The organism is Enterobacter dykesii (assembly GCF_008364625.2).
Lineage (GTDB): Bacteria > Pseudomonadota > Gammaproteobacteria > Enterobacterales > Enterobacteriaceae > Enterobacter > Enterobacter dykesii.
Window position 1 is genome coordinate 3,666,814 of the sequence record NZ_CP126604.1, and the last position, 57,671, is coordinate 3,724,484.

Sequence of the window (57,671 nt, forward strand, 5' to 3'; positions counted from 1 at the left end):
CAACCAATCAAATTTGAAGAAGTAAGTTTCTACACGAGTAGAAAGACGGACGCGGGGTGGAGCAGCCTGGTAGCTCGTCGGGCTCATAACCCGAAGGTCGTCGGTTCAAATCCGGCCCCCGCAACCAACACTTCTAAAACAATAAACACCCTTAAGGGTGTTTTTTTGTATCTGTCTTTTGTGAATTTGCCGGGCGTGTACCCGGCTGAAAGATTTACCCGCGTCGCGCCAGCGTCGCCCCGTCAGAGAAATACGCCCGTATCCCCGCCAGAATCGACTCCGCAACCTCCTGCTGGAATTTTGCCGTCTTGAGCTTACGCTCCTCTTCGACGTTACTGATAAACGCGGTTTCGACCAGGATGGACGGGATATCCGGTGCCTTGAGTACTGCAAACCCGGCCTGTTCAACGCTATTTTTATGCAGCTTATTAATGTTGCCCAGCTTGCCCAGCACCGCTTTACCAAACTTCAGGCTGTCGTTAATGGTCAGCGACTGCACCATATCGAACATAGTGTGGTCGACGTAGCGGTCGCCGCTTTTGCTCACGCCACCAATCAGGTCAGAGGCGTTCTGAGAGTCCGCCAGGAATCTTGCTGCGGTACTGGTCGCGCCTTTAGTTGAGAGCGCAAACACCGACGAGCCGCTTGGCTGGCGGCTGGTAAAGGCATCCGCATGGATCGACACGAACAAATCGGCGCGCTGCTTCTGCGCTTTCGCCACCCGGACCTTCAGCGGAATAAAGATATCTTCATTGCGCGTCATATAGGCGCGCATATTGCCTTCTTTATCAATCAACGCCTTCAGGCGGCGTGCAATTTGCAGCACCACGTCTTTTTCACGCGTGCGGTATTTCCCCACCGCGCCGGAGTCTTCGCCGCCGTGGCCGGGATCGAGCATGATCACAATCGGACGATCCCGCCCTGCTTTCCCGGGCTGCGGACCGCTTTGCGCAGGCGGCACCTGACGCTGAAGATCGCCCTTGTTGTAGTCCTCCAGCAGAGCGAGAAGCGGATCCTGGATATCCGTTGCGTTGGCCGGGTAGAGATCCATCACCAGGCGCTCTTTAAAGGTCGCGACGGGCGCCAGGGCGAACAGCTGCGGCTTAACGTTCTGTTTAAGCTCAAACACCATGCGCACGGTTTGCGGATCGAACTGCCCAACGCGCGCTGATTTAATAAAAGGATCGTCGCCGCGGATCTGCGCCGCCATCCCCTTCAGCACGGAGTTGAGGTTAACGCCTTCGAGATCCACCACCACGCGTTCCGGGTTGCTGAGGGCAAATTGCTTATATTTCAGCACGCGATTGGATTCGACCGTCACGCGCGTATAGGTCGACGACGGCCAGACGCGCACCGCCACCACCTGACTCGTGGCGGCAAGACCGACCTGACTGACGCTAAGCAACCACATTGCCCCGGCCCCTTTTAACAAACGGCGGCGGCTTATTGCTGAATTGGATCCCGACATGCTTCTCCCGAGCAAGAACACTGACTGATATACAAAATGTCCAAATTGACCGAAAACTTTAACGAATGACGCATAAACTGTCATCTATAAAAGGGTAAACAATCATACGCTAACGCACGGATTACTTACCAATTTCTGTGGGTCGCGGAAAATTTGCACTTGCACACGCGGTCACAATCGAATAAAAATACAGAAATTACGAATAAACATTCATTAAGGGTTGTGCCATGGTGAAGGAACGTAGAACCGAACTGGTCCAGGGATTCCGCCATTCTGTTCCCTATATCAACGCCCATCGGGGAAAAACGTTTGTCATCATGCTGGGTGGCGAAGCCATTGAGCATGAAAATTTTTCCAGCATCGTCAATGACATTGGCCTGCTGCACAGCCTCGGGATCCGCCTGGTGGTGGTTTATGGCGCGCGTCCGCAGATCGACGCCAACCTGGCCGCTCACCACCACGAGCCGATTTACCATAAACATACCCGCGTCACCGATGCCAAAACCCTGGAGCTGGTGAAACAGGCGGCGGGTCTGCTACAGCTGGATATTACCGCGCGTCTCTCCATGAGCCTGAACAATACGCCGCTGCAGGGCGCGCATATCAACGTCGTGAGCGGCAACTTTATCATTGCCCAGCCGCTCGGCGTGGACGATGGCGTGGATTACTGCCACAGCGGCCGTATCCGTCGTATTGATGAGGAAGCTATTCACCGCCAGCTGGACAGCGGTGCCATCGTGCTGATGGGCCCGGTCGCCGTTTCCGTGACCGGCGAAAGCTTTAACCTGACGTCCGAAGAGATCGCCACACAGCTGGCGATCAAGCTGAAGGCGGAAAAAATGATTGGGTTCTGCTCCTCCCAGGGCGTCGTGGACGACGAAGGAACGATCGTGCCGGAACTCTTCCCGAATGAAGCCCAGGCCCGCGTGGAAGCGCTGGAAGCCGAAAGTGATTACCACTCCGGCACCGTCCGCTTCCTGCGTGGCGCCGTGAAGGCCTGCCGCAGCGGCGTGCGCCGCAGCCATCTGATCAGCTATCAGGAAGACGGGGCCCTGCTGCAGGAGCTGTTCTCCCGCGACGGTATTGGTACGCAGATTGTAATGGAGAGTGCGGAGCAGATCCGCCGCGCCACCATCAATGACATCGGCGGCATTCTGGAGCTGATCCGCCCGCTGGAACAGCAGGGCATTCTGGTGCGTCGCTCACGCGAACAGCTGGAGATGGAGATCGACAAATTCACCATTATTCAGCGCGATAACCTGACCATTGCCTGCGCCGCGCTCTATCCGTTCCCGGAAGAGAAGATCGGTGAAATGGCCTGCGTGGCGGTGCATCCTGATTACCGTAGCTCTTCACGCGGCGAAATGCTGCTTGAACGCGTAGCGGCACAGGCTCGCCAGATGGGGCTGAGCAAGCTGTTCGTTCTGACGACGCGCAGCATTCACTGGTTCCAGGAGCGCGGATTCACGCCGGTGGATATCGATTCTCTGCCGGAAACGAAGAAAGAGATGTACAACTATCAGCGTCGTTCAAAGGTGCTGATGGCTGACCTGGGATGATACGACGCCCTCACCGTCCGGCGAGGGCTTTCGTTCAGAGGGTCTCAAATATCGCGCCCAGCCCGCTGCGGCGTTCCGTTCGGGTGGCGATCGCCTGCACCAGCACCCGTTCATCGGCATACAGCGACAGGCGCTGACGCGCGCGCGTAATGGCGGTATAGATTAGCTCGCGGGTAACGACGGGTGAAAGCTGCGTGGGCAGGATCAGCGCCGCATGGTTAAACTCGGAGCCCTGGGATTTATGCACCGTCATTGCCCAGGCAGTTTCATGCTCGGGCAAACGACTGGGCTGGAAGGACTTCACGCTCCCGTCCGGCATCTGGAACCAGACGCGCAGGCCCTGACCGCAGTCGAGCGCAATCCCGATATCCCCGTTAAACAACCCCAGCGCGCTGTCGTTGCGGGAGATCATCACCGGCCGACCTTCATACCATCGCGAGTGCGGGTTACGGTTAATTTTGCGTTTTTGCACCAGCAGCTGTTCCAGCCTGTCGTTCAAACCCCGGACGCCAAAGGGGCCTTCCCTCAGCGCACAGAGCAGCTGGTATTCGCCAAACGCGGCAATGACCTGCTCCGGCGTACGTTGCTGTTGTACGCCCGTCAGAAAGTGCTGGTACCCCTGCAGGGCGTCGTCCAGCATCGCCTGATACTCTTCCCCGCTTTGCAGCGATCTTTTCTCAATATCCGTAAAGGTACCGTCAAATACCGCTGTGGTGGTGCGGCGGTCGCCCCGGTTCACTGCCGCCGCAAGCTGGCCGATGCCGGAGTCGCTGCCGAAACGGTAGCTTTTTTGCAGCAGACACAGGCTGTCGCGCAGCGCCCCTGCAAGCGAATGGTTTTCAGACGTGAGCGAACATCCGGTGAGACGGGCTAACTCCTGCGCGCGTTCCGCGGTATATCCCAGGCTGGCATAGGTGCAGATATCCCCCAATACGGCCCCGGCCTCAACGGAGGCAAGCTGGTCGCGATCGCCGAGGAAAATGACGCGCGCGTGAGGCGGTAGCGCATCGATCAAACGCGACATCATCGTCAGGTCAATCATCGACGCTTCATCCACGACCAGCACGTCAAGGTGCAGTGGGTTACCGGCATGATAGCGCAGACGCTGGCTACCCGGCTGTGCGCCTAGCAAACGGTGCAGGGTGCTGGCTTCATTGGGGAAAAGCGCAAGCTGCTCCCCGGTCAGCGCCAGTTTTTGCAGCGCGCCGCCTAACGATTCCGTCAGACGTGCCGCCGCTTTACCGGTGGGGGCCGCCAGGCGAATACGGCACTTTTGCTCACCCGATAGCTGAATCAGCGCGGCAAGCAGCTTTGCCACGGTGGTCGTTTTCCCTGTGCCCGGGCCGCCAGAAATCACCGAGATCCGTCGCGTTAAGGCCACGGCTGCCGCCACTTTCTGCCAGTCCGTCGCGTCGTCAGAGATAAACAGCGCATCCAGCGTTTGCCGGAGCTTTACTTCATCGCAGGGAAGCGGGGCGTTGGTCTCGCTGAAGAAGCGCGCCACCGTCAGTTCGTTACGCCACAGCCGGTTAAGATACAAACGCTCGCCGACAAGGATCATCGGCGTCCCGGTATCGGCTCCGCTCACGGCAGGCGAGCCGAGTAATATCCCCTGCCAGTCCACTGCGTCACCCAGCAGCGCGAAACACGCCTGTAAAGCCGGTGGCATTTTCTCATCCACCGCCAGACGCGACAGCGGCAGACATACGTGCCCCTCTCCCGCGTCTTTGCTCAGAATGGCGGCGGCAAGCATGACGGCAGGCTCCTCGCCTGCCACCATCATGGCGAACTGCACATCCAGGTGGCGCAGTAATCGTTGTTCAACCGCGTCCAGCAGTAGCGCCTGCATCGTCATGCCACCTCCTCCGTGCTTGCAGCAAACAGGTTATCCATTTTTTCAATCAGTTCCGCAGACGGACGCGTGCTAAAGACGCCGGAACGCGGGTCGTTTGCATCCACTCCGCGCAGGAACAGGTAAATGACGCCGCCAAAATGCGTTTCGTAGCGGTAATCGGCCATGCGATGGCGCAGGTAACGGTGCAGCGCCAGGGTGTAAAGCTGGTACTGCAGATCGTAGCGATGCATTTGCATGGCAGAGGCCATCGCGTCCTGGGTGTAGGCCTCGCTGCTTTCACCCAGCCAGTTTGATTTGTAATCCAGCAGGTAATAGCGCCCTTCGTGGCGGAAAACCAGGTCGATAAAGCCTTTGAGCATCCCCTGTACCTGGCGGAAATTCAGCGGCGGGCACCCGGCAGATAACGGATCGTACTCGCGGATCAGCGCATCAAGCGCCTCGGCCCTGAGCGGGCTGGCGATGGGGAGATAAAACTCCATCTCCACCTGCTTATCTTTGGCGGTCAACTGGTTCAGGGAGATCCCCTGCGTCGTGAGCGGCGCGTTCAGTACCGCGCGGATCCAGTCGGTAAGAACCGGCTGCCACTGTGCGTCGTAACCACCGCTCTGTAACATCTTCAGCACCCACTCTTCGGATACCGGCTGGGTAAAATCCAGCTCTTCAAACAGGCTGTGCAAAAACGTGCCCGGCGAGGCGCCACGCGGGAACTGGTGCGGCGTAAGCACCGGCTCAGCGGGTACGCTACCGGCTCCTGCGGCGTCCACGTCCAGTTTTGGCATCAGATCCTGCGCAATACTCTGCCCGTGCTGTTGTAGACCGGAGTAGCTGGTGACGCGCCAGTCGTCGGCAATGGTACGCACAACCTTGCGGGCATGGAGCTCTGACTCACGCAGCTCCGGCATCTGCCAGCGGCTGTTGTCGGGCTGCGACGGAATATGCAGGGCAATATGCTCCGTGCAAAGCGATGCGATGCACTGGCGCAGGCCCGCCGCGTCTTTGGGTTCGCCGTGCTGAATAAGCCGCCCCAGCGCGCTCAGATGAAAATCGCTCTCCCCGGTCTTTTCGCCACGGCGACGGAACAGCGGCGCAACGCCCAGGCTGCAGTGCCAGACCGAACGGGTCAGCGCCACGTAAAGCAGGCGCAGGTCTTCCGCCAGACGCTCGGCTTCGGCCAGCTCAACGCTGGACTCCGCGTTGCTGAGATCGAGCACCGCCTCAAAAGACTCGCGATCGTGGTAAAAGGCCTGATCCTGCACGCGATAATTGGCGATAAACGGCAGCCAGACCAGCGGATATTCCAGGCCTTTCGACTTGTGAATGGTGACGATCTGCACCAGATGTTTATCACTCTCAAGGCGCATCTGCTGGCTGGACGAATTACTGTTTGGGTCGGCAATCTGCTGCGCCAGCCAGCGCACCAGGGCGTGTTCGCTCTCCAGCTGCGTACCGGCTTCCTGCAGCAGTTCGCTGATATGTAAAATATCGGTCAAACGGCGCTCGCCGCCTGCTGTCGCCAGCATATTCTCCGCAATGCGGCGCTGCGCCATGAGCTCGCGCACCATCGCCATGACTCCACGCTTCTGCCATTTTTCGCGGTAGCGAACAAACTCTTCTACCACGGCATCCCACGCGGCTTCGTCATTGTTGAGCGCATCGATATCCCGCGCGTTCAGCCCGAGCATCGCGCTCGCCAGTGCGCTACGCAGCGTGCTTTCCCGCTCCGGAGCCAGCACGGCCTGCAGCAGCCATAGCATCTCCTGCGCTTCCAGCGTTTCAAAGACGCTGTCGCGGTTTGAGAGGTAGACGGAGGGAATATTTAGTAACGTCAGGGCGTCGCGGATGAGCGCGGCCTCCTGACGGCTGCGCACCAGCACCGTGATATCAGATGCCTTTACCGGGGCAGGTTTATCCCCCTTCCACAGCAGCGCTTTACCGTGCGCGCCCGCGCTGAGCCAGTCGCGGATTTGTGCGGCACAGTGCTGGGCCATGGCATTTTGATAGTCGGCAACGCCGCAGCCTTCCCCGTCCAGCAGCCAGAAGTTCATGGCAGGCTGCGTCTCGCCGTTGAACTCGAAGCGCAACGAGGCATTTTTCTCGGCGAACTTTACCGGCTGAAACGGGATCTCACGGAACATAAACGCCGTATCCATGCGGCTGAAGAGCGCGTTGACGCTTTCCACCATGCCGGGAGAGGAGCGCCAGTTGATATCGAGCGTGTAGTGCGCGTCAACCTCGCTGCGGGCTTTCATGTAAGTGAAAATATCCGCACCGCGGAAGGCGTAGATGGCCTGTTTCGGATCGCCGATTAACAACAGCGCGGTACCGGGCTGCTGGCGCCAGATACGGCGGAAAATGCGGTACTGCTGAGGGTCGGTATCCTGAAATTCGTCGATCATCGCCACCGGGAAGCGGGTGCGAATCGCGGCGGCAAGCGCTTCGCCATTTTCACTGCACAGCGCCGCATCGAGGCGGCTCAGCATATCGTCAAACCCCAGTTCACCCCGGCGGCGTTTCTCACGCGCGACGGCGTCGCGAATTTCCGTCATGGCGCGGGTAATCATCAGATCGTTGAGCGTTAAGGGCTCAGCCAGCAGGGTTTCAATCGCCACAAACAGAGGATGCTCAGGCACAATGCCGTCGGCTTTGGTCCGCTCAACAAGGAAACGCCGGGAGAATTTCTCCAGCGCGTCCGGGAGCTGGTAGCCTCGCGTTTCTTCCTGCGCCCAGGCGCTGATCTTGTCGATCCATTTCCCCTGATTGCCACGGTTAAACTTGCGACGGTCAATCCCGGAGTTTTCGATGATGGCGTCAATCTCGCCAACGGACTCAATCCATTTTTGCTTGATATCGGCAATTCTCGCGATGATTTTTTCATGGCGTGAGGCCAGGGTTTCATCCGCTGGCGGCGGGGATTTGATGACCGGTGCTTCACCCTGCAGATAACGATCGATAGCGCGCAGCAGCGCCTCCGGGCCCTTCCACAGCGCATGTACCGCTTCGGCGATATCGCGCTGTAACGGGTAGCAGTGGCGACGCCAGAAATCCGCGCAGGCCTGATAGCGAAGCACGGATTCATCTTCAATGAGCTGCTGTTCAAACAGCATTCCGGACTCGAACGCATTCAGGCTCAGCATACGCTGGCAAAAACCGTGAATGGTGAAGACGGACGCTTCATCCATCTGCCGTTCAGCGAGGAGCAGCCACTGGGCTGCCTGTTGCTTATCGGCAATCTCTTCCAGAAGGCTCGCGTAGAGAGGGTTATCCGTGCTCTGACGCAGACAGGCGATGCGCAGCTCGTGGATATTGCTGCGAATACGGCCCCGCAGCTCAGCGGTGGCAGCCTCGGTGAAGGTGACCACCAGCAGCTCTTCCACGCTCAAAGGGCGTGGAAAAGCGGCGTTGCCGCCAAGCCCCAGCAGCAGACGCAGGTAAAGGGCGGCAATGGTGAAGGTTTTTCCCGTTCCCGCTGAGGCTTCAATCAATCGTTCACCCTGCAGAGGTAAACGTAAGGGATCAAGGGACTCAGCGGTATCGGTCATTCTTTCTTACTCCAGGGCATAGATTGCTGCAGCGCGCTGACGCTCTTCCAGACTTTCCAGCCTTTCGGGTTTACGTACTCCGTTTTCCCGTTCTGGCTACCGGAAACCTGAGACAGGATGGTGATTCCCTGCGGCTTAATGACCGCCTGATGGAAGAAGTCGGCAACCTTCTGCGGCGTCAGCTGTTTTATCTCGGCCACTACTTTATCACGCGAATCAAATTTCAGATTACCGCGATCGAAATCTTTGCTCAGCTGTGACGCTTCTTCACCCAGCGTCTGCGGCGGCTGCATCACCTGGGCGATGACGGCCTGCTGGATCTGCGCAAACTCTTCCGGCTTCATGGCGCGCAGTTTTGCTTCCACCTGCGGGAAGAAGGCCTGGTAACGCTTCCAGAGATACGCCGGCTGTTTATCGCTGCTTTGCAGCAGGAAACCCAGCCCCCACTGTCGGCCTACGTTCATGGAGAAGGCAAACACCGCGTAGCCAAGCTGCTCCTCAGTGCGCAACTGGTTATAGAACCACGGCTGAATAATTTGCCCCAGAACGGCACTCTGTGCCGAGCTGGCGAATTCATCATAGCCCGTTGGCACAAATACCGCGGCCAGCGCGGAATCCGTGCTGTTACCCGCCTTTTCAAAAGTCACGTTCTGTTTTTTCTCAACCAGCACGTCCTGGTTGCGGCACCACTCGTCGCCTTTCGAACCGAGCTGAGCGCGCACATTCTCCGCCAGGGTTTTGGCCTGATCCACACTCATGTTGCCGACGATCAGGAACTCCGGACGCGTGTTGGTTTTCAGCGCATCGCGGTACGCCAGCACGTCTTTTAAGGTGATCGAAGGCAACAGCGCACGGCGATCCTCTCGCTGGAAATAAGGAACTTGCGACAGCATTTGCGCCGGCATAAGCGCCAGATCGTAAGCTTTGCCCTTCTCCGCAGAGTCCATCATCTGCGCATACCATGATTTGGCCTGCTCAAGCTGCTCTTCCGTCGGCGTGTAGCTGAAATACCCTTCCAGCAGGGCCTGGAACAGCTGAGGCAAACGCTGGGTATAGCCGTTTGCATTGAGCATCAAACCGTTGTTGGCGTTGGTGGAGAAGCTGATGCCGCCCACGGCCGCCTGGTTGCTGAGCTGATCGAGCGCAATCCCTGCGAGATAGTCATTGAGCGCGAACATCACCTGATTTTTAGCGCTGTTCATCGCTTTCGGGTTACGCAGCACCACGCTGACATCGGCCTTTGGCTCGCTTGCGAAATAGCGGCTAGGGGTATACACCACGCGCAGCGTCGGCTCATCAACGATGAGCGCCGGGTGCGGATAATCTTGAGTCGTTTTGATCAGCGAGAAGTCATCCGGAATATAGGGGTTCAGCTCCGGCAGCTTTAACGCAATCTCCCCGGCCTGCTTCTGCCAGTCGGCGAAGGTCTGCGCGCTGATTTTATCCACCTGATAGGGGGCATCGACAAAATACGCCGTCTTGTTATGCGGTTCGTTCGGGCTGATGTACCAGATGCGGGCATTCTCCGGCGTCATCATCGCAAGGCGGGCTTTTACCGCATCGGCATCATAGCGGTCGGCAATATTGACCGCATCGAGGGTGTGTTCCACCGGCACGCGGATCATGGTATCCGCCAGCCACTCAACGTAATCCATGTCGCGGGTAATGGACGGGTAACGGAAATCGAGATCCAGCACGTGCGCGAGCTCATCAAAGTAGCGCTTATCGACGCCTTTCTCACGCAGTAAAGAGAGGTAGCTGAAGATCGCCGCCACCACTTCATCACGGTTTGCCAGGCCTTTGTCGGTCAGGGTGGCGGAGATCGCCAGCACGCCGCTATTGCCGTTTACAACTGGATCGGAATCGGCGCGAATACCTTCCACCAGCCCCTGTTTTTGCAGCCAGTCAGAAAGCGTACCCGGGCTGCGGTTACCTATCAGGTAGGTCACCAGCTCATCGGTTTTACTGCGAAACTGTGCGGTGTTGTTATCAATGCGGAACTCCACGCGCAGCACTTTGCGCGGCAGCGCCGGCACGTAGTGGATAACGATCCCTTTTTGCGCGTCCGTGACCACCGGTACGTCTATCTGCGGCAGATCGATATTTTTATTCGGCACCCGGCCAAACGTTTTAGCCGCCATGCCGGCCAGTTCTGGCAACGGTTTATTGCTGTAGATGACCGCTTTCATCAGGTTAGCGGAGTAGTATTTATCGCGAAACGCGTGCAGGGCATCAAGCACCGGGCTGTTCGGTTTGTCGCTTAACGTCTCCAGGTTACCGCCGGAGAAACGCGAACCCGGGTGCGCAGGGTTGATGGTTTCAGCGCTGACCTGGGCCATGCGCATACCGTCTCGCGTGCGGGCAAGGGTCAGCTCGGCATTGACGGCATTGCGTTCACGGTCGGCATATTTTTTATCCAACAGGGGGGCGGCGATGGAATCAGCAAGGCGATCGACCGCGCCTTCCAGCGCATCATTTTCGACTTCGAGATAAAAGGCCGTGCGGTACGGTGCCGTACTGGCATTGTGGCTGCCGCCATGCATTTTCAGAAATTCGGACAGGCTATCCGGCTGCGGGTATTTTTTTGACCCCATCAGCGTCATATGTTCCAGATAGTGTGCAAGCCCAGGATGCGCGTCAGGATCTTCCAGCGATCCAACCGGCACCACTAATGCCGAGAGGGACTTCACCGCCTGCGGATCGGAAACCAGCAGTACGGTCATGCCGTTATCAAGACGAATAGCCTGATATTGACGGGTATCTTTTTCGCTTTTACGAATAGTTTCCTGAACGGGTTGCCAACCGGAGTCTGCCTGAGTGACAGGTGCCCAGAGGGCGACAAACAAAACAAACGCTTTAAACAAGGTGCTGCCTGGCATTACGACCTCTTTATCACGGCTACATCATTAACAAATTGCGTGCTGGACACGCCAACATCTCTTTATTGGGTACATCAGTCCGTGATAAGAAGTGCATCATAAATGAACACCCTATGCTGCGCAATTTTTATACAGCGCTCAGGACTGATTATATTTAAACAACGGCAGCAGGTAGCGCTGCGCCTCTTCCGTGATGGCCTCAAAGTACTCTGGCTCAAGCGTTCGCCATAAGCGCTGATACCAGACATCTTCACCTTCGCCCCGCACCATCATGTTTCCTTCGTAGGCCTGCATAAATTTACTGCGCGCTTTCTGCAGTGACGCCTCATCCGTTAACATCGCATCATTCTGCGCGTCATAACAGGCTTTTATCCAGGCACCGCCGCTTTCCGGCAGCAGCAGGAGCGGTTTATTCATTCCCTGACGGTAGCCTTCAATGTACATAGACAGATAACCTAACGCCTGCTCTGCTTCCATCGGCGGGAAGCGCCATTCGCCCTCTTTGCGCACGAATATCCGACTTTCACCTTTATGACCATCCGCACTGTAGACAAGATGTTCCAGCCAGAGTTGCAAACCCTGTGAAACGCTAAGCATAGAAGGCCGCCAGCGCAGCAGCCCGTCCGGCTGAACCTGGGTTAACCAGCCCGTAAGCTCTACGCCATTGCAGTTGAGATCGATTTCAATACTTTTGCCCGGCTGCCGGCACGCTCTTACGCGCTCTGCCAGGGCGGTCATCTCCTGACACTGCGCCTCCCAGACAATTTCCCCGAACGCCCCATAGGGCAGCTGCCCTGCAGCACGATAGCGGCGGTAAAGTCTGTCAGCATCTTCTTCTTCAACCAGCGCATTCAGCAGTTGGAGGTTTAGCTGATAGCGCTCCAGCCCTTCCAGCGTAAAAGGCTCTGCATCAGGAATTTCACTCTCTTCAGAACGGAAGTTGACCTGCAATCGCTGCTGGAAGAAGGCGCGCACCGGATGCGCCCAAAACCGCTGAAGCTGTTCGAAGGTCAGGGTATCGACAGGGCGCGGGTCAAGCTCCTGAATGAAATCGGTATGCGCATTCCCCTCCTTTTTCGCCGCCGGTAGCCACTCCTGCGCATAGCTCTGGCGCTCGCTGGGCGTATAGTTCACCGGGTCAAACGGCATGCGGCTGTGGAAACAGGTGATATGGGCTTTCACCCTCTTCTCGCTTTCATCGCAGTTGCGCTCTTCATCCCCAGGCAGATAGTGACTCTGGCCGATATAGTCCACCAGCTCCTGCACCAGAACAGAGGGAAAACGCTCGCTGTTGTCCTGAATGGAACGGCCGATATAGCTGATATAGAGCTTACTCTGGGCGGAAATGAGCGCCTCAAGGAAGAGGTAACGATCATCATCGCGGCGGCTACGGTCACCCCGTTTTGGATCTGCGCTCATCAAATCGAACCCCAGCGGTGCCAGCGCGCGCGGATAGACGCCGTCGTTCATGCCAAGCAGACAGACCACTTTAAACGGGATAGAACGCATTGGCATCAGGGTGCAGATATTGATGGGGCCAGCAAGGAAACGCTGGCTGATTCGCTCCTGATCGAGCCGCTGCGTTAGCTCATCTCTCAACAGCGAAAGCGGGATGGCCTCCTGATAGTGGGAGTTCACGCCTTCATCGATGATCGCCTGCCACTGCGTTTCAATCAGTGCCATTGCCGCTTCGGTGTCACTGTCTGGCAGGAAGAAATCATTTAGCAATGCCCTGCAAACCGGGAGCCACGCTTCAAGCGGACGCGGCTGCATCAGCTCGTGTCGCCAGCGGTTAAGCTGCATCAGGAGTGACGCTAAATGCCCCACCAGTTCAGCAATTAACCCGCTGGACTCATCGTAAGGCAGCACCTCATTCCACTCGCCCTGGCTGCTCTCCATGGCGTAGCCCAGCAGCATACGCGTCAGGCCAAAACGCCAAGTATGCTGCCCGGTAGGAGGAAGTTCGAACTCCTGAACGTTATCGTCATCGATCCCCCAACGAACGCCAGATTCGTTCACCCACTGACGAAGGTAGCGCAGCCCCTCTTCAGTGATGCTGAAGCGTGCAGCCAGCACGGGAACATCCAGTAACGCCAGGACATCTTCGGAGATAAAGCGGCTATCCGGCAGTGAAAGCAGAGTGATAAAGGCCTGCAGTGCCGGATGCGACTGGCGGGCACGACGGTCAGAGATAGCGTAAGGCAGATATCGCTCGCCCGTCGCACTACCAAAGACAGCCTGAATGAAGGGACTGTAGCTGTCGATATCCGCCACCATCACCACAATATCGCGTGGCGTCAGTTCGGGATCGTCCTGCAGCATCGCCAGCAGCTGGTCGTGAAGCACTTCGACCTCACGCTGAGGGCTATGGCAAACATGGATCGTGACGCTGCGATCGTCAGCATCCAGCTTGCGCTTGCTGTCGCTACGTTCGAATTCTTTCGCCGTCACGCCCATCACGGCACGGTTTTCCAGATCGAGGATATCCAGCTGAATATGATGCAGCAGGCTATCCGGGGTAATATCGACAAAGGCATCCACGTCGCCTTCGCCTGATGAAGTGATGTCTGAAAGCATGTGAATGTAGTCACGCCCCAGCTTCCCCCACGAGGCAAGCAGTGGATTGGGCAGGTTCTGGATACCGTCTTCATCAAAAAGCTGACCGGCAGTCGAGCCGTCTTTAAACAGCGGGACGGAACGTTCTTCAAAAAGACGCTTTCGCTGGCGAGTTACCAGCCGCGCAAGCCAACGTTCGTCGAGTATATCCCCCCAATACTGTCGGCAAGGGTTGGTGAACAAAATATGGATATCAATATGTTTACCCAGCGCGTTCAACGCCTTCAGATAAACAGGCGGTAATGCGGATATCCCGCAGATAAAAACGCGTGACGGCAGTCGGGCCGGGCGCTCCGGGGCATTCTCGAGTATTGAGATAAACCGCTCGTACAGGTTGGCACGGTGCCACTTAGGCTGCCCAAGTTTCTCCGTGTGTTCTACCAGCGCTTTCCACAGCGGTGCCTGCCATATTTGCGCCTCCGGTAGCCCTTCAACCAACTCGCCCGCTTCCCAACGAATTAACCAGTCAGAACGGTAAACAAGGTATTGGTCGTAGAGATCGGCGGTGCGCGACGCCAGCTGGAACAACTTGCGCTTATAGTTATCGTCATTGAGGTAGTGGCGCAGCATGGCGAATTCATCGTGCTGCAGCATTTCCGGCAGCAGCGCCATGAGCTTCCAGCTCATGCCTTGTTTGTTGAAGGCGCTCTGCTCCGGGATGTCCGGTAACACGCGCACAAACATCTCCCAGATAAAGCTCGCGGGCAGCGGGAAATCAATATTTGCGGCTATGCCAAATTTACGGGAAAGCGACATTTGCAGCCACTGTGCCATACCGGTGCTCTGCACCAGCACCATTTCAGGCTCAAAAGGATCGTCAAGCCGCTCGTGCTCTACGATAAATTCCATCAGCGCTTCCAGCACATCCAGACGATTTGAGTGGTAGACCCTTAACATAAACGCTCCCGACTACTGGCTAACCGGGCAATGCAGACGCGTTATCTCACCGCGCCGCCCCAGAGGAGAAATAAGTGTGACCGTGATGCTGACACATCCTGCGTGCGTTGTCTGCCCCCGACTGGCCTGCCAACCTGCCGGGAGAACATTTGTTGAGAGCTGAGACTGATTCCAGGCATGGTGCCAGAGCTGGCGATACTGGTTAAACAGGGTGAACCGCGCCGCCAGCGCCCGGTGATAACCCGACAGAGCCGTCACGACGATCACCAGCAGCATCATCGCCAGCAGTACCTCAACCATGCTAAACCCTTTTTCTCTGCTCACGGCAGCTGACATAACGCACTCTCCTTAAGGGGACAAAAATCACTCCAGCCGTGAGGCGAAAAGCGAACATTCCCGTCGACAATCTCTCCTGCGCGCCAGAGCAGCAGGTAGCTGTCTCCGGCAATCAGTAACACACGCGCTCCATTCAACTGGCGCAAACACACTCGCCACGCCGGTGTCATTTTGCACTGAACCTGTGGCTCCGACGACCAGCTCTGAACTCGTCCCCACTCAAGCGCGGACTGCACCGTCGCCTGCTGCTGAATCGAACTTTTCTCACCGCCAACGAGCGCGCTAAAGGTTGTGAGCTGCTGATTGAGACCGGTGAGGATCAGGGTACCGAGCACCAGTAAAAGCAGAACCATCGCCAGCGAAGACATGCCGCGTTGACGATTCACAGGTTGTACCCCGTGACCGTATACAACGCCTGCCAGGGCTCCCCCTGCTCGCCTTTACGAATCGCCGCCAGTTCGATATTCACCTCTGGCGCAAAACCGGCATGTTCAACTGTCCTCACCACAAAATGCGTGATCGCTAGCCTGTCAGGGTCCGTGAGCTTTTCCCATCCTTTTCCTTCACAGGAGGTCGCTCCACGCTGGGTTTCAAGCGCACCAGACTCCAGTCGAAAACCAGTGCTGTCATTTTCTGATGAGCTGTTATCCCAGCTGCCGTTACTGTTGGCATCCCACCGCACAATGACGCAACCTCCAAGCCTCGCGGTCACCAGCGCCTGTCCCTGACAGTTTCCCGCGCAGTACCCTGCACGCTGAAGCTGTTTGCCCAGGGCAAACAGGTGGTGCCAGACCTCTTCCTCCAGTTGTCTCTGGCCAGATTGCCCTAAGACCGCCCGCTGCAAGCCGGGTAAAAAACGCGATGCGCATATCAGCAGGAGGCTGCTAATCGCCGTGGCAATCAGAACTTCAGTCAGTGAGAAACCTCGCTGCTTCATCGACATGAACCTCCCGCAGAGACCTTACACATCCTGATGCGTCCTCCATTTGAGACAATAATCAGCCATTCTCCTGCACGGCTCTGAACGCGTATCCGCCCTGCCCATGCCGTATCCTTTAATCCATAGAACGCGAGCGACGGCGTGACCTCGCCGATCGCGACCTCAGGCCAGAGTGGTATCAGCACAAAGGGACTGCCCTTCTCACAGCCTTGCGCGGCAGAGCTCACCAGACAGTCCCGCCCCCCCACCCGCCGACGGGTAATTTGATGGTCGCGGTTGTAGCGGTTGGCATGATTGCGCAGAAACAGCAGGTAATCTCGTACCTGACTGGCGGTTTGCCACAGCCGCTGCTGCCGCTGCCAGCTGTCCCAGCCGTAAAGCCCTGAGGCGCTGAGGATAACGACAAGCGAAATCGCGACCAGCGTTTCGATAAGCGTAAAACCGTTCTCTTTTTTCATACCGGGAGTGTGGCGAAGCGCGGTGAACATGACGAGCGACGGATCCTCGTTTTACGAGGCATTATCCGGAGAATCAGGAGTGTTGCAGCGCGTTGCACGCTTTCTGGATAGCGCTTCGGGAAACGGGATAAAGGCGAAAAAAAACCGGCGCTAAAGAGCACCGGTTGTGTCACGCTTTATCGCATCAGATAGCGACAGGCGCTTTGATGCCCGGATGCGGGTCATAACCCTCAATCTCGAAATCATCAAAGCGGTAATCGAAGATTGATGCCGGTTTGCGCTTGATAATCAGCTTCGGCAGCGCACGCGGTTCGCGGGTCAGCTGGAGATGCGTCTGTTCCATATGGTTGCTGTAAAGATGGGTGTCCCCACCGGTCCAGACAAAATCGCCCACTTCCAGATCGCACTGCTGCGCCATCATGTGGACCAACAGCGCATAGCTGGCAATGTTAAACGGCAGGCCGAGGAACACGTCACAGGAGCGCTGATAGAGCTGGCAGGAAAGCTTTCCATCCGCCACATAGAACTGGAAGAACGCGTGGCACGGTGCCAGCGCCATTTTATCCAGCTCGCCGACGTTCCAGGCGGAAACGATGATTCGGCGCGAGTCCGGATCGTTTTTCAGCTGGTTCATCACGGTGGTGATCTGGTCAATATGGCGACCATCAGGCGTTGGCCAGGCGCGCCACTGCTTGCCGTAAACCGGGCCCAGGTTGCCATTTTCATCTGCCCACTCGTCCCAGATTGAGACGTTATTTTCGTGCAGATACGCAACGTTGGTATCGCCTTGCAGGAACCAGAGCAGTTCATGAATGATCGAGCGCAGGTGGCAGCGCTTTGTCGTCACCAGTGGGAAGCCTTCTTGCAGATTGAAGCGCATCTGGTGGCCAAAAATAGAGAGCGTACCGGTGCCGGTGCGGTCGTTTTTCGGCGTGCCCTCGTCGAGCACTTTTTTCATCAATTCAAGATACTGTTTCATGGTTCCTCAGGAAATTTGTTGCTGTGGACGACGACGATACGCCCAAATCATCATAATGGCACCCGCGACAATCATCGGAATGGAGAGGATCTGCCCCATGCTGATGTACTGTACCCATTCGCCGGTAAACTGTGCGTCAGGCTGACGGAAGAACTCGACGATAATACGGAATGCGCCGTAGCCGATCAGGAACAGGCCGGAGACAGCGCCCATCGGACGCGGTTTGCGGATAAACAGGTTGAGGATGATAAACAGCACCACGCCTTCCAGCGCCAGCTCGTACAGCTGAGACATATGGCGCGGCAGCACGCCGTAGGTATCGAAAATGGACTGCCACTCCGGATGTGATGGCAGCAGCGCGATATCTTCTGCGCGGGAGCCCGGGAAGAGCATCGTATACGGCACGCTCGGGTCGACGCGGCCCCACAGCTCACCGTTGATAAAGTTGCCCAGACGGCCAGCGCCGAGACCAAACGGGATCAGCGGTGCGATAAAATCTGAAACCTGGAAGAAGTTGCGTTTGGTGCGTTTGGCAAAAATCACCATCACCAGGATCACCCCAATCAGGCCGCCGTGGAAGGACATGCCGCCGTCCCAGACGCGGAACAGATAGAGCGGATCGTTCAGGAATACCGGGAAGTTATAGAACAGCACGTACCCAATGCGGCCACCGAGGAACACGCCGAGGAAACCCGCATAGAGCAGGTTTTCAACTTCGTTTTTCGTCCAGCCGCTGCCCGGACGACTGGCGCGACGGCCGGCAAGCCACATGGCAAAAATGAAGCCCACCAGGTACATCAGACCGTACCAGTGAAGCGAAACAGGTCCTACTGAGAAAATGACCGGATCAAATTCCGGAAAATGCAGATAACCACTGTTCATCTGTCACCACAAGATGTTGTTATTCCGCTGAAAGTGGACAGCGGTAGAAATGCGATTCTGCCGTAAGCAGAGGCTCCAAAGTTGCGAATCATAGCACAAGGCGGGCGCGGAGGATGCGCCAGAGATGTAAAAGATGTGTATAGGGTTTTGAGTGCGCTGATGCCCTCACCCACAGGGAGAGGGCAGAGAGAACTAGCGGCCACCGCGGATCAGGCCGCCCATACCGCGTCGTTCCATAAACGCCGCGACCTGATGACGAACCTCAGCGGCAAGCTGCGCGTCAAGGCTACGTTCAGCCAGCTCGCGGGCATCGTTGATGTCGATATGCCGCAGCAGGTACTTCACGCGGGCGACAGCGCGACCGTTCATCGACAGATGGCGGTATCCCAGACCAATCAGGATCGCAACGCACATGGAATCCCCGGCCATTTCACCGCACAGGCGTAAATCAATGCCGTACTGTTCCGCTTCACGGGCAATCATCGCTAACGCGCGAATGATCGCCGGATGCAGGCTGTCGTAGATACTGGCCACGCGGGTGTTGTTACGGTCAACGGCCAGGATATATTGCGTCAGGTCGTTCGTGCCGACAGAGATAAAATCAACACGGTTTGCCAGCTGCGGCAGCATAAAGACCATAGACGGCACTTCAAGCATCACCCCGATCCGCGGTTTCGGGATCGCATAGCCGATCATCTCTTCCACTTCACGGCCTGCACGCTCGATCAGTCGCCGGGACTCGTCGATCTCATCAATGCTGGTGACCATCGGAAGTAAAATGCTGAGATTGCCCGTCGCCGCGTTGGCGCGCAGCATCGCACGCACCTGGATCAGGAAGATCTCCGGCTGATCGAGCGTAATGCGGATCCCACGCCAGCCCAGGCACGGGTTTTCTTCGCTGATCGGCATATAGGGCAGCTGTTTATCCGCGCCGACATCCAGGGTTCGCAGGGTGACAGGTTTGTCGTTAAACATCTGCAGCATCCCCTGATACTGCGCCACCTGCTCCTCTTCGGAGGGGAAACCGCTCTGCAGCATGAACGGGATTTCAGTACGGTACAGGCCAATACCGTCGATGCGGCTGCCAAGCTTTTCTTCATGCTCAGGGCTTAAACCGGCGTTGAGCATGACTTTGATCCGCTCTCCGCTCTTAAGCTGTGCGGGCAGGTTAACGTCATCTTCCGCCAGCTTGCTTAATTCATTCTCTTCGCTGATAAGGCGCTGATATTCCTGGAGCAGAACCGGCTCAGGATCGACCAGCAGCTCACCGCGATAGCCGTCAACGACCAGCGTACGGCGGTGCAGCACCGACGGCTGGATATCCGCGCCCATAACGGTTGGGATACCCAGCCGGCGGTGCAGCACCGACGGCTGGATATCCGCGCCCATAACGGTTGGGATACCCAGCGCGCGCACCATAATGGCGGCATGCGAGTTGGCGGCGCCATCGCGCACCACCACACCGGCCAGCCTGTCCTGAGGCAGTTCAGCCAGCGTCGTTGCCGAGAGTTCATCGGCGACCAGAACAAACCGTTTTGGCCAGGCATTCGGCCCCTGAATGGTGTCATCAAGATGGAACAGCAGACGTTGTCCCAGGGCACGGAGATCGCCAGCCCGTTCTTTCAGGTAACCGTCGGTAAGTGCCGCAAATTGATCGGCAAATTTTTCGATGACCTTCTTAACCGCCCACTCTGCGACCGAGCCTTTATCCACCTCCGCAAACAGCTCACGACGCAGACGCGCGTCGGAGAGCAGGTGCGAATAGAGGTCGAAGATGGCCGCCGTCTCTTTCTGTGCGCCTGCGGCAAAGCGCTTGCTGTAACGACGAAATTCATTCGCCGCCTCTTCCAGCGCGGCGGTAAGACGCTCTCGCTCAAGCGCTTCATCTAGCGTAGAGGCTTCGTAAACCTGCTCCATCAGCGGCAGCGTGGCGTCCATCCAGCCTTCAGCAATCGCTACGCCCGGCGATGCAGGAAGGGCACGAATGCGCGTATGGCGATATTGACCAAAGAGCGCGGCAAGCTGGGACTGGGAGAGGATCGCCGCCATCTGCGTGGCCAGCGTGACGAGGAAAGACTCTTCGCTTTCATCGTACTGACGTAGCTCGCGCTGCTGGACGACCAGCACGCCGAGCAGCTGGCGACGCTGGATAATCGGCACGCCAAGGAAAGCGCGGAATCGCTCTTCTTTTACGGAAGGGATGTATTTAAAGCTGGGGTGTTTTTGCGCGTCAGCAAGGTTGATGGGTTCAGCCAGCCGCCCAACCAGGCCCACGATACCTTCATCAAATGCGAGCGTGACGGTGCGTCCACGTGGTTTTTTCAAACCACGGGTCGCCATCAGGTAATAGCAGCGCCGATCGTGGTCGGCCAGATACACCGAACAGACTTCGGTCTCCATCGCAAGACAGATGTCAGTGACCAGAATATTCAGCGCCTCGTTCAGACGCGGAGCACTGGCCACCTTCTCGACTATTTCTCGCAAGCGGGTGAGCATGATTTGCGTAGCTTAACCTCTTTTACGTCGCCATGCAGGTGCGTTCTGCGGCTTAGGCGGGACCTCCTGAAGCTGCATTACCACACTTGCAAACTCTTTCATCACCCTACGGTAAACATCGCGTTTAAATGACACGACCTGACGAACAGGATACCAATAGCTCACCCAGCGCCAGCCATCGAACTCCGGCGTACTGCTGGTTTGCATATTGATGTCTGAATCGTTGCCCACCAACTGCAACAGAAACCACTTCTGTTTCTGGCCGATACAAACCGGCTTTGTGTCCCAACGCACCAAACGTTTCGGTAACTTGTAACGCAACCAGTTGCGGGTCGAAGCCAGGATGCGAACATCTTTTCGGCTTAAACCGACCTCTTCAAAAAGCTCCCGGTACATCGCTTGTTCTGGGGACTCTCCCGGATTGATCCCGCCTTGAGGGAACTGCCAGGAGTGCTGACCATATCGCCGGGCCCACATTACCTGGCCCTGACGATTACAAATTACTATTCCTACGTTCGGGCGGTAGCCATCGTCATCAATCACCGGACTACCCCAAACTAAACCTTATATATGAATGATTGTTTCACACTACAGGGAGGCGGTAAACCACTCTCTTACAGGGCTGCAGCCTAATAACATTTGAATAACTCACAAATAAGTGCTGAGTTATAAACAGATGATAGGTGGTGAAGGGAATTTTATTCACCTTTTCTGTGGATATAGTTGTGAAGAAGTGCCTGATTACCGATGAACAACCTCAAACCCTGCCTTGCCACCGCTTTCACAACAGTTAAATAACTTAATATTTTTCATAATGTTAAATGTATTTCCATGAACCAAAAGCAGAATATCGTGACGATCGTCACATCAGGGATCGTCGTGCTGATGAAAGATCGAACAGCGTCGGTTTTATCCACAGATTGTGCCAATAAGTTAGTCACAATTTGTTTGAAAATTCGAATTTCATCGCACGTCAAGGCTGTAAATTGAAACAGTAGTCAGGGTTATGCCCAGTTATCCCATTTTTCTGTGGATAACATGGTGTAAGATCCTGTTCATTGTCAGTGACCAGATTTGAACAACCAGTTTTCCGCCTCAGATGAAACGATTTCAAACCACTAAAAAAACATATAAATCATACACATGGAATATTGGTACAGAAATAGTTAAACTCTATCCACAGGGAACAATTTCTTCGTTTATTTTTTAATCAAAAGGTTACCTTCATGCATCCGCTTACACCCTTGCTCTCACCGCCGTCCAGCGAGGGCCAGTTGCTACAGCAGGCACAGCGTCTTGCAGGCTTTTCGCTTGGCGAGCTGGCGGCAATGGCAGGGCTTCAGATCCCGAAGGATCTGAAACGGGATAAAGGCTGGATCGGCATGCTGCTTGAAATGTGGCTAGGTGCCAGCGCAGGGAGCAAACCCGAGCAGGATTTTGCAGCGCTTGGCGTGGAGTTAAAAACCATCCCCATAGACAGCCAGGGTAAACCGCTTGAGACCACCTTCGTCTGCGTTGCGCCACTAACCGGCAACACCGGCGTGACGTGGGAAACCAGCCACGTTCGTCACAAGCTGAAGCGCGTGTTGTGGGTGCCGGTCGAAGGTGAGCGTCAGATCCCCCTGGCTGACCGTCGCGTTGGCGCGCCGCTGCTCTGGAGCCCAAACGACGATGAGGAGCAACAGCTGCGTCTGGACTGGGAGGAGCTGATGGACATGATCGTGCTTGGGCAGGTAGAGCGCATCACCGCCCGGCACGGAGAAGTATTACAGCTGCGCCCGAAAGCGGCTAACAGCAAAGCGCTTACCGAGGCAATCGGCTCGAAGGGTGAGCCGATACTAACGTTGCCGCGCGGTTTTTATCTCAAAAAGAACTTCACCGGCGCGCTTCTTGCTCGCCATTTTCTTCTAAAAACATAGTTTTTTACTTATTTTGCGAGCTCTCAAACATAATCAGCTGGTTTTTAAGATTTTACCGCTTCCTCCTGTTGCCATATCGGGTTAAAACTAAACTATGATTTGATACGAGCCAGATGAGGACGATAACGATGAAAAAATGGGCAGTGTTAGTTTCAGCAGTCGGTTTAGCGTTTGCCGTATCGGGCTGTAGCAGCGATTACGTCATGGCGACAAAAGATGGTCGAATGATCCTGACCGACGGCAAACCCGAAGTCGACGATGATACCGGTCTGGTCAGCTACCGCGACCAGGAAGGCAATAAAATGCAGATCAATCGCGACGAAGTATCGCAAATTATCGAGCGATAAACAGAGAGAGGTCAGTCGCTTGCTGGCCTTTTTGATTTTTTTCTTCCCCTTTTGCTTCCCCTCTGCCATGTTTATATTCCTTTGTCGGGTACGCCCTGACGCGGTTTATATGTCTACTGAGGAAGCCGGCTATGCATTATCACCATATCCCCCACAGCGCTCTGGAAATTAGCCAACTGGGGTTGGGCACGATGACATTTGGTGAACAAAACAGCGAAGCCGATGCCCATGCACAACTCGATTACGCCGTCAGCCAGGGGATTAACCTGATTGATGTTGCAGAGATGTACCCTGTTCCACCACGTCCGGAAACGCAGGGACTTACCGAAACCTACGTCGGTAACTGGCTGGCAAAACACGGCAACCGTGAAAAGCTGGTGATTGCCTCCAAAGTCAGTGGCCCCGCGCGCAACAACGATACCGGGATCCGCCCGAATCAGATCCTCGATCGCAAGAATATCCGCGCCGCACTGGACGCCAGCCTGAAGCGCCTGCAAACCGACTACCTCGATCTGTATCAGGTGCACTGGCCGCAGCGGCCAACCAACTGCTTTGGTAAGCTCGGCTACAGCTGGAATGAGAGCGCCCCCGCCGTAACGCTGCTGGAAACCCTGGAAGCGCTGACCGAGTGCCAGCGCGCGGGAAAAATACGCTACATTGGCGTCTCTAACGAAACGGCCTTTGGCGTAATGCGCTATCTTCACCTGGCGGATAAACACGATCTGCCGCGTATCGTCACCATCCAGAACCCATACAGCCTGCTTAACCGTAGCTATGAGGTTGGTCTGGCCGAAGTGACGCAATATGAAGAAGTGGAACTGCTCGCCTATTCCTGTCTCGGCTTTGGCACGCTGACGGGGAAATACCTGAACGGCGCGAAACCGGCCGGGGCGCGAAATACCCTCTTTAGCCGCTTTACCCGCTACAGCGGCGAACAGACGCAGAAAGCGGTTGCCGCCTATGTGGATATCGCGAAGCGTCATGGTCTTGACCCTGCACAGATGGCGCTGGCCTTCGTGCGACGTCAGCCGTTTGTTGCCAGCACCCTGCTGGGCGCGACCACGATGGAACAGCTGAAAACCAATATTGAGAGTTTCCACCTGAACCTGAGTGAAGAGGTGTTAGCGGAGATTGAAGCGGTGCATCAGGTATACACATACCCGGCACCGTAATAAAAGCAAAACGGCAACACAGGTTGCCGTTTTTAGGGTTTGCTTCCTCTCCCTGTGGGAGAGGAGTGGCGTGAGGGCATCAGGCCGCACTTATCAACGCCGACGCTGCCAACCCCACAATCCCGCAATCGCCAGCGCAAACAGCCCACCAAACCCGACGCCAATCCCCACCACCGGCACACCGACTTTTACCGCCAGCGAGTAGAGCCCCAGCATTAGCAGCATCGCCAGGTTTTCACCCAAGTTTTGTACCGCGATGGCATTCCCCGCCCCGACGGTCTGCTTGCCACGTTCCTGCAGCAACGCGTTTAGCGGTACCACGAAGAAACCGCCCAGAATACCAATCAGGATGAGGAGGACATACGCAGGCAATAATGCATGTTGCAGCGAGAAAATAAGCACCACGACGCCAATCAGGATCCCCGCGGGCATGCAGCGTGCTACCGTCTCGAGCGTCACCAGCTTCGCCGCCGCACCTGCCCCCACCACAATGCCGATGGCCACCATCGCGTTAAGATAGGTCGGCGTCGCGTTGTCGGTAATTCCAAGCGCCACCGGCACCCACAGCACCAACAGGAAGCGCAGCGTGACGCCCGCCCCCCAAAACATACTGGTTCCCATCAGGGAGAAACGCGTTTCTCCGTTACGCCACAGCACGCGACAGGCGGTAAAGAAACTGCCGGTCATCGGTTTAAAGCGCCAGGATTGCCCCGGGCGAGCCACAGGTAGTTTAGGAATAAACAGGTTCGCCACAACTGCCCCGCCATACACCACCGCACAGATGCCCAGTGCCGCCAGGACATGCCAGTCGGCCAGTACGCCGCCCGCGACGGATCCGAGCAGGATTGCGGCGATGGTTGACGACTCCATCAGGCCGTTGGCTTTCACCAGCTTATCGCCCGTGGTCAGTTCTCCGAGAATGCCATACTTCGCCGGGGAGTAAGCGGCAGCGCCAATGCCCACCAGCGTGTAACCAATAAACGGATTGAAGCCAAAGCAAATGCTGGCAGCACCCAGCAGCTTGAGGGCGTTGGCAAACATCATCACCCGGCCTTTCGGGAAGCTGTCTGCCACCTGCCCTACAAACGGAGCAAAGATAATGTAAGCGCCCACAAACACCATCTGCAGGATCGGCTGGCTCCAGTCGGGGTAAAACTCGGCCTTCAGCAGCGCCAGCGTGGCAAACAACAGCGCGTTATCACCGAACGCAGAGAGAAACTGCGCAGCGATGACGGCCATCATGCCTTTCGACCTGAGCGATGTGTTAGTGTGTACTGACTCACGCATTTTGCTGTTCCGCCTCTTCAACCATGCCTTTCAGGGTCACGAAATCGGGCTTCCCGCTACCCAGCGCCGGGAGCTGCTTCAGGTAGCGAATATCGCGCGGCACGGCCAGTTCAGGAATACCGTGTTCGCGCGCATAGCTCAGTAACCTGTCGCGCTTAAGCTCAGCGTCGGTCGTAAACAGCACCAGCGCTTCGCCTTTGCTGGCATCACTCTTCACCACCGTCGCATGCATCTTATCCGCAGACACGGCCGTCGCCAGCTGCTCAACCATTTCCAGAGAGACCATTTCACCGGCGATTTTGGCGAAGCGTTTCGCGCGTCCCTGAATCTGTACAAAGCCTTGTTCATCAAAACGGACAATATCACCGGTGTCGTACCAGCCGGTTTCAACCTCACCGTTGACGTTTTCCGCCGTCGGCACCTCAAGCACGCCTGGGTTTTCCACGCGCAGATAACCGTTCATCACGTTTGGCCCTTTCAGCTGCAGACGGCCACCGTCCTCAATGCCCGGCACGGCCAGCAGACGCGCGTCCATCCCCGGCAGAATTCGGCCCACCGTACCCGGCTTCGCTGCCATCGGTACGTTAATCGAGACCACGGGAGCACATTCGGTAACGCCATAGCCTTCAAGAATGCGCAGGCCAAACTTGTCCTGCCAGATCTGACGCGTGCTATCCTGCAGTTTTTCCGCACCGGCCACCACATACCGCACGCGATAGAAGTCATACGGATTGGCGAAACGCGCGTAGTTGCCGAGGAACGTTGAGGTGCCGAACAGGACGGTGCAGTTACGGTCATACACCAGCTCAGGCACAATGCGGTAATGCAGCGGGCTTGGATAGAGGAACACTTCTGCGCCGGTCAGCAGCGGCGTAAAGAGTCCCACCGTCATGCCAAAGGAGTGGAACAGCGGCAGCGCCGACATAAAACGGTCATTCGCGGTAAAGTCGGCAATGCTTTTGATCTGCTCAACGTTCGCCAGAATGCTCTTGTGGCTGTGGACGACGCCTTTCGGGTTGCCCTCCGATCCCGACGTGAAGAGGATAATCGCATCATCTTCCGGCTGCTGTTTGACCTGCGCCAGACGCGGCATCAGCAGGTGAGCAAAAATCCACAGCTTGTCGCCGGTGGTTACGTCCGCTTTCAGATCCTCCAGGAAGACCCAGCGCACCTGGGTGAGCTGCTCGGGAAGATGCCAGAGCTTGCCTTTGTCCAGGAACTGACGAGAGGTAAAGACGGTATTAATCTGGGCCGCGGTGATGGCGCTGGTCAACCCTTTCACGCCCGCCGTGTAGTTCATCATTGCCGGGATGCGCCCCCGGGAAACCGCACCAAAAATCACCGCCGCGCTGATGCCCGCGTTAGGCAGCATCAGGCCAATCTTTTCGCCCTTTTTGCTGTACTTCTCCAGAATGCGGCCCACAAACAGGGTCTTGGTCAGCAGCTTGCGATAGGTATCCGGGGTAAAGTTGACGTCTTCGATGCAGTTTTTCTTCGCGCCATAGCGGTGCTGCGCGGAAAGCAGAGATTCGTACAGCGTTTCGCGCGGGCGCACGGCCATGCGCGCTTCCATCATAATCTGGTGCAGCATTTCCCCGGCGATTTTACGGCGATCGCGGGCACGCGGCGCGTCCGGCATCGGTAACGACGTGGGCGGCAGAATGTGCAGCGTGATTTTTGGGAACAGACGCTGCTTCACCAGCCCTTTCAGGCGGCTAAAATGCGTTAGCTCTGCGCCTTCAATGCGCAGCGGCACCACGGTCGCTTTTGATTTCGCGGCAACAAACCCCGCGCCGTCGTAGATTTTCATCAGCGAACCGGTCACTGAAATACGCCCTTCCGGGAAAATAACCACCGGACGCCCCTGCTCAACCAGACGCACCAGATGCTTAATCATCATCGGCTTTGTCGGGTCGAGCGGCACAAAATCAATCAGCGGCGTGAGCCAGCGCATGTACCACTGCTGGCTGATAGAGGTATAGACCGCAAACACCGGGCGCACGGGTAAAAATAGCGCCAGCAGAATGCCGTCTATAAAGGAAACATGATTTGGCGTGATAAGAACGCGTTCGCCGCGAAGGGCCTGGGCATCGCCAGTGACGCGGATGCGAAAAAGAATACGGAAGAGTGTACGGAAGAACCCAAATAGCATCTCAACTCCCTTTGCCAGCCAGTGTGGAGGGTTGATAGTAAATGGTGGCAGATTACACGAGAAGTGATACGGGAGCGACAGCAAAAGTGGAGGCGAAAAAAAACCTGCGCATCCGCGCAGGTTGGTGCAAGAGATGAGTACGAAGCCGTACTAAGAATTCTCACCAATCAATACCTCTGGGATCTCGACTGTATCAATCCTGTTAACGTTCCCGCTATCAGACAATCGCAACAGCCTGAGGCAAAGTGTAACCAAAGGTTCAGATTGACATTTTTCAGACATGACTGCGCGTGTAACGATTACACTACCAGTGTTGTCCTGCGTCACGTTTGTGGAGAGCGAAAATCCGCTCCCCTTGAATGCGCGGCGCTTTTCCGCAACACTATTTGGTGTGTAAACGCTTACCCCCAATAAGAAGGTAATGAATGGCGACAATAAAGGATGTGGCCCGTCTGGCAGGCGTGTCGGTGGCAACCGTCTCCCGCGTGATTAACGATTCACCGAAAGCCAGTGACGCATCGCGCCAGGCGGTACAAAACGCCATGGAATCCCTTAACTATCATCCCAATGCCAATGCCCGCGCGCTCGCCCAGCAGTCCACCGAAACCATTGGGCTGGTGGTGGGCGATGTTTCCGACCCCTTTTTCGGCGCCATGGTGAAAGCGGTTGAACAGGTCTCTTATCAGACGGGTAATTTTTTGCTGATCGGCAATGGCTATCATAATGAGCAAAAAGAACGCCAGGCCATCGAACAGCTGATCCGCCACCGCTGCGCGGCGCTGGTAGTTCACGCCAAAATGATCCCGGATGCCGAGCTGATTCACCTGATGAAGCAGATGCCCGGAATGGTGATCATCAACCGCATTATTCCCGGGTTTGAAAAACGCTGTGTGGCCCTCGACGACCGCTACGGCGCCTGGCTTGCGACCCGTCATCTGATTCAACAGGGCCATACCCGAATTGGCTATCTCTGTTCCAATCACCCGATTTCTGATGCGGAAGACCGCCTGCAGGGCTACTACGACGCCCTGCGTGAAAACGGTCTGCCGTGTAACGATCGTCTGGTGGCCTACGGTGAACCGGATGAGAGCGGCGGTGAACAGGCCATGACCGAACTGCTGGGTCGCGGACGAAATTTCACGGCGGTTGCCAGCTATAACGACTCCATGGCCGCGGGGGCAATGGGGGTGCTGAATGACAACGGGATTGAGGTACCGGCAGAAATTTCGCTGATTGGCTTCGATGACGTGTTGGTCTCTCGCTATGTGCGCCCGCGTCTGACCACCGTGCGCTACCCGATTATCACCATGGCGACGCAGGCCGCCGAGCTGGCGCTAGCGCTGGCTGAACAGCGCCAGCCGCCGGATATTACGCATCTGTTTAGCCCGACGCTGGTTCGCCGTCACTCCGTTGCGTCACCTGCGGAAGCGCAGAGCGAATAACGATAGAGGTGAACCCTCGTGTTGGGGTATTCCAGCCCATCACCAATATACTGCCAGCCGTAACGTTCGTAGAAGTCGCGGCAGGCAGACCAGAGGTGCAGTTCTTCATATCCCGCCTGCGCGGCCCAGGAAATAACATGCTGCTGTAGCTTTCCTGCCAGTCCCTTGCCTCGCGCCGCGTCGTCAACGTAGAGCGCCGCCAGCCACGGAAAGAGATCCTGACGGGTGATCAAATCGCAGCGCCAGAGCCCTACCGTACCAACAAGCTGTTCGTCTTCTACGGCGATAAAGGTCAGCGGTAATGCTCCCGGCGTCTGGCTGTGCTCAATAATGCTGTGGAAAAATTCCCGAGAAAGCCCTTCGCCAAAGGCCTGCCAGAGCCAGTCGGTGACCTGCTCCGCATAGTGCGGTGCCTGGTAAAGCGGGAGGATGGCTATCTTTTTCACGTTTCACCTGCGTTTTCTCATGTTTTGCTGGCCTGTCGCCCCAGCTCGGTTCGGCGATTATTTTACCAGAGTCAGACTATTTCGTTTTACTTCACGCAGGCCAGACGAATCGTGACCAAAAAGCGTGATCGTGGCAGAAGTTTTGCGCTTCCCGCATCGCTTATACGCCGTGAGGTCTGTGTTAAACTGCAAATCATTACGTGGAAGCAGGAATGTAGAATGGCAACAATGCTGGATGTCTCACTGCGTGCGGGCGTGTCGAAGGCTACCGTCTCGCGCGTGCTGAACGGCACAGGTCAGGTTAAAGAGAGTACGCGTCAGCAGGTCTTTGCTGCGATGGAAGAGCTGGGCTATCGCCCGAACTTTCTCGCGCGTTCACTGGCTAACCAGACCAGCAACAGCATTGGCCTGGTCGTCTCGACCTTCGACGGCTTTTACTTTGGTCGTCTTCTCCAGCAGGCGTCGCGGCAGACGGAAACTCACGGGAAACAGCTGATCGTCACCGACGGTCACGACGCGCCGGAACAGGAAGAACAGGCGGTGCAGATGCTGGCCGATCGCCAGTGCGATGCCATCGTGCTTTACACGCGCTATATGAGCGAAAAAGCGATCGTCAAACTGATGAATACCGTGAAAACGCCGCTGGTGGTCATTAACCGCGAAGTGAGCCAGGCGCCGGATCGCTGCGTGTTTTTCGAACAGCAGGATGCCGCGTTTAAGGCCGTGGATTACCTGATCGCCCAGGGCCATCGGGAGATCGCCTGTATCACCGTTCCGATCCATACCCCAACCGGGAAAGCGCGGCTGATGGGCTACCGTAAAGCGCTGGAAAAGCACGGCATTCGCCTGGACGAGCGTCGGATAAAGTACGGCGATGCGGGAATGACGCGGGGATACGAGCTGTGCAAGGAGTTGATTGCCGACGGAGTGCCGTTTAGCGCCTTGTTTGCCTGTAACGACGATATGGCGCTGGGTGCGTCCAAAGCGTTACACCAGGCAGGGCTTAAAATTCCGCAGGATATTTCACTGTTCGGCTTTGACGATGCCCCAAGCGCGAAATGGCTGGAGCCTGCGCTCTCATCGGTTTATCTGCCCATCGACAATATGATTGTCACGGCCATCGATCAGGCGATCCGGCTGGCAAAAAACCAGCCGGTCGATGCCATCCCGCCGTTTACCGGCACGCTGGTGTTACGCGATTCGGTCACAACGGGGCCGTACTTTCATCAGATGAGTTCTAAAGCCAGCAGTTCCTGAATGGTCTGACGACGACGGATCAGCCGTGCCTTGCCGTTATCAAACAGCACTTCCGGCAGCAGCGGGCGGCTGTTGTAGTTAGATGACATCGACGCCCCGTAGGCACCGGTATCATGCAGCACAAGATAATCACCCGGTTTGACCTCTGGCAGCGCGCGGGTCTCCACTTTGCCGCCTTCCTGCTGGGTAAACACATCACCCGATTCGCACAGCGGGCCCGCAACGACCGTCTCAACCCGCGGCGCCTGAGTTAAATCACGGCCGTCGGCGGCCAGGGCGGTAATGTGGTGATAGCTGCCGTACATGGACGGACGCATCAGGTCGTTAAAACCTGCGTCAATCAATACGAAGTGGCGAGACCCCATCTCTTTCACGCTGCGCACCTGTGAAACCAGCACGCCGGCTTCCGCCACCAGGAAACGACCCGGCTCAATTTCCAGCTTCACCGAGTGGCCCAGATGCGCGGCGATTTGGTCACGCGCGGCGCTCCACAGACCGTAGTAGTGATCGGTATCGATCGCCTCTTCGCCTTCGCGATAAGGAATGGAGAGACCGCCGCCGGCTGAGATCGCCTCAAGATCCTGGCCAAAGTCGACAACCTGGCGCACCATCGCGCCGCACACCTGCTCCAGGTGGCCGTAATCCACGCCAGAGCCAATATGCATATGAATACCCACCAGCTTCAGGCCGTAGCGCTGTAATACCTCCAGCGCGGCAGGCATATCGGCATACCAGATCCCGTGCTTGCTGTTTTCGCCGCCGGTATTGGTTTTTTGGCTGTGACCATGACCAAAGCCCGGATTCACGCGCAGCCAGACGCGATGGCCGAAAGAAACCTGACCCAGCTGCTCCAGCATATCCACAGAACCGGCATTCACCGGGATCTGCAGCTCGTGGACGCGCGCAAGCGTCGCATCGTCGATCACATCGGCGGTGAAGACGATCGCGTCGCCGTCGGCTTTCGGATCGAATCCGGCCGCCAGCGCACGCTCGATTTCGCCAAGCGAGACGGAATCGACCTTCACGCCCAGCTCACGCATCAGGCGCAGAATATGAATATTGGAGCATGCCTTCTGGGCAAAACGCACCACGTCAAACTGATGCAGGGCGGCGATCTTCTCGCGAACGATCTGCGCGTCGTAGACCCACACCGGGCAGCCAAACTCGGCGGGCAGGCGCAGCAGGTTGTCGGCGTTCAAATCGGTATCAGTCTGGTTCAGCGGGCGTGGCATGGTCTTCTCCGGGTAAATGCGTTTTGATGATTACGCCACAGCGCGAAGAGAATAAAAAATATCGTTTTATCGCAAGTCTATGCAAAAATGATATGGACAGTTCTCTGCTTTCAGGTGCCCTATGCCCGCCGTCAATTTACGCCATATCGAGATTTTTCACGCCGTGATGACCACCGGCAATCTCACCGAAGCCGCACAGATGCTGCATACCTCGCAGCCGACGGTGAGCCGCGAGCTGGCCCGCTTCGAGAAAGTGCTGGGGCTGAAGCTGTTCGAGCGTACCCGGGGCAGGCTTCACCCGACGGTGCAGGGGTTACGCCTGTTCGAGGAAGTTCAGCGCTCCTGGTACGGACTGGACAGAATAGTGAGTGCTGCGGAAAGCCTGCGCGAGTTTCGCCAGGGCGAGCTGTCGATCGTCTGCCTGCCCGTCTTTTCGCAATCCTTTTTGCCGATGCTGCTGCAGCCCTTTCTGGCCCGATACCCGGAGGTCAGCCTCACTATCGTGCCTCAGGAATCACCTCTGCTTGAAGAGTGGCTTTCGGCCCAGCGCCATGATTTAGGGCTAACCGAAACCCTTTCCACGCCAGCGGGAACGGCGCGCACGGAGCTGATCTCGTTAGATGAAGTGTGCGTTCTGCCCGCCGGGCATCCGCTTGCCGGTAAGGCGTTGCTCACGCCAGAGGATTTCCACGGGGAAAACTACATTAGCCTGTCGCAGACCGACAGTTACAGACAGCTGCTGGATACGCTATTTGCCGAGCATCAGGTCAAACGGCGAATGGTGGTGGAAACGCACAGCGCGGCTTCGATTTGCGCGATGGTGCGTGCGGGCGTCGGCGTCGCGGTGGTGAATCCGCTCACGGCGCTGGACTATGCCGGAAGCGGGATCGTCATCCGCCGCTTTAGCGTTTCCGTCCCGTTCACCGTGAGCCTGATCCGCCCGCTGCACCGTCCGGCTTCCGCGCTGGTGGACGCTTTCACCGAACACTTAATGGAGCACGCGCGTCAGGTGGCGCTTCGTTTACCTGACCTGCAAAACCCCTCATGACAGCATAAACGCCACGGCATCCGCGGCATGGATGGCGGTGGTATCAAATACCGGGACGGGGCTTCGATCGGCCGGCACCAGCAGGCCAATCTCGGTGCAGCCGAAGATCACGCCTTCTGCCCCCTGCTGCGCCAGCTTTTCAATTACGCTGACGTAATACGCGCGGGAAGATTCGCTGAAGGTACCCAGGCAGAGCTCGTCAAAGATAATCTGATTGATGCGCGCCCGATCTTCTTCATCCGGGATCAGGCTCTCGATCACAAATTCACTGTGCAAACGCCCGCGATAAAAATCCTGTTCCATGGTGTAGCGTGTGCCCAGCAGGGCTACGCGGCGCATCCCGGATGCCGCAATCGCACGCCCGGTTGCGTCCGCGATATGCAGAAACGGCAGCGCGCAGCGGTCCTCAATATGCGACGCCACTTTGTGCATGGTATTGGTACAAAGCACGATACCCTCGGCGCCGGCGCGCTCCAGCCCCAGCGCCGCCTGGGCCAGGATCTCCCCGGCTTTATCCCACTCACCGCTCGACTGGCAGGCTTCGATTTCATGGAAATCAACGCTGTGCAGCAGCAGGCTGGCGGAGTGCAGACCGCCAAGACGCTGCTTTACCCCTTCATTAATCAGGCGGTAATAAGGGATTGTCGATTCCCAGCTCATTCCACCTAACAGGCCGATCGTTTTCATCATCCCTCCTTATCTTTGTTCCTTTTGTAACACAACCGAAGTACATAAAAAAAGGCGCTTTATTCAGCGCCTTTTTAAACAAAAATCGGTTAGCTTCTGCATACGTTAGGATACGTAAACAGGCAATACAATCACACACCGATGTTCCGCAGTTTCTCGCCAGCCATCAGCTTGCGCTCGATGTGTTCCAGCGTCACGCCTTTGGTTTCCGGGATCAGCCAGAACGTGACGCCAATAAACGCTACGTTCAGCACCGTATAGAGCCAGAAGGTTCCCGCTGCGCCAATCGCGTCCAGCAGCGTCAGGAACGTCGCGCCGATGATCATGTTCGACACCCAGTTGGTGGTCGTGGAACAGGTGATGCCAAAGTCACGGCATTTGAGCGGCTGAATTTCGGAGCACAGGATCCACACCACGGGCGCGGCGCTCATCGCGTAACCTGCGATACACATCATGGTCATCCCGACAGAAAGCCAGGAGAGTCCGCTTGAGGCCGTGCCGTTATCAAACTGCATCAGGCAGTAGCCGAGAATCAGCGTGCCGAGCGCCATCACGCTGAAGCCAATTTTCAGCGCCGGTTTACGCCCGGCTTTGTCCACGGTGAATACCGCAATAAAGGTGGCGAACATGAAGGTCAGCCCGACCACCAGAGTCGCGATCATCTGCTGTTCCGTGGTGGTGAATCCGGCCATTTTGAAAATGCGCGGCGCGTAGTACATGATGATGTTCATGCCGGTGAACTGCTGCATCGCCTGCAGCAGCATGCCGAGGAAGACCGCGCGGCGCACGTTGCGGTTGATCTTAAACAGCGCCCAGCCGCCCTGCTTTAGCTTCAGGCTTTCGCGGATTTCGTTCAGCTCTTCGCGCGCTTTTTCCGAGGTATCGCGCAGCATGCGCAGGACCTCTTCTGCCTCCACGTGACGCCCTTTTTGCGCCAGCCAGCGCGGACTGTTTGGCAGGAAAATCACCAGGACGATCAGTACCAGCGCCGGTAAGGCCAGCACGCCCAGCATCGCGCGCCAGTTGCCGCTGTAGCTGAAGTAGGTATCAGACAGGAACGCCAGCACAATACCCAGCGTGACCATCAGCTGATACATGCTGATCATCTTGCCGCGCACGTTTTCGCTCGCCATTTCGGAGAGATAAAGCGGCGCGGTGTAGGACGCAATCCCCACCGCCACGCCCAGCAGCACGCGGGAGAGCAGCAGGATTTCAACGTTAGCGGCAAACGCCGAGCCAATGGAGCCGGCAACGAACAGAATCGCCCCGACCATCAGGCTGTATTTGCGCCCCAGACGGAACGACAGCCAGCCGTTGAACAGCGCGCCAATGGCCGCGCCGAGCATCATGCTGCTCACCACCCACTCCTGCAGGCGACTGCTGAGGGTAAAGTGATCGGTAATAAACGGTAACGCGCCGGCAATGACGCCGATATCCAGTCCAAATAACAGGCCCGCCACGGCGGCGGCAATGGAGACAAACTGGTTCATGCGGCGAGTATCGCGCAGCGCAGCGGGCATTAGGGTAGAGTCATTTATCGATGTCATATTTTTCCTGCCTCAACAGCAAAATTCGTTAACTGAAATTACGAGAAAGCGAGGAAAAGTGTCAGGCCGGAAATCGCGAAGTTATGGATTATTCCGCTACGGCATGCGGTTCTGTGATGGACATTACAATTTCAACTCGTGTCGAATAATCACGCATTTTTACTAATCAGTTAATATTTAAGCAATAAAAGTGTGATTGCCGTCATTTGTGATTTTTTAGTATGGATTTTTCATCTTTATCGATATGGACTAAGCCAATTATTGCGCAAAAAAACCTCCGCCCACAGGCAGAGGTTCTTAATACGGGTGGAATTAACGCGCCAGCCAGCCACCGTCTACAGCCACGGTGTAGCCGTTGATGTAATCCGATGCGGAGGAGGCCAGGAAGACAATCGGCCCCATTAGATCGCTCGGCAGCCCCCAGCGTCCCGCCGGGATGCGGTCGAGGATTTCCGCGCTACGCTGCTCGTCCGCACGCAGCTGCTGCGTGTTGTTCGTCGCCATGTAGCCCGGCGCAATCGCATTCACGTTGATGTTATGTTTCGCCCATTCGTTTGCCAGCAGGCGGGTCACGCCCATTACGGCGCTTTTGGACGCGGTGTACGACGGCACGCGGATGCCGCCCTGAAACGAGAGCATAGAGGCAATATTGATGATTTTGCCGCCTTTCCCCTGCGCAATAAAATGCTTCGCCGCCGCCTGGGACATGAAAAATACGCTCTTGATGTTCAAATCCATCACGTCGTCCCAGTCGCGCTCGCTGAAGCTGATGGCGTCTTCGCGGCGGATCAGCCCGGCGTTGTTCACCAGAATGTCGATATGTCCGAATTCAGCCACCGCGCGGTCCAGCAGTTCAGGAATGGCATCGATTTTACGCAGGTCAGCGGTCAGGCTCAGGAAACGGCGGCCCAGGGCCGTCACGCGTTCGATGGTTTCAGTCGGTTCAACGATATTAATTCCGACGATATCGCAGCCCGCTTCCGCCAGGCCTAACGCCATCCCCTGACCCAGCCCGGTGTCGCACCCGGAAACCACAGCCACTTTTCCCTGCAGAGAGAATGCATCCAGAATCATGTTTATTCCTTACTCTTTCAGAGCCTGTCACTCACAGGCAGGTTTATGCTTCACCGCCCGCGACTAGCGCAGATCGCTGACCGCAATATGGTCCATATCATCGAAGACCTGGTTTTCACCCACCATTCCCCAGATAAAGGTGTAGGCTTTCGTCCCTACGCCGGAGTGAATGGACCAGCTCGGTGAAATCACCGCCTGCTCGTTGTGCATCACGATATGGCGCGTTTCCTGCGGCTGTCCCATCATGTGGAACACGCAGGCGTCCTCATCCATATTGAAGTAGAAGTAGACTTCCATGCGGCGCTCGTGGGTATGGCACGGCATGGTGTTCCACAGGTTGCCCGGTGCCAGCTCGGTCAATCCCATGCTGAGCTGACAGGTCTCAAGCACGTCCGGCACGAAGTATTTATTGATGGTGCGGCGGTTGCTGGTGAGGTTATCGCCCAGCGTCACGGGTGCGACGTCTGCGGTGGTCACTTTTTTGGTTGGGTAGGTGGAGTGAGCCGGCGCGCAGTTGTAGTAAAACTTCGCGGGCCTGCTGCCGTCGATGCTGGCAAAGTCTACGTCTTTCGCCCCTTTACCCACGTACAACGCCTCACGATGGCCAATCTCATAGCACTTTCCATCTACGGTGATGGTGCCCGGCCCGCCGATGTTAATCACCCCCAGCTCGCGACGCTCCAGGAAGTAGCTCACGCCCAGCTGTTTACCGACCTCACCGCCCACGGAGACGCTTTTCGTGACGGGCATAATCCCGCCCACAATAATGCGATCGATATGGCTGTAAACCATGGTGTACCTGTCGGCCTCGAATACCTGCTCGACTAAAAATGCATTGCGCAGCCCCTGAGTATCCAGCGTTTTGGCGTGCGCACTGTGGATGCTTTCTCTGACGTCCACGGTAACCTCCAGATGTGGTCATGCCCTAAGGCGGAAATAAACGAAACAGCGTTCCGTTTTTCATAATAAGCACATACTATCGGCATAAAGTGGGCTTTTCAATTATATTTAAAACAACGTTTCATTTTTATTTTTGTTTATAACGAAAATGATGTTCGGATCACATTTAAGCCGCTGGGAGAAAAAGAAGGCGAAAAAAAACCTCCCGAAGGAGGTCATTTTCAATAAGGAGAAGTTAGCGTTCGATGGCCAGCGCCACCCCTTGCCCGCCGCCTATACAGAGCGTGGCAATCCCTTTGCGGGCATTGCGCTTCTTCATTTCGTGGACCAGCGAAACCAGGATCCGGCAGCCGGACGCACCGATAGGATGACCCAGCGCGATCGCGCCGCCGTTAACGTTGACCCGCAGCGGATCCCACTCCAGCATTTTTCCGACGGAGATCGCCTGCGCGGCATAGGCTTCGTTCACTTCGATCAGATCCACATCCGAAAGCTGCCATCCCGCGCGCTCCAGACAGCGGCGGGTCGCGTAGACCGGTGCGATCCCCATTAACGCAGGATCGACCCCTACGCTAGCGAATGCTTTAATGCGGGCCAGGACGGGAAGATCGAGTTCAAGGGCTTTACTTTCGCTCATCATCATCACGGCGGCAGCGCCGTCGTTAATGGAAGAGGCATTTCCCGCCGTCACCGAGCCCTGCATTTCAAACGCGGGGTTCAGTCTCGCCAGGCCTTCGGCACTGGCGTCGGTACGGGGCTGTTCATCGGTATCAACGAGGATACGCTCGCCGCTCTGACGCTGCGTGCTGACCGGGACAATTTCGTCGCGAAAACGACCGGAATCAATCGCCGCGCGCGCTTTTTGCTGCGAGCTTAGCGCATAGGCATCCTGCACCTCACGGCTGATGCCGTACTCGCGCGCCAGGTTTTCCGCCGTCACGCCCATATGATAGTCATTGAACGCATCCCACAGCCCGTCATGCACCAGACTGTCGAGCAGCTGACTGTTGCCCAGCTGTGCGCCGGTCCGGCTGTCGGTCAACACGTGCGGCGCGCGGCTCATATTTTCCTGCCCGCCCGCGATGATCACATCCGCTTCACCACACTGAATGGCCTGCGTCGCGAGATGCAGCGCTTTTAATCCTGAACCGCAGACGTCGTTGATGGTGATGGCTGAAACGGTATTGGGCAGCCCGCCCTTCAGCGCCGCCTGACGCGCAGGGTTTTGCCCGGCACCGGCCGTGAGGACCTGTCCCAGGATCACCTCATCAACTTCATGTGCTGCGATCCCGCTGCGTTCCACCAGCGCTTTTACCACTACGCTGCCCAGGTCTACCGCCGAGTGACGCGCGAGCGATCCCTGAAAACAGCCGATAGCTGTACGCAACGCACCCACTATTACGACATCTTTCATCACGACCTCTGTGTTAAATGACATGACGATAGTAGAGGATTGTTACTGGCAATTATCTTAATTGTTTAAAAATAGTGAGTTTAATCACAAGGATCAGCGCGCATCCTGCAGATACTGCCGCAGCCAGCTTCCGGCAACGCCGGGAGGGGATCGTTTATTCCACAGCAGATCGATGCCGATCGCCCGCGGCCAGCCGGGAACATTGAGCTGTACCAGGGATTTCGCGGCGGCAAATTCATCCACCAGCGCGCACGGCAGCACGCACCAGCCAAATCCCTGTACCGCCATACTCAAGAGTAACAGGTAATTCGGCGCTGACCAGACGGGCCCGCGCGCGATCTCAGCCTCGCGCTCAAGATAGGTGCTGAGCCGCAGCTCCCGCCAGCCGTGCAGCTCATCATGCTGAACGTCATGTTGTCCGGCCAGCGGATGCGTGGTCGCGACGTAGATCGCCATGCGGGTCTGCATCGGCAACCGGGTGACGCCAATATCCGTAGGATAACTGTCTCGCGCTTCCGTCAGGCCAATCTGCGCTCGCTCCTTTTGCAGCAGATCGATCACGTCCTCCTCCTCACCAATCAGACATTCGAATTCCGTATGGGGAAAACGCGCGTCAAACTGTTTCATCATCTCTTCCAGCACGTCCGGGTTGAGGGTATCGGAAAGGACAAACGTCAAACGCGCCTCCGTTTGCGCCGTTAGCGACACCGCCAGCTCGTCCAGCCGCGTGCTGGCGGCCAGGATGGCCTGCACGTAGCCCAGCACCTGTTCTCCCTGCACCGTTAACACCGGCTGGCGCGCCGAGCGGTCAAACAGCTCGAAACCCAGATCGGCTTCAAGATTGGCAATCGACGTACTGATCGTCGACTGGCTTTTACGCAGCCTTCGCGCGGCAGCGGAAAAAGAGCCCGCCGCAACGGTCTCGACAAACGCCTTAAGGGCTTCGGGTGAATAGCGCATAACCTATCTACTTTAGCGATGGATACCATCTTTAATATATCAGCTTTAGCGATAAAAAATAGGCCACATCAACGCCCATACCGGCGAATTAATGAGGTCTATGACTATGCAATATCAGGATGCACTCCAACGTAAACTACCGGAGCGGATCTTTCATGCTGTCTGTTTTGAAGGGATTGCGACGGCGATCCTCGCCCCTACGGCGGCGTGGCTCATGCAGCGTTCCGTGGTGGAGATGGGTGGGCTGACCATTATTCTGGCCACCACCGCCATGCTGTGGAACATTATTTATAACTTCGGCTTCGACCGTTTCTGGCCCGTTCAGCGCGTCAAACGTACCGCAAAAGTGCGTGCGCTGCATGCGCTGGGGTTCGAATGCGGGTTTATCGTGATTGGCGTGTCGATTGTCGCCGCCGTGCTGGGCGTTACCCTGCTTCAGGCATTCACGCTGGAAATAGGTTTCTTCCTGTTCTTCCTGCCGTACACCATGTTCTATAACTGGGCATACGATTGCCTTCGCGAGAAATTTCTTAAGCGTCGCCAGCAACGGCGCGCCCTGGCAGGCTAAACCGCCTCTGGCCGGACGCCCGTTCCGGCCAAACTCCGTCGAAGCAACTGCGCTCTCCGTGCATAACTATGGTAAATTGCACTCCATTCCGATGGTTTGATAGTTGATACGTTGCTCTAATGTCGAAAATTTGGTCAAAAGATGAGACTCTCTGGAGTTTCGCTCTCTACGGCACTGCCGTGGGTGCAGGGACGCTGTTTTTACCCATTCAGCTGGGATCCGCAGGCGCTATCGTCCTGTTTATTACCGCCCTCGTGGCCTACCCCTTAACCTACTGGCCGCACAAAGCGCTGGCGCAATTTATCCTGTCGTCGAAAACAAAAGGCAACGAAGGGATCACCGGCGCCGTTTCGCACTACTACGGCAGGAAGATTGGCAATCTGATCACCACGCTCTATTTCATCGCCTTCTTTGTGGTGGTGCAGATTTATGCGGTGGCCATCACCAACTCGTTAACAGAGCAGCTGGCGAAACACCTGACGGTGGATACCGCCGTTCGCGTGCTGGTCAGCCTGGGGGTGGTGCTGGTCCTGAATCTGATCTTCCTGATGGGGCGCCATATCACGATAAAAGTGATGGGCTTCCTGGTGTTTCCGCTGATTGCCTATTTTCTGTTTGTCTCGCTCTATCTGATCGGCAGCTGGCAACCCTCGCTGCTGACCAGCCAGATGGCGTTCGATCGCCATACGCTGCACCAGGTCTGGATTTCGATTCCGGTGATGGTGTTTGCTTTCAGCCATACCCCGATTATCTCAACGTTTGCCGTTGACCGTCGCGAGAAGTTTGCCGACGGCGCCATGGATAAATGCAAGAAAATCATGAAGATGGCGTACCTGATCATCTGCCTGAGCGTGCTGTTCTTTGTCTTCAGCTGCCTGCTCTCAATTCCGCCGTCGTATATTGTGGCCGCCAAAGAGCAAGGGGTAACGATCCTGTCCGCGCTGTCGATGATGCCTTCTTCACCGGCGTGGCTGGGCATTTCCGGGATTATCGTGGCGATTATTGCGATGTCGAAATCGTTCCTCGGCACCTATTTTGGGGTGATTGAAGGGGCGACGGAGATCGTGAAGTCGTCGCTCAATCAGGTGGGCGTGAAAAAGAGCCGCGCCTTTAACCGCGCGATTTCCATTATGGGGGTGTCGTTAATCACCTTTGCCGTCTGCTGCATTAACCCGAACGCCATTTCGATGATTTACGCCATCAGCGGCCCGCTTATCGCCATGATCCTGTTTATCATGCCGACGCTGTCGACGTATCTGATCCCCTCGCTAAAACCGTACCGTTCCATTGGCAACCTGCTAACGCTGATCGTCGGCGTGCTGTGCGTGTCGGTGATGTTTGTCGGCTAACTCCCTTTCATGCCCGGCGTTCTGCCGGGCATGACTCTCAGTCTCGCCCTGCGGATTCCAGCGGAAAAGGCCTGTCCTGCACGACCGTTTTCATGACAAGCGTAGATCGAAGATGCTGCACGCCGGGCATGGCGGAGAGCTTCTCGTCATAGAGCTTCTGGAAAGCGGAGAGGTCGCGGGTCACGACGTGCATCAGATAATCGGGATCGCCAAACAGACGCTGTGCCAGCACGATCTGCGGAATTTCCTCCACCGCCGCTTCAAACGCGCTAACCGCCTTTCTGTCACCCTCCTTCAGCGTCGCAAACACTATCGCCAGGAAGTTGAATCCCATTTTGGCGGGGTCGAGGCTGGCACGGTATCCCGTAATCGCCCCGCTTTGCTCCAGCGCCCGCACGCGACGATGGCACGGCGAGAGGCTCAGATTCACTCTTTCCGCCAGCTCGGTAAGGGATAAACGGCCATCAGACTGTAGCTCAGCAAGAATTTTTCGATCGATGCTATCCATGTGGAAGATTTTCTCATTTTCACGGTGTTATGAGCATAACATTGAAAGCCTATTTCGCAGGGTTAGCGATATTCTTTTTCTCAACGTTTGACGCACTGCGGGAGTTTTCAGGACGATGGAAATGAGTATTGTGGCCGGCTTTTGGGTGGTTTCTTTTCTGCTTATCATGACGCCGGGCGCCGACTGGGCCTACGCCATTAGCGCCGGGATTAACGGGCGACGCGTGGTACCGGCGGTGATGGGGTTAATGTCCGGGCATCTGTTAGCCACGCTGATTGTGGTGGCTGGCGTGGGCGTAGTGATTGCTCAACATCCGCTGGCGTTAACCGGGCTGACCGTCGCGGGGGCCGCGTATCTCCTGTGGCTTGGCATAACGTTGCTGCGTCATCCGGCCGCCCCGGAAAAGGCCAGCCACTACGCGGGAAACTGGAAACAGTGGGCGGTGAAAGGGCTCTGCATTAGTGGCCTTAACCCGAAAGTTTTTTTGCTGTTTTTGGCGCTGCTTCCGCAGTTTACCGACCCGACCGGAAGCTGGTCGATAGCGATGCAGATGTCCGCGCTTGGCGTGATGCACCTTATCACCTGTACGCTGGTCTATATGCTGGTGGGGTATGGTTCGAAAGCGGTACTGGCGACCCGGCCACAGGCAGCGCGTCTGGTGAGCAGGGCGTCGGGAGGGATAATGGTGCTGATCGCGATGGTATTGCTGTTTGAGCAGGTAAGATAAAAAAACACCGGCCATCGCCGGTGTTATTTACGCCCGAATATCGTCATATTCCCGCGTTTTATCAAACTCATGCTTCGCGAACGGGCACAGCGGGATAATTTTGCGGTTCTCACCGCGCATCTTCTCCACCACTTTCGCCACCAGCTGTTTACCGACGCCCTGCCCTTTCAGGCTCTCATCCACGTCGGTGTGCTCGATAATGCTCAGGTGCTCGCCGGTCGGCACGAAGACAATCTCCGCAACCTGGTTGCCGTTCGCATCATTGACGTAAAACTTGTTATGGCCTTCCAGAATATCCATGGTTCCTCGCTTATTTTTGGCGATACTTCAGCGCACCGCTCGGGCAGGTATCAATTACGCGTACAACCGTTTCAACGTCCACTTCATCGGGAATGATCCACGGCTTACGTTTCAGATTAAACAGCTTAGCGCTGCCACGCACGCAGTTACCTGAGTGTTTGCAGATCCCGGTATTGAAGTAAACGTCAATTTTCTCGCCGGTATAGGCCCGGTAACCCGCATCCAGTAGTTCTTTATCCATGACATTGCCTCTGTAATTATTATCGTGCTGAATGAAGCATAGCCTTACGGGATCCTGATGGCTATATACCCGTCATACTTCAAGCTGCAGGTGCGTTGGCTGCACTCACTCACCCCAGTCACGTACTTATGTACGCTCCCGGGGATTCGTTCCCTTGCCGCCTTCCCGCAACTCGAATTATTTAGGGTATAACGCCGAAAACGAAAAGCCAGGTCACAACTCTTTTCTCGCCAGATTGCGTCCGCTATTGGCCCATGTCAGGCTCGGCAAATGTCACTTTTACATAACTTCCGCAGGTTGAATGAAACGCAGACTCTCTTTTCAGGTAAAGCTGTTTTTAGCGCTGGTGTGCTTCTCCTGCCTGCTGTTAGTTCTGCTGGGAACAATCCTGTTCCATTTTATTGACCGACAGCTCCACCACGATCTCGGCCAACGCGCCCGGGTTCAGGCCAGCCAGATCGCGCTGATGCCGGGTCTGGCGGCAATGGTTGCGGCCAGGGATATTCCGGGAATAGCCCGCTTAATTCAGCCGCTGCGCGCCGAAAGCGATGCCAGCTACATTGTGATTGGCGATACCGAGGAACAGCACCTTTATCATTCGGAATCCCCGGAGCGGATTAATTTACCGATGATCGGCGGCGATAATGCGGAGGTGTTAAAGGGTAAAACCATTATTTCTGTGCGTCAGGGCGGAATTGGGGTTTCACTGCGCAGCAAAGCGCCGATTTTTAACGCGCAGCACCAGGTGATTGGCATTGTCTCGGTCGGCTATCTGACGTCGTATATTGCCAATATTAACGCCCGCATTCTCTGGCAGGCCGGGCTTTACGGCGCAGCGCTTCTGCTGCTGCTGTTTATTTTCTCCTGGCTGTTTACCCGCAATTTAAAAAAACAGATGTTCCGGCTGGAGCCGAAAGATATCGCTCAGCTGGTTTTGCAGCAGCGCGCGCTATTAGAAGCCATGTACGAAGGCGTATTTGCCGTTAATGGCGAGAAGCAGCTGATTTTAATTAACCGCGCGGCACGCGAAATGCTGGATATTCGGCAAAGTGAGAAAGAGCTTATCGGTAAACCGCTGGAAGACATTCTGCAGACGGCGCCGGGCTTTTTATCCCAGCGCTACGCCTCGGTAAGCAGCGGCAGCCATGACCAGATTGCGGTGCTGAACCAGCGCGAGGTGATCGTCAACCGGGTAGCGATTGAGGTCGAACCGGGCGTTGAAAGCGGTTGGGTGTACAGCTTTCGCGACAAAAATGACATCAACACGCTCAGCAGCCAGCTCAGCCAGATCAAACGCTATGCGGATAACCTGCGCATTATGCGCCACGAACAGCTGAACTGGACCGCCACGCTGGTGGGGCTGCTGCAGATGAAGCACTATGACGAGGCGATCCGCTACATTCAGGTACAGTCAGAAGGCGCGCAGCGCGTGCTGGACTTTGTCTCAGCCCATTTTGTCTCCCCGGCGCTGTGCGGGCTGCTGCTCGGAAAATACGTCAGCGCGCGCGAAAAAGGCATCGAGCTGCTGTTTGACCCCGCCTGCCAGCTCACCCGCATGCCTGCCGCGCTGAGTGAAACGGAGCTGATGTCCATTATTGGTAACCTGCTGGACAACGCCGTGGAGGCGACCCTCAACGCCCCGGTTCACGCGCCGGTAGAGCTCTACATTTCTGATCGTAACCAGGAGCTGCTGATCGAGGTGGCTGACCGGGGCTGCGGGGTGGACGATGCGTTGAAGCCGCACATTTTCCGCCAGGGATTCAGCAGTAAGCCGAACAGCGAAAACGACATTGTGGGTACCGAGCACGGTATCGGCCTGTTCCTGGTGGCAGGATATATCGACAAGGTCGGCGGCAGCATTGAGATTGCCGACAACACCCCGCAGGGCACTATTTTTTCTGTGTTTATCCCGAATGGACAAAAGCATGACCCGACCACTTGACGTTGTGATCGTTGAAGATGAGCCGCACCTGGCGGAGCTGCATCGCGAGTATATTGAGCAGAATTTTCATTTGCGCGTGGTGGGCATCGCCGCGTCGATTGAGCAGGCATGCAGCCTGATTCGTCAGCATCAGCCGCGGCTGATCCTGCTGGACAACTATCTCCCGGACGGTAAAGGCGTGGAGCTCATCGATAATCCGCTGCTGAAAAGCTATGAATGCTCGGTGATCTTCATCACCGCCGCCAGCGATATGCAGACCTGCAGCCACGCCATGCGCAGCGGCGCGTTTGACTACCTGATTAAGCCCGTCTTTTTCCAGCGCCTGCACGCCTCGCTGGAACGGTTTATGCGCTTCATCCACACCGTGCAGCAGGTGAAGGTGGTCGACCAGCATGCGCTGGATCGCCTGTTTAATCTTCCCGCCGCGGAAGCCTCCATTACGCCGTCGACGAAGGGCATTGAACCCCAGACGCTGGAACGGATTAAATGCCTGTTCGCCGAGTATCCCGACACCGCGATGTCGGTTGAAGAGGTGGTGGAAAGCGTGGGGATCAGCAAAACCACGGGGCGTCGCTACCTTGAATACTGCGTGGAGAGCGGGTTAATCAGCATTGAAATGCTGTACGGCAATATTGGTCATCCGCGCAGGTTATACCGCAAAGCGCCCGATAAACCGTGATCCGTAACCGTTCGTTGGCTAACGTTCGCGGATTTTATGGTGTTAATTGCTGAAACGACGGCGACAATCACACTTCGGAATCATTGCCCGCTTCACCCTCTTGTGGGTGGAGCCCGATACGCTATGTTGACAATTAGTTCCTCAAATGTAACTAAAAGGTTAACTATAATGTCGAACACGTTCCGAATTTCTCTGCTTACCGCTACTGTATTGTTCTCTGCTTCTGCACTTTCTGCCCTGCCGCAGGGCTATCCTGCTGAGTATCAAAAAGTTGTTGATGCCGCAACGAAAGAGGGCAAGGTTGTTATTTACTCCACCACCGACATTAAGGCCGCCGGGCCGCTGATCCAGGGCTTCGAAAAAACCTACCCGGGCATTAAAGTTGAATATAACGACATGAACAGCACCGAGCTGTACAACCGTTTTATCAGCGAACAGGCCTCCGGTGGGGTGAGCGGCGACGTGGTCTGGAGCTCCTCTATGGACACCGGCCTGAAGCTCGCCACCGACTACGCCATGGAGTATAAATCGCCGGAGCAAAGCCAGCTGCCGAAATGGGCGGTCTGGAAAGATAAGGCTTATGGCACTACCTATGAGCCGGTGGTCTTCATCTACAACAAGCGCCTGATCCCGGCCGGCGACGTGCCGGATTCTCACGCCGCGCTGGCGAAGCTGATTGCCAGCCAGACGGATAAATTCAAGGGCAAAGTCACCACCTACGACATCGAAAAATCGGGTCTGGGCTTTATGCTCTCAGTTCAGGATCACAACGCCGATCCTAATTACTTCAAAACCCTGGCCGACGTCGCCAAAGGTGGCTTATCGGTGCAGTCCTCTACCGGCACCATGATGGAGCGCGTCTCCTCCGGTGAAAACCTGATCGGCTTCAACATCCTCGGTTCCTACGCGGAAGCGCGTGCGAAGAACGATCCGTCGCTCGGCATCTCCTATCCAAAAGATTACACCCTGGTGCTGTCGCGCGTGTCGTTCATCAGTCAGCAATCGCAAAACAGCAACGCCGCGAAGCTGTGGCTGGACTATGTGCTGTCTGAGCAAGGGCAAAGTATTCTGGCCAGTCAGGCGGATATTCCCTCCATTCGTAACGATATCGAAGGGAAAAATGATATCGACGGCCTGACCAAAATCCTCGGCAACGCGCTGAAGCCAATTCCGGTTGATGAAACGCTGCTGGAATACCTGCAGCCGAAAAAACGCCTGGAGTACATCAAAGAGTGGCGTACCGCCGCCGGTAAATAAGCGTCTGAGTGCGGCGCAGGCCGCCGCGCTCCCTTATCGACTGAGTTCGTTTTTCTGGGCTGCAACACCAGGGATACCCCATGAATACATTACGCAGAAAGTGGCAAAGCCTGCCGCGAGGCATCGTCGTGCTGATAACCGCCCTGGTTATCTATACGCCGCTGTCGTTTATCGTGATACAGAGCTTCCTGTCCGCCCCGTTCTTTTCGCCGTCAAAAGAGTGGAGCTTTGAATCGTTTGAGTTTATTTTCACCGACCCTGATTTTTATAAGGCCCTGAAAAGCGGCTTTATTCTTGCTTTCGGGCTGGTCTTTATCTCCATCCCGCTGGGCGGCGTGCTGGCGTTTCTGATGGTGCGTACCGACCTGCCCGGCCGCCGGCTGATTGAGCCGCTGATCCTGGTCCCGATTTTCGTTTCACCGATGGTGCTGGGCTTTGGCTACGTGGTGGCCGCCGGTCCGGTGGGCTTTCTCTCCCAGTGGGCTCAGGCGCTGATTGGCTTTGTGCCGTGGAATATCTACGACATGTCGAGCATTGTGGTCATCGCCGGCCTGACGCACGTCCCGCACGCCTATCTGTATATCTCGTCTGCGCTGCGCAGCGTGGGCTCCGATGTGGAAGAAGCCGCGCGCACAGCGGGCGCGTCGCCCTGGCAGGTGATGACCTCCGTCAGCCTGCCGATGGTGCGCCCGTCCATTCTGTACGCCACCGTGCTGCTGTTCTTCCTCGGGCTGGAAGTGTTCGGCCTGATGCTGGTCCTCGGCGACCCGGAAGGCAACATGGTGCTGGCGACCTATCTTTATAAGCTGACGAACAAGATGGGCACCCCATCCTATAACCTGATGGCGGCGGTTGCCGTGGTGCTGATATGCATCACCATCCCGCTGGTGATGCTCCAGCGTCGCCTGATGCGCACCGCCAACCGCTTCGTCACCATGAAGGGCAAAGCCTCGCAGGCCCGCGCGCTGCCGCTGGGTAAATGGCGCTGGGTGGCTGGCGGAGTGATTGCCTTCTGGCTCACCGTCACCATCGGCGTTCCGCTGCTCGGCGTGGTATTGCGCGCGTTTATCTCCAACTGGGGCGTGGGCGTTTCGCTGTGGGACGAGCTTTCTCTGAACACCTTCCGCACCATCTGGGCGCAGCCCAACCTGCTGCGCGCCATCGTCAACTCCATGGCGATTGGCGTCATTGGCGGCGCGCTGGCCGTGGTGTGCTACCTGTTTGTCGGCATTGCCATGCACCGCAAGCCGGACAACACCACGCGTTTTCTGGACTACAGCGTGCTGGTGCCTCGCGCCGTGCCTGGCCTGCTGGCGGGTCTGGCGTTCCTGTGGGTGTTCCTGTTCCTGCCGATGTGGCTGGATAACTCGCTGAAATCCGGCTGGCTTTCCGGGTTCGCCTGGACCGACTGGATGCGCGAAAACGTCATCGTCTGGCTGCGTTCGCTGCGCAGCACCATTTTCAGCGTCTGGCTGGCCTATACCGTGGTGTGGATGGCTTACGGGCTGAGGCTGATCTCTTCCACGCTGCTGCAGGTAGGGCCGGAGCTTGAAGAGGCGGCGCGCAGTACCGGGGCGACGCGCGGGCAGATCACCCGCCACGTCACCATTCCGCTTTCCCGCTACGGTCTGATCGGTTCGTGGCTGCTGATGTTCCTAATCTTTGAGCGCGAATATTCAACGGGTGTGTACCTGCTTTCACCCGGCACGGAAACCATCGGCTCGATGCTGGTTTCCCTCTGGGCCGCGGGTGCCATCGATATCGTGGCGGCGCTCTCTTTCATTAACATCCTGCTGGTCGTGGTAGGTCTGGGCATTGCCCTTCGTTTCGGAGTGAAAATACATGATTGAATTAGCGGTTGACGATCTGCACTTAACCTACGGCGACAATCCTGTTTTAAAAGGTGTCTCCATGAACCTGAAGCGCGGCGAAGTGGTCTCCCTGTTAGGCCCCTCCGGCAGCGGTAAAACCACCCTGCTGCGCGCCGTCGCGGGTCTGGAAAAACCGACCCAGGGGTCGATTGTTATTGGCAACAATAAGGTTTACGACGGCACGCCGCGCAGCGAGGTCCCGGCGGAAGAGCGTAACCTGGGGCTGGTATTCCAGTCCTATGCCCTGTGGCCGCACAAGACCGTGTTTGAGAACGTGGCCTATCCGCTCAAGCTGCGCAAAGTCCCGGCCAAAGAGATCCAGCAGCGCGTGCAGGACGTGCTGGACCAGCTTGGTCTGGGCCATCTTGGCAAACGTCACCCGCACCAGCTCTCCGGTGGGCAGCAGCAGCGCGTGGCGATTGGCCGGGCGCTGGTGTACAACCCGCCGGTGATTTTGCTGGACGAGCCGCTTTCCAACCTCGACGCCAAGCTGCGCGAAGAGGCCCGCGTGTTCCTGCGCGAGCTGATTATCAAGCTCGGGCTATCGGCGCTGATGGTGACGCACGACCAGAACGAAGCGATGTCGATTTCCGACCGCATCCTGCTGCTTAACAACGGCAAAATTGAGCAACAGGGCACGCCGCAGGAGATGTACGGCTCGCCGAAAACGCTGTTTACCGCCGAGTTTATGGGCAGCAACAATCGCCTGCACGGCAAAGTCACCGATGTGCGCGACGGCAAAGCGCGTATCGAAGGAAAAGGCTGGGTGCTGTGGGGCCAGGCCGGTGAAGGGGTGCAGAGCGGTGAAGAAGCCACGGCGGTGATCCGCGTCGAGCGCGTGGCGGTGGTCGAGGGGCCTGGGGAAAATCAACTTGAGCTGCCGCTGCTCACCAGCATGTATCTCGGCGACCGCTGGGAGTACCTGTTCCGCACGGTGGGGGATGATTTTGTCATTCGCGCGTATGGGCATGAGGTTCGGGATCCGCAGCACTGCCATCTTTCTCTGCCTGAGAAGCATGTTTGGGTGTTCCCGAAAGGGTGAATTTTAAAAGGCTGCGTAATGCAGCCTTTTTACATTAGAAAACAGGAACAGCGTACCAAAAATCCTCATTTTTTTAGATAGGGCAGAATCGTCTGCCGGGGCGGAGTAAATCTATAAATGACTTTGAGGTCTCTGTTAAACCCGTGGTGATTCAGGGGCGGTTTGCCCCCTTATTCTTTGGGATAAGAAAATTCAGCAGTGACTAAATGCGATTCTGATTTACCAGATTGGACGTCATACGCGAAGTTATACCGCTCTCCAGGTGCAAACTTAAATCCGAACACAGGAAGACACCCGCCCTTTTGAACATACACGGGCTTGTCATAAAAAATCTTGTGAAGAGAGTCGCTATTATCGCTGTTGATTTGGATAGCAGTGATCCGTTCCTGTGGCTCCAGTGGTGACACCACACAAACTTGATTATCTTTGATTAATGCCGTTGTAGATTCACGATCTACCATTCGATCACCAGGCCCAGGGCATCCCGTTAAGATGAATACAACACCCAGCAACATTTTGTTCTTCATGTTTAACGCCCCTTCCCTGTTACGATTTTCTGGTAAAGCGAAGGGACATCCTGCAACAAATCTACGCCCCTGTACATCCCCATGCGCCCTGGTCTCTGATAGTAAGACCACTTACTGACCCCATAAACCAGCAGTAACCAGTAATCAGCTAAAATAGAGGCTTGCTGTTCAAGAGAGTAATCAATGAGTTTTTCTTTATCCAGCCTGTAGGTATATTCAGCTGCCCAGCTAAAAGCTCCCCGCATTCTCACCCATTGCCCGTGTTGGTGTTGCCAGACATGCCCCAGCTCATGGATGAAAACATATTTATCTTCGATGAAAATCGAGTTTGCGGAAAAGTCTTCTCTGTACATCGACTTTCTGTACCATAACTCTCCGTTTGGAGTCATCGCGTAGTTTTGTTTTTGTAGTCCGAATGGTAAATAACTGTCGCAATGAATCCAGACACGGCTATAAACTATCGAATCACCGAACACCCTACGAGCCATTGCAATCTCGCCTAACGTCATCCGGCGTAATGTTCCTTCCTCTGCCTGTGCGCTCATTAATTGTCCTCCTTGTATGATTTATATCAGGGTATCCAGGGAGCATAAAACGCGCAACTAACAGATTTAGGACAATAGAAGTCATAAAGCCCCGTTGGTGATACAACAACAAGCGGAGCGTAGCGACTTCATCAGGTTGTCAGAGGGATCACACCTTATCAGGATAACCGTATACCCTTGCGGAGCGTGATTGAAACGCTGATAGAGCCTACATATCGTTTGTACCATACCTGTTTACATGGCTCATAAGGCCGCACGTCGGGCTTTAATGCATGTGATCAATCTGTCGATGACATAACGATGCCTGGATGGGCTTTTTCTTCACGTTTTGCTATTGAGGTGTGAGGATGCAACTGCCGCCAACGCTGAGTTATACGGTCATCTCACCATGTAACTTAGCGTGACAGTTACCAAGGGCGGATCAGAATGGTAGAACCCATAGGTTACAAAAATAGGTAACTATTTCAGTTCCTGATAGAAAAGGCTTTAAATACTTGTTTACAAGCGGAAATTCTGGAGCGGGCGAAGGGAATCGAACCCTCGTATAGAGCTTGGGAAGCTCTCGTTCTACCATTGAACTACGCCCGCTTTGAGGTGCGTAAGGCATTATAGACCTTACGCACCTTCATACAAGCCTATTCACAACTAACCGGCTATTAAATAATCACTTAGCACTTCGGTTTGCTGCCGGGCGCAGGAAGATAGCGCTGCGGGTCGATGGCCGTTGCCTTATAGCGAATCTGGAAGTGCAGCTTCACTGCGTCCGTACCGGTGCTGCCCATGGTGGCAATCTTCTGCCCGGCTTTGACGTTCTGCCCGTTGTTGACCAGCATCGTATCGTTGTGCGCATACGCCGTGATGTAGTCTTCACCATGCTTAATCATGATCAGGTTACCGTAGCCGCGCAGCTGGTTACCCACGTAAACCACCTTCCCGGCCCCGGAGGCATAAACCGGCGTACCGCGCGCAGCGGCGATATCAATACCCTTGTTGCCACCTTCAGAGAGCGAGTAAGGGGCGACCACTTTACCGCTGGCAGGCCAGATCCAGCAGCGCTGACCGACCGGCGGCCAGGATGATTGAGGCACCTGATAGGACGGCGTCACTTTGGCGGTTTTGCCTTTCGAAGAGGATTTTTTACCCGATGACGATCCGCCGCTAACCTTCAGCTGCTGCCCCACCTCGATGGTGTAGGGCGGCGAGAGGTTATTCAGCCGCGCCAGATCCTTCACGCTGGTTCCCGTTGCGCGCGAAATTCGATACAGGGTATCCCCGCGCTTAACGGTATAGACCGAACCGGAATAGCTACCCATATCCGAAGATTTGCTCCCTGAACAGCCCGCCAGCAATAGCGTCAGCGTCAGGCAAAAAATGGCGATGATGGGATTTCTCGTCAGGCTTCCTGCAAACAAAACAGATCCTCGGTCAGCGTGAATGGCGTACTATGATAACAGCCAAAACGAATATGGGTCATGCCCTTTTCCGCTCTACGCGCCAAACCGTTCGTATAAGAATGCAGTATAATGATCCGGCTGATGGTGCTGAACCACTCGGCATTTTGGCACTGGAGCATCAATGAGTATTCAAGAACACGTTATTTTGGTAAACGACCAGGGAATGGTGATTGGCACTCAGGAAAAATATGCCGCGCACACCTTACATACCCCGCTGCATCTGGCTTTCTCTTCCTGGCTTTTTAACGCAAAAGGCGAGTGTCTGATCACCCGACGCGCCTTAAGCAAAAAGGCCTGGCCCGGCGTCTGGACCAACTCCGTCTGCGGGCACCCACAGTCCGGCGAAGAGACAGTCCAGGCGATAATCCGCCGCTGCCGCTTTGAAGTGGGCGCTGAGCTGGCCGATATCACCGCCGTCGCCCCTGAATTTCGCTATCGGGAAACCGACCCGTCCGGGATCGTGGAAAACGAAATTTGCCCGGTATTCGCCGCCCGCATCACCAATGACGTGACGATAAACGAAGATGAAGTGATGGACTATCAGTGGGTTGAGCTGGACGCGTTATTCCGCGCGCTGGACGCGACGCCCTGGGCCTTTAGCCCGTGGATGGTCATGGAAGCGACAACCGCCCGCGAAAAACTCAAAGCCTTCGCGGCGCAATAAAAAAGCCCCTTTCGGGGCTTTTTTGACAACTAAACGCCTTATTTCACCGGGCGCATCGCCGGGAACAGGATCACGTCGCGGATGGTGTGGCTGTTGGTGAACAGCATCACCATACGGTCGATGCCAATACCCAGACCCGCCGTTGGTGGCAGGCCGTGCTCCAGCGCGGTCACGTAGTCTTCGTCGAAGAACATCGCTTCGTCGTCGCCTGCCGCTTTCGCGTCAACCTGATCCTGGAAGCGCTGAGCCTGGTCTTCCGCATCGTTCAGCTCGCTAAAGCCGTTGCCGATTTCACGGCCGCCGATGAAGAATTCGAAGCGATCGGTGATTTCCGGGTTCTCGTCATTACGACGCGCCAGCGGAGAGACTTCAGCCGGGTATTCGGTGATGAAGGTCGGCTGAATCAGGTGCGCTTCGGCCACTTCTTCGAAGATCTCGGTCACGATACGGCCGAGACCCCAGCTCTTCTCAACCTTGATACCGATGCTTTCCGCGATCGCTTTCGCAGAGTCGAAGTTATCCAGATCCGCCATGTTGGTTTCCGGACGGTACTTCTTGATCGCTTCGCGCATGGTCAGTTTTTCGAACGGCTTGCCGAAGTCGAAGACTTCTTCACCGTAAGGAACCTGCGTGGTACCCAGAATGTCCTGCGCCAGGGTGCGGAACAGGGATTCGGTCAGCTCGATCAGATCTTTGTAATCTGCATACGCCATGTAGAGTTCCATCATGGTGAACTCTGGGTTATGACGAACGGAGATACCTTCGTTACGGAAGTTACGGTTGATTTCGAACACGCGGTCGAAACCACCGACCACCAGACGCTTCAGGTACAGTTCCGGCGCGATACGCAGGTACATGTCCAGGTCCAGGGCGTTGTGATGGGTGATGAACGGACGCGCAGACGCGCCGCCAGGGATCACCTGCATCATTGGGGTTTCCACTTCCATAAAGTCGCGGTTCACCATGAACTGGCGAATACCGGCCATGATCTGGGAGCGAATTTTGAAGGTCTTGCGGGATTCATCGTTAGAGATGAGATCCAGGTAGCGCTGACGGTAGCGCGCTTCCTGATCCTGCAGGCCGTGGAATTTGTCCGGCAGCGGGCGCAGGGCTTTGGTCAGCAGACGCAGCTCGGTGCAGTGGATAGACAGTTCACCGGTTTTGGTTTTGAACAGTTTACCTTTCGCGCCCAGAATATCGCCCAGGTCCCACTTCTTGAACTGCTCGTTGTAAATGCCTTCCGGCAGGTCGTCACGGGAAACGTACAGCTGAATACGGCCGCCCACGTCCTGCAAGGTCACGAAGGAGGCTTTGCCCATGATACGACGGGTCATCATGCGGCCAGCAACGGCCACTTCAACGTTCAGCGCTTCCAGCTCTTCGTTCTCTTTAGCGTCGAAGTCAGCGTGCAGTTGGTCTGAGGTGTGGTCACGACGAAAATCGTTCGGGAACGGCACGCCCTGCTCGCGCAGTGCTGCCAGCTTCTCACGGCGGGTTTTCAGTTCGTTGTTAAGATCGACTACCGCGTCAGCGCCCTGTGCTTGTTGTTCAGACATGTTGGTTCCTCATAACCCTGCTTTCAAACTTGCTTCGATAAATTGGTCCAGGCTGCCGTCCAGCACCGCCTGCGTGTTGCGGGTTTCAACCCCGGTACGCAGGTCTTTGATGCGGGAGTCATCAAGGACGTAAGAACGGATCTGGCTGCCCCAACCGATGTCGGACTTGTTGTCTTCCATCGCCTGTTTCTCAGCATTTTTCTTCTGCATCTCCAGCTCATAAAGCTTTGCTTTCATCTGCTTCATGGCCTGGTCTTTGTTCTTATGCTGGGAACGGTCGTTCTGGCACTGTGTTACCAGCCCGGTTGGAATGTGGGTAATACGCACCGCTGATTCCGTACGGTTAACGTGCTGACCACCCGCGCCGGATGCGCGATAAACATCGATACGCAGGTCCGCCGGGTTAATTTCGATATCAATATCTTCATCAACTTCCGGATAAACAAACGCGGAGCTGAAGGAGGTATGACGACGGCCACCGGAGTCGAACGGGCTCTTACGCACCAGGCGGTGAACGCCGGTTTCAGTACGCAGCCAGCCGTAGGCGTAATCGCCAATGATCTTGATGGTGACGGATTTCAGACCCGCAACTTCACCTTCAGACTCTTCGATGATTTCGGTTTTGAAGCCGCGCGCTTCAGCCCAACGCAGGTACATACGCGTCAGCATGCTGGCCCAGTCCTGCGCTTCGGTGCCGCCAGAACCAGCCTGAATATCGAGATAGCAGTCAGCGCTGTCGTATTCGCCGGAGAACATACGGCGGAATTCCAGCTGCGCCAGCTTCTCTTCCAGCACGTCGAGTTCTGCCACGGCTTCGTTAAAGGTTTCTTCGTCGTCGGCTTCGACGGCCAGCTCCAGTAAACCGGAAACATCTTCCAGCCCCTGGGCCATTTGATCCAGCGTATCTACGATAGCTTCGAGAGAGGAACGCTCTTTACCCAGCGCCTGTGCGCGTTCAGGTTCGTTCCAGACGTCCGGCTGTTCCAGCTCGGCGTTTACTTCTTCAAGACGCTCTTTCTTGGCATCGTAGTCAAAGATACCCCCTAAGAACGTCAGAGCGCTCCGTGAGGTCCTGAATACGGTTTTTTACCGGATTAATTTCAAACATGGTCTGTTTTCTTTTATGGACTTGTCAAAATGCGGTGATAAGAGCGGGATTGTACCGAATCCACGCCCTTTTTTATAGAGATTACTGCCGCTAAATTGGCCAGATATTGTCGATGATGATCTGCAGGGTGCGGTTACCGCGAAACTCGTTGATGTCCAGTTTGTACGCCAGCTCGACCTCGCGCACGCCGTTATCCGGCCAGATGGAGGTATCGACGTTGAAGGCAATGCCGTCCAGAAGCGGTCCTCCGCCCACGGGCTCGACCATCACCTTCAGATGACGTTCGCCGACGATGCGCTGCTGCAGCAGACGGAAACGACCGTCAAACAGCGGTTCCGGGAACATCTGCCCCCACGGGCCGGCATCGCGGAGCATTTGCGCCACGTCCATCGTCATCTCAAGCGGTGAAAGCTCGCCATCGGACACCACTTCCCCCTGCAGCAGGGCCGGGTCAATCCAGTCGGTGACAAGCTCACCAAACAGCCGCTGGAATTCGTCGAATTTCGCCTCTTCCAGCGACAGGCCTGCCGCCATCGCATGGCCACCGAACTTGATCATCAGACCCGGGTACAGCGTATCGAGACGCTCCAGCGCATCGCGCATGTGCAACCCCTGAATCGAGCGGCCAGAGCCTTTCAGCGTGCCGTCACCCGCGGGCGCGAAGGCGATCACCGGACGGTGGAAACGTTCTTTAATGCGCGACGCCAGAATGCCGACAACGCCCTGATGCCACTCGGGATGGTACATCGCCAGGCCGCCCGGCAGCGTATCGCCGCTGCGTTCAAGCTTTTCGCACAGGGTCAGCGCTTCGGCCTGCATCCCCTGCTCAATCTCTTTGCGGGTCTGGTTCAGCGCGTCCAGCTCGTTGGCCAGCACACGCGCTTCACCGATGTTGTCGCACAGCAGCAGCGCCACGCCGACGGACATATCGTCCAGCCTTCCGGCTGCGTTAAGACGCGGGCCGAGGGCAAAGCCCAAATCGCTTGCCGCCAGCTTGAGCGGATCGCGGTTAGCAATCTCCAGCAGCGCCTTGATCCCCGGACGGCACTTGCCCGCGCGAATGCGGCTTAGGCCCTGCCAGGTCAAAATGCGGTTATTGGTATCGAGCGGTACCACGTCCGCGACGGTGCCCAGCGCCACCAGATCGAGATATTCGGCCAGGTTCGGCACGGCAATACCGCGGGATTCGAACCAGCCCTTATCGCGCAGCAGGGTCCGTAACGCCAGCATCAGATAAAACGCCACGCCTACGCCCGCAAGGGATTTCGATGGGAAATCGCAGTCGCGCAGGTTGGGGTTAATAATCGCTTCCGCATCCGGCAGCGTTTCGCCCGGCAGGTGGTGATCGGTAACCAGCACCGGGATCCCCAACGCATGGGCATGATCGACGCCCGCATGGGAGGAGATCCCGTTATCGACGGTCATGATCATCTGCGCACCGCGGGCGTGGGCCTGATCGACCACTTCCGGGCTGAGGCCATAGCCGTCTTCAAAACGGTTAGGCACCAGATACGTGACGTTATCGCAGCCCAGCGCGCGCAGGCT

The 57,671-nt window shown here is 56.2% G+C and carries 48 protein-coding genes and 3 tRNA genes (2 of these 51 only partly in view); 18 read left to right on the forward strand and 33 right to left on the reverse strand.

Annotated features, from left to right (window positions below; all coding sequences use genetic code 11):
• Positions 1 to 6: transfer RNA gene (locus F0320_RS17410), tRNA-Met, on the forward strand; it begins 71 nt to the left of the window's first position.
• A 44-nt stretch (positions 7 to 50) separates the two neighbouring features.
• Positions 51 to 127 (forward strand) — tRNA-Met (locus F0320_RS17415).
• 87 nt (positions 128 to 214) lie between these two features.
• Here the strand turns inward: F0320_RS17415 and amiC are convergent.
• On the reverse strand, positions 215 to 1,468 hold the full coding sequence (amiC, locus tag F0320_RS17420) for an N-acetylmuramoyl-L-alanine amidase AmiC (protein ID WP_029740496.1): 1,254 nt from the start codon (positions 1,466 to 1,468) through the stop codon (positions 215 to 217).
• Positions 1,469 to 1,695: 227 nt separating this feature from the next.
• Between amiC and argA the strand changes: the two genes are divergently transcribed.
• Entirely contained in the window at positions 1,696 to 3,027 is a 1,332-nt protein-coding gene (gene argA / locus F0320_RS17425; RefSeq protein WP_047650238.1) for an amino-acid N-acetyltransferase, read from the forward strand.
• 34 nt (positions 3,028 to 3,061) lie between these two features.
• Here the strand turns inward: argA and recD are convergent, their stop codons facing one another.
• The 12 genes from recD to rppH form a co-directional block, all read right to left on the reverse strand.
• On the reverse strand, positions 3,062 to 4,882 hold the full coding sequence (gene recD / locus F0320_RS17430) for an exodeoxyribonuclease V subunit alpha (RefSeq protein ID WP_126329661.1): 1,821 nt from the start codon (positions 4,880 to 4,882) through the stop codon (positions 3,062 to 3,064).
• The gene (gene recB / locus F0320_RS17435; RefSeq protein ID WP_126329663.1) at positions 4,879 to 8,421 is read right to left on the reverse strand and encodes an exodeoxyribonuclease V subunit beta; all 3,543 of its coding nucleotides are present in this window, start codon (positions 8,419 to 8,421) and stop codon (positions 4,879 to 4,881) included. The genes recD and recB overlap by 4 nt, the downstream gene beginning before the upstream one ends.
• Complete coding sequence (gene ptrA, locus F0320_RS17440; protein WP_126329665.1) at positions 8,418 to 11,300, reverse strand: pitrilysin; 2,883 nt, start codon at positions 11,298 to 11,300, stop codon at positions 8,418 to 8,420. The genes recB and ptrA overlap by 4 nt, the downstream gene beginning before the upstream one ends.
• Before the next feature lie 138 nt (positions 11,301 to 11,438).
• The gene (gene recC, locus F0320_RS17445) at positions 11,439 to 14,813 is read right to left on the reverse strand and encodes an exodeoxyribonuclease V subunit gamma (protein ID WP_126329666.1); all 3,375 of its coding nucleotides are present in this window, start codon (positions 14,811 to 14,813) and stop codon (positions 11,439 to 11,441) included.
• 12 nt (positions 14,814 to 14,825) lie between these two features.
• Positions 14,826 to 15,149: a prepilin-type N-terminal cleavage/methylation domain-containing protein gene (locus F0320_RS17450; RefSeq protein WP_059446909.1), complete on the reverse strand. Its 324-nt coding sequence runs from the start codon at positions 15,147 to 15,149 to the stop codon at positions 14,826 to 14,828.
• Positions 15,134 to 15,535: a DUF2509 family protein gene (locus F0320_RS17455; RefSeq protein WP_126329668.1), complete on the reverse strand. Its 402-nt coding sequence runs from the start codon at positions 15,533 to 15,535 to the stop codon at positions 15,134 to 15,136. Before F0320_RS17455 ends, F0320_RS17450 begins: the two co-directional genes overlap by 16 nt.
• Positions 15,532 to 16,092 carry a prepilin peptidase-dependent protein gene (locus F0320_RS17460; RefSeq protein WP_126329670.1) on the reverse strand — a complete coding sequence of 187 codons (561 nt, stop codon included), beginning with the start codon at positions 16,090 to 16,092 and terminating at the stop codon, positions 15,532 to 15,534. Before F0320_RS17460 ends, F0320_RS17455 begins: the two co-directional genes overlap by 4 nt.
• Positions 16,083 to 16,547, reverse strand: coding sequence for a prepilin peptidase-dependent protein (locus F0320_RS17465; protein ID WP_126329751.1), 465 nt, complete (start codon positions 16,545 to 16,547; stop codon positions 16,083 to 16,085). Before F0320_RS17465 ends, F0320_RS17460 begins: the two co-directional genes overlap by 10 nt.
• A gap of 184 nt (positions 16,548 to 16,731) precedes the next feature.
• The gene (gene thyA / locus F0320_RS17470) at positions 16,732 to 17,526 is read right to left on the reverse strand and encodes a thymidylate synthase (protein WP_014885081.1); all 795 of its coding nucleotides are present in this window, start codon (positions 17,524 to 17,526) and stop codon (positions 16,732 to 16,734) included.
• A 6-nt stretch (positions 17,527 to 17,532) separates the two neighbouring features.
• Positions 17,533 to 18,408, reverse strand: coding sequence for a prolipoprotein diacylglyceryl transferase (gene lgt / locus F0320_RS17475; protein WP_023309046.1), 876 nt, complete (start codon positions 18,406 to 18,408; stop codon positions 17,533 to 17,535).
• A gap of 192 nt (positions 18,409 to 18,600) precedes the next feature.
• A complete protein-coding gene (gene ptsP, locus F0320_RS17480) occupies positions 18,601 to 20,904 on the reverse strand; it encodes a phosphoenolpyruvate--protein phosphotransferase (RefSeq protein ID WP_149323917.1) in 2,304 nt (767 codons plus the stop codon).
• Positions 20,905 to 20,916: 12 nt separating this feature from the next.
• Entirely contained in the window at positions 20,917 to 21,447 is a 531-nt protein-coding gene (rppH, locus tag F0320_RS17485; protein ID WP_126329672.1) for an RNA pyrophosphohydrolase, read from the reverse strand.
• Positions 21,448 to 22,130: 683 nt separating this feature from the next.
• Here rppH and mutH point away from each other — a divergent pair.
• From mutH to F0320_RS17500, 3 genes are all read left to right on the forward strand, one after another.
• Entirely contained in the window at positions 22,131 to 22,823 is a 693-nt protein-coding gene (gene mutH / locus F0320_RS17490; protein WP_126329674.1) for a DNA mismatch repair endonuclease MutH, read from the forward strand.
• 128 nt (positions 22,824 to 22,951) lie between these two features.
• Complete coding sequence (locus tag F0320_RS17495; protein ID WP_008499668.1) at positions 22,952 to 23,170, forward strand: YgdI/YgdR family lipoprotein; 219 nt, start codon at positions 22,952 to 22,954, stop codon at positions 23,168 to 23,170.
• A gap of 131 nt (positions 23,171 to 23,301) precedes the next feature.
• Complete coding sequence (locus tag F0320_RS17500) at positions 23,302 to 24,342, forward strand: NADP(H)-dependent aldo-keto reductase (protein WP_126329676.1); 1,041 nt, start codon at positions 23,302 to 23,304, stop codon at positions 24,340 to 24,342.
• Positions 24,343 to 24,435: 93 nt separating this feature from the next.
• Here F0320_RS17500 and lplT read toward each other — a convergent pair whose 3' ends face one another.
• Positions 24,436 to 25,629, reverse strand: coding sequence for a lysophospholipid transporter LplT (lplT, locus tag F0320_RS17505; protein WP_126329678.1), 1,194 nt, complete (start codon positions 25,627 to 25,629; stop codon positions 24,436 to 24,438).
• Positions 25,622 to 27,781 carry a bifunctional acyl-ACP--phospholipid O-acyltransferase/long-chain-fatty-acid--ACP ligase gene (aas, locus tag F0320_RS17510; RefSeq protein WP_126329680.1) on the reverse strand — a complete coding sequence of 720 codons (2,160 nt, stop codon included), beginning with the start codon at positions 27,779 to 27,781 and terminating at the stop codon, positions 25,622 to 25,624. The genes lplT and aas overlap by 8 nt, the downstream gene beginning before the upstream one ends.
• 425 nt (positions 27,782 to 28,206) lie before the next feature.
• On the opposite strand from aas, the gene galR reads away from it, so the two are divergent.
• A complete protein-coding gene (gene galR / locus F0320_RS17515; RefSeq protein ID WP_047650225.1) occupies positions 28,207 to 29,223 on the forward strand; it encodes an HTH-type transcriptional regulator GalR in 1,017 nt (338 codons plus the stop codon).
• On the opposite strand, the gene F0320_RS17520 is transcribed toward galR, so the two are convergent.
• A complete protein-coding gene (locus F0320_RS17520; protein ID WP_033146583.1) occupies positions 29,184 to 29,660 on the reverse strand; it encodes a GNAT family N-acetyltransferase in 477 nt (158 codons plus the stop codon). The two genes, galR and F0320_RS17520, sit on opposite strands and share 40 nt — an antisense overlap.
• A gap of 228 nt (positions 29,661 to 29,888) precedes the next feature.
• Here F0320_RS17520 and F0320_RS17525 point away from each other — a divergent pair, with 228 nt between their 5' ends.
• On the forward strand, positions 29,889 to 30,926 hold the full coding sequence (locus tag F0320_RS17525; protein WP_033146449.1) for a LacI family DNA-binding transcriptional regulator: 1,038 nt from the start codon (positions 29,889 to 29,891) through the stop codon (positions 30,924 to 30,926).
• Here F0320_RS17525 and lysA read toward each other — a convergent pair.
• Entirely contained in the window at positions 30,896 to 32,158 is a 1,263-nt protein-coding gene (gene lysA / locus F0320_RS17530; protein ID WP_126329682.1) for a diaminopimelate decarboxylase, read from the reverse strand. The two genes, F0320_RS17525 and lysA, sit on opposite strands and share 31 nt — an antisense overlap.
• A 121-nt stretch (positions 32,159 to 32,279) precedes the next feature.
• On the opposite strand from lysA, the gene F0320_RS17535 reads away from it, so the two are divergent.
• A complete protein-coding gene (locus tag F0320_RS17535; protein WP_126329684.1) occupies positions 32,280 to 33,206 on the forward strand; it encodes a LysR family transcriptional regulator in 927 nt (308 codons plus the stop codon).
• On the opposite strand, the gene F0320_RS17540 is transcribed toward F0320_RS17535, so the two are convergent.
• From F0320_RS17540 to F0320_RS17565, 6 genes are all read right to left on the reverse strand, one after another.
• On the reverse strand, positions 33,201 to 33,893 hold the full coding sequence (locus tag F0320_RS17540; RefSeq protein WP_126329753.1) for an aspartate/glutamate racemase: 693 nt from the start codon (positions 33,891 to 33,893) through the stop codon (positions 33,201 to 33,203). The genes F0320_RS17535 and F0320_RS17540 overlap by 6 nt on opposite strands.
• Positions 33,894 to 34,024: 131 nt before the next feature.
• Positions 34,025 to 35,440: an arabinose-proton symporter AraE gene (gene araE / locus F0320_RS17545; RefSeq protein WP_032660200.1), complete on the reverse strand. Its 1,416-nt coding sequence runs from the start codon at positions 35,438 to 35,440 to the stop codon at positions 34,025 to 34,027.
• A 312-nt stretch (positions 35,441 to 35,752) separates the two neighbouring features.
• Positions 35,753 to 36,514, reverse strand: a complete 762-nt coding sequence (gene kduD / locus F0320_RS17550; RefSeq protein WP_047650220.1) for a 2-dehydro-3-deoxy-D-gluconate 5-dehydrogenase KduD — start codon at positions 36,512 to 36,514, stop codon at positions 35,753 to 35,755.
• Positions 36,515 to 36,577: 63 nt separating this feature from the next.
• Positions 36,578 to 37,414 carry a 5-dehydro-4-deoxy-D-glucuronate isomerase gene (gene kduI, locus F0320_RS17555; RefSeq protein ID WP_126329686.1) on the reverse strand — a complete coding sequence of 279 codons (837 nt, stop codon included), beginning with the start codon at positions 37,412 to 37,414 and terminating at the stop codon, positions 36,578 to 36,580.
• A 235-nt stretch (positions 37,415 to 37,649) separates the two neighbouring features.
• Entirely contained in the window at positions 37,650 to 38,828 is a 1,179-nt protein-coding gene (locus F0320_RS17560) for an acetyl-CoA C-acetyltransferase (RefSeq protein ID WP_047650218.1), read from the reverse strand.
• 93 nt (positions 38,829 to 38,921) lie between these two features.
• The gene (locus tag F0320_RS17565; protein ID WP_047650217.1) at positions 38,922 to 39,788 is read right to left on the reverse strand and encodes a LysR family transcriptional regulator; all 867 of its coding nucleotides are present in this window, start codon (positions 39,786 to 39,788) and stop codon (positions 38,922 to 38,924) included.
• 106 nt (positions 39,789 to 39,894) lie between these two features.
• On the opposite strand from F0320_RS17565, the gene F0320_RS17570 reads away from it, so the two are divergent.
• Together F0320_RS17570 and F0320_RS17575 are read left to right on the forward strand one after the other, a co-directional pair.
• Positions 39,895 to 40,356 (forward strand): multidrug/biocide efflux PACE transporter, encoded by a 462-nt coding sequence (locus F0320_RS17570; protein WP_126329755.1) that lies wholly within the window; start codon positions 39,895 to 39,897, stop codon positions 40,354 to 40,356.
• Positions 40,357 to 40,475: 119 nt separating this feature from the next.
• On the forward strand, positions 40,476 to 41,705 hold the full coding sequence (locus F0320_RS17575) for an amino acid permease (RefSeq protein WP_126329688.1): 1,230 nt from the start codon (positions 40,476 to 40,478) through the stop codon (positions 41,703 to 41,705).
• Between the two features lie 37 nt (positions 41,706 to 41,742).
• Here F0320_RS17575 and F0320_RS17580 read toward each other — a convergent pair whose 3' ends face one another.
• Entirely contained in the window at positions 41,743 to 42,213 is a 471-nt protein-coding gene (locus F0320_RS17580; protein WP_023309067.1) for an Lrp/AsnC family transcriptional regulator, read from the reverse strand.
• A 115-nt stretch (positions 42,214 to 42,328) separates the two neighbouring features.
• On the opposite strand from F0320_RS17580, the gene F0320_RS17585 reads away from it, so the two are divergent.
• Positions 42,329 to 42,940 (forward strand): LysE family translocator, encoded by a 612-nt coding sequence (locus tag F0320_RS17585; protein ID WP_126329690.1) that lies wholly within the window; start codon positions 42,329 to 42,331, stop codon positions 42,938 to 42,940.
• A 27-nt stretch (positions 42,941 to 42,967) separates the two neighbouring features.
• Here F0320_RS17585 and F0320_RS17590 read toward each other — a convergent pair whose 3' ends face one another.
• Both F0320_RS17590 and yjdI read right to left on the reverse strand, forming a co-directional pair.
• Positions 42,968 to 43,240, reverse strand: a complete 273-nt coding sequence (locus F0320_RS17590) for a GNAT family N-acetyltransferase (RefSeq protein ID WP_008499687.1) — start codon at positions 43,238 to 43,240, stop codon at positions 42,968 to 42,970.
• Positions 43,241 to 43,250: 10 nt separating this feature from the next.
• Positions 43,251 to 43,481, reverse strand: coding sequence for a 4Fe-4S mono-cluster protein YjdI (gene yjdI / locus F0320_RS17595; protein WP_008499689.1), 231 nt, complete (start codon positions 43,479 to 43,481; stop codon positions 43,251 to 43,253).
• 301 nt (positions 43,482 to 43,782) lie between these two features.
• Between yjdI and F0320_RS17600 the strand changes: the two genes are divergently transcribed.
• From F0320_RS17600 to F0320_RS17620, 5 genes are all read left to right on the forward strand, one after another.
• Entirely contained in the window at positions 43,783 to 45,423 is a 1,641-nt protein-coding gene (locus F0320_RS17600; RefSeq protein ID WP_126329692.1) for an ATP-binding protein, read from the forward strand.
• Positions 45,407 to 46,102, forward strand: coding sequence for a response regulator (locus tag F0320_RS17605; protein ID WP_047650212.1), 696 nt, complete (start codon positions 45,407 to 45,409; stop codon positions 46,100 to 46,102). The genes F0320_RS17600 and F0320_RS17605 overlap by 17 nt, the downstream gene beginning before the upstream one ends.
• A 168-nt stretch (positions 46,103 to 46,270) precedes the next feature.
• Positions 46,271 to 47,359, forward strand: coding sequence for an ABC transporter substrate-binding protein (locus tag F0320_RS17610; RefSeq protein WP_045355601.1), 1,089 nt, complete (start codon positions 46,271 to 46,273; stop codon positions 47,357 to 47,359).
• Between the two features lie 80 nt (positions 47,360 to 47,439).
• Positions 47,440 to 49,209: an ABC transporter permease gene (locus F0320_RS17615; protein ID WP_023309073.1), complete on the forward strand. Its 1,770-nt coding sequence runs from the start codon at positions 47,440 to 47,442 to the stop codon at positions 49,207 to 49,209.
• A complete protein-coding gene (locus F0320_RS17620) occupies positions 49,202 to 50,272 on the forward strand; it encodes an ABC transporter ATP-binding protein (RefSeq protein ID WP_126329695.1) in 1,071 nt (356 codons plus the stop codon). The genes F0320_RS17615 and F0320_RS17620 overlap by 8 nt, the downstream gene beginning before the upstream one ends.
• Before the next feature lie 170 nt (positions 50,273 to 50,442).
• Here the strand turns inward: F0320_RS17620 and F0320_RS17625 are convergent, their stop codons facing one another.
• From F0320_RS17625 to actS, 4 genes are all read right to left on the reverse strand, one after another.
• Positions 50,443 to 50,799, reverse strand: a complete 357-nt coding sequence (locus F0320_RS17625) for a putative T6SS immunity periplasmic lipoprotein (RefSeq protein ID WP_126329697.1) — start codon at positions 50,797 to 50,799, stop codon at positions 50,443 to 50,445.
• 2 nt (positions 50,800 to 50,801) lie between these two features.
• Entirely contained in the window at positions 50,802 to 51,344 is a 543-nt protein-coding gene (locus F0320_RS17630) for a type IV secretion protein Rhs (protein WP_126329699.1), read from the reverse strand.
• 514 nt (positions 51,345 to 51,858) lie between these two features.
• Positions 51,859 to 51,932, reverse strand: a tRNA-Gly gene (locus F0320_RS17635).
• A gap of 80 nt (positions 51,933 to 52,012) precedes the next feature.
• Positions 52,013 to 52,756: an amidase activator ActS gene (gene actS, locus F0320_RS17640; protein WP_126329701.1), complete on the reverse strand. Its 744-nt coding sequence runs from the start codon at positions 52,754 to 52,756 to the stop codon at positions 52,013 to 52,015.
• Positions 52,757 to 52,919: 163 nt separating this feature from the next.
• Between actS and idi the strand changes: the two genes are divergently transcribed.
• The gene (gene idi / locus F0320_RS17645) at positions 52,920 to 53,462 is read left to right on the forward strand and encodes an isopentenyl-diphosphate Delta-isomerase (RefSeq protein WP_126329703.1); all 543 of its coding nucleotides are present in this window, start codon (positions 52,920 to 52,922) and stop codon (positions 53,460 to 53,462) included.
• Positions 53,463 to 53,500: 38 nt separating this feature from the next.
• Here idi and lysS read toward each other — a convergent pair whose 3' ends face one another.
• The 3 genes from lysS to recJ all read right to left on the reverse strand — a co-directional run.
• Positions 53,501 to 55,018: a lysine--tRNA ligase gene (lysS, locus tag F0320_RS17650; protein ID WP_023309094.1), complete on the reverse strand. Its 1,518-nt coding sequence runs from the start codon at positions 55,016 to 55,018 to the stop codon at positions 53,501 to 53,503.
• A gap of 9 nt (positions 55,019 to 55,027) precedes the next feature.
• Positions 55,028 to 56,126, reverse strand: a protein-coding gene (gene prfB, locus F0320_RS17655; RefSeq protein WP_096151315.1) for a peptide chain release factor 2 whose coding sequence is annotated in 2 segments (ribosomal slippage) — positions 55,028 to 56,050 and positions 56,052 to 56,126 — 1,098 coding nt in all. Because the reading frame shifts where the segments join, the coding sequence is not laid out codon by codon here.
• 90 nt (positions 56,127 to 56,216) lie between these two features.
• Positions 56,217 to 57,671 carry the 3' portion of a single-stranded-DNA-specific exonuclease RecJ gene (gene recJ / locus F0320_RS17660; protein ID WP_126329705.1) on the reverse strand. The gene runs 279 nt beyond the window's last position, so the window shows 1,455 of its 1,734 coding nt (coding positions 280-1,734); the start codon falls outside the window, past its right edge; its stop codon occupies positions 56,217 to 56,219.

Bases quoted from the DNA above. Each gene is read 5' to 3' on its own strand.
- F0320_RS17630 (WP_126329699.1), bottom strand. From the start codon at position 51,344: ATGAGCGCACAGGCAGAGGAAGGAACATTACGCCGGATGACGTTAGGC.
- galR (WP_047650225.1), top strand. From the start codon at position 28,207: ATGGCGACAATAAAGGATGTGGCCCGTCTGGCAGGCGTGTCGGTGGCA.
- F0320_RS17585 (WP_126329690.1), top strand. From the start codon at position 42,329: ATGGAAATGAGTATTGTGGCCGGCTTTTGGGTGGTTTCTTTTCTGCTT.
- F0320_RS17565 (WP_047650217.1), bottom strand. From the start codon at position 39,788: ATGCGCTATTCACCCGAAGCCCTTAAGGCGTTTGTCGAGACCGTTGCG.
- F0320_RS17535 (WP_126329684.1), top strand. From the start codon at position 32,280: ATGCCCGCCGTCAATTTACGCCATATCGAGATTTTTCACGCCGTGATG.
- yjdI (WP_008499689.1), bottom strand. From the start codon at position 43,481: ATGGATAAAGAACTACTGGATGCGGGTTACCGGGCCTATACCGGCGAG.
- F0320_RS17600 (WP_126329692.1), top strand. From the start codon at position 43,783: ATGAAACGCAGACTCTCTTTTCAGGTAAAGCTGTTTTTAGCGCTGGTG.
- F0320_RS17500 (WP_126329676.1), top strand. From the start codon at position 23,302: ATGCATTATCACCATATCCCCCACAGCGCTCTGGAAATTAGCCAACTG.
- recB (WP_126329663.1), bottom strand. From the start codon at position 8,421: ATGACCGATACCGCTGAGTCCCTTGATCCCTTACGTTTACCTCTGCAG.
- F0320_RS17495 (WP_008499668.1), top strand. From the start codon at position 22,952: ATGAAAAAATGGGCAGTGTTAGTTTCAGCAGTCGGTTTAGCGTTTGCC.
- lysA (WP_126329682.1), bottom strand. From the start codon at position 32,158: ATGCCACGCCCGCTGAACCAGACTGATACCGATTTGAACGCCGACAAC.
- F0320_RS17610 (WP_045355601.1), top strand. From the start codon at position 46,271: ATGTCGAACACGTTCCGAATTTCTCTGCTTACCGCTACTGTATTGTTC.
- lplT (WP_126329678.1), bottom strand. From the start codon at position 25,629: ATGCGTGAGTCAGTACACACTAACACATCGCTCAGGTCGAAAGGCATG.
- recD (WP_126329661.1), bottom strand. From the start codon at position 4,882: ATGACGATGCAGGCGCTACTGCTGGACGCGGTTGAACAACGATTACTG.
- F0320_RS17575 (WP_126329688.1), top strand. From the start codon at position 40,476: ATGTCGAAAATTTGGTCAAAAGATGAGACTCTCTGGAGTTTCGCTCTC.
- F0320_RS17620 (WP_126329695.1), top strand. From the start codon at position 49,202: ATGATTGAATTAGCGGTTGACGATCTGCACTTAACCTACGGCGACAAT.
- F0320_RS17580 (WP_023309067.1), bottom strand. From the start codon at position 42,213: ATGGATAGCATCGATCGAAAAATTCTTGCTGAGCTACAGTCTGATGGC.
- argA (WP_047650238.1), top strand. From the start codon at position 1,696: ATGGTGAAGGAACGTAGAACCGAACTGGTCCAGGGATTCCGCCATTCT.
- kduD (WP_047650220.1), bottom strand. From the start codon at position 36,514: ATGATTCTGGATGCATTCTCTCTGCAGGGAAAAGTGGCTGTGGTTTCC.
- lysS (WP_023309094.1), bottom strand. From the start codon at position 55,018: ATGTCTGAACAACAAGCACAGGGCGCTGACGCGGTAGTCGATCTTAAC.
- F0320_RS17540 (WP_126329753.1), bottom strand. From the start codon at position 33,893: ATGAAAACGATCGGCCTGTTAGGTGGAATGAGCTGGGAATCGACAATC.
- ptrA (WP_126329665.1), bottom strand. From the start codon at position 11,300: ATGCCAGGCAGCACCTTGTTTAAAGCGTTTGTTTTGTTTGTCGCCCTC.
- idi (WP_126329703.1), top strand. From the start codon at position 52,920: ATGAGTATTCAAGAACACGTTATTTTGGTAAACGACCAGGGAATGGTG.
- F0320_RS17605 (WP_047650212.1), top strand. From the start codon at position 45,407: ATGACCCGACCACTTGACGTTGTGATCGTTGAAGATGAGCCGCACCTG.
- F0320_RS17465 (WP_126329751.1), bottom strand. From the start codon at position 16,547: ATGAAAAAAGAGAACGGTTTTACGCTTATCGAAACGCTGGTCGCGATT.
- lgt (WP_023309046.1), bottom strand. From the start codon at position 18,408: ATGAACAGTGGTTATCTGCATTTTCCGGAATTTGATCCGGTCATTTTC.
- F0320_RS17525 (WP_033146449.1), top strand. From the start codon at position 29,889: ATGGCAACAATGCTGGATGTCTCACTGCGTGCGGGCGTGTCGAAGGCT.
- F0320_RS17625 (WP_126329697.1), bottom strand. From the start codon at position 50,799: ATGAAGAACAAAATGTTGCTGGGTGTTGTATTCATCTTAACGGGATGC.
- F0320_RS17570 (WP_126329755.1), top strand. From the start codon at position 39,895: ATGCAATATCAGGATGCACTCCAACGTAAACTACCGGAGCGGATCTTT.
- F0320_RS17615 (WP_023309073.1), top strand. From the start codon at position 47,440: ATGAATACATTACGCAGAAAGTGGCAAAGCCTGCCGCGAGGCATCGTC.
- araE (WP_032660200.1), bottom strand. From the start codon at position 35,440: ATGACATCGATAAATGACTCTACCCTAATGCCCGCTGCGCTGCGCGAT.
- F0320_RS17450 (WP_059446909.1), bottom strand. From the start codon at position 15,149: ATGTCAGCTGCCGTGAGCAGAGAAAAAGGGTTTAGCATGGTTGAGGTA.
- thyA (WP_014885081.1), bottom strand. From the start codon at position 17,526: ATGAAACAGTATCTTGAATTGATGAAAAAAGTGCTCGACGAGGGCACG.
- amiC (WP_029740496.1), bottom strand. From the start codon at position 1,468: ATGTCGGGATCCAATTCAGCAATAAGCCGCCGCCGTTTGTTAAAAGGG.
- F0320_RS17590 (WP_008499687.1), bottom strand. From the start codon at position 43,240: ATGGATATTCTGGAAGGCCATAACAAGTTTTACGTCAATGATGCGAAC.
- aas (WP_126329680.1), bottom strand. From the start codon at position 27,781: ATGCTATTTGGGTTCTTCCGTACACTCTTCCGTATTCTTTTTCGCATC.
- ptsP (WP_149323917.1), bottom strand. From the start codon at position 20,904: ATGCTCACCCGCTTGCGAGAAATAGTCGAGAAGGTGGCCAGTGCTCCG.
- F0320_RS17560 (WP_047650218.1), bottom strand. From the start codon at position 38,828: ATGAAAGATGTCGTAATAGTGGGTGCGTTGCGTACAGCTATCGGCTGT.
- recC (WP_126329666.1), bottom strand. From the start codon at position 14,813: ATGTTAAGGGTCTACCACTCAAATCGTCTGGATGTGCTGGAAGCGCTG.
- F0320_RS17460 (WP_126329670.1), bottom strand. From the start codon at position 16,092: ATGTCGATGAAGCAGCGAGGTTTCTCACTGACTGAAGTTCTGATTGCC.
- mutH (WP_126329674.1), top strand. From the start codon at position 22,131: ATGCATCCGCTTACACCCTTGCTCTCACCGCCGTCCAGCGAGGGCCAG.